At 61.3% G+C, this 56369-nt stretch carries 52 protein-coding genes and 1 tRNA gene (1 of these 53 running past the window's edge); 34 read left to right on the top strand and 19 right to left on the bottom strand.

Annotated features, from left to right (window positions below; genetic code table 11):
• Positions 1-105 precede the first annotated feature (105 nt).
• From catC to O3301_RS17090, 3 genes are all read left to right on the top strand, one after another.
• Complete coding sequence (gene catC, locus O3301_RS17100; RefSeq protein WP_215403851.1) at positions 106-396, top strand: muconolactone Delta-isomerase; 291 nt, start codon at positions 106-108, stop codon at positions 394-396.
• Between the two features lie 24 nt (positions 397-420).
• Positions 421-1236 (top strand): 3-oxoadipate enol-lactonase, encoded by an 816-nt coding sequence (gene pcaD / locus O3301_RS17095; RefSeq protein WP_305056957.1) that lies wholly within the window; start codon positions 421-423, stop codon positions 1234-1236.
• 105 nt (positions 1237-1341) lie between these two features.
• Entirely contained in the window at positions 1342-2745 is a 1404-nt protein-coding gene (locus tag O3301_RS17090; RefSeq protein ID WP_305056956.1) for a sodium:solute symporter family protein, read from the top strand.
• Between the two features lie 13 nt (positions 2746-2758).
• On the opposite strand, the gene O3301_RS17085 is transcribed toward O3301_RS17090, so the two are convergent.
• From O3301_RS17085 to O3301_RS17075, 3 genes are all read right to left on the bottom strand, one after another.
• Positions 2759-4153 (bottom strand): GntP family permease, encoded by a 1395-nt coding sequence (locus tag O3301_RS17085; protein ID WP_305056955.1) that lies wholly within the window; start codon positions 4151-4153, stop codon positions 2759-2761.
• Positions 4154-4281: 128 nt separating this feature from the next.
• Positions 4282-4358, bottom strand: a tRNA-Pro gene (locus O3301_RS17080).
• 54 nt (positions 4359-4412) lie between these two features.
• The gene (locus O3301_RS17075) at positions 4413-6506 is read right to left on the bottom strand and encodes an AsmA family protein (protein ID WP_305056954.1); all 2094 of its coding nucleotides are present in this window, start codon (positions 6504-6506) and stop codon (positions 4413-4415) included.
• 132 nt (positions 6507-6638) lie between these two features.
• Between O3301_RS17075 and O3301_RS17070 the strand changes: the two genes are divergently transcribed.
• Genes O3301_RS17070 through arsH form a run of 3 tightly spaced genes read left to right on the top strand, consistent with a single transcriptional unit; the run spans position 6639 to position 8168 of the window.
• Entirely contained in the window at positions 6639-7010 is a 372-nt protein-coding gene (locus tag O3301_RS17070; protein ID WP_289899829.1) for a helix-turn-helix transcriptional regulator, read from the top strand.
• Entirely contained in the window at positions 7007-7429 is a 423-nt protein-coding gene (gene arsC / locus O3301_RS17065; RefSeq protein WP_289899830.1) for an arsenate reductase (glutaredoxin), read from the top strand. The genes O3301_RS17070 and arsC overlap by 4 nt, the downstream gene beginning before the upstream one ends.
• Position 7430: 1 nt before the next feature.
• Positions 7431-8168 (top strand): arsenical resistance protein ArsH, encoded by a 738-nt coding sequence (gene arsH / locus O3301_RS17060; protein WP_305056953.1) that lies wholly within the window; start codon positions 7431-7433, stop codon positions 8166-8168.
• 66 nt (positions 8169-8234) lie between these two features.
• Here the strand turns inward: arsH and ispB are convergent, their stop codons facing one another.
• Complete coding sequence (gene ispB / locus O3301_RS17055) at positions 8235-9224, bottom strand: octaprenyl diphosphate synthase (protein WP_099395339.1); 990 nt, start codon at positions 9222-9224, stop codon at positions 8235-8237.
• Positions 9225-9528: 304 nt separating this feature from the next.
• Between ispB and rplU the strand changes: the two genes are divergently transcribed.
• The 5 genes from rplU (at position 9529) to proB (ending at position 12945) form a co-directional block, all read left to right on the top strand.
• Entirely contained in the window at positions 9529-9840 is a 312-nt protein-coding gene (rplU, locus tag O3301_RS17050; protein ID WP_034754730.1) for a 50S ribosomal protein L21, read from the top strand.
• Between the two features lie 40 nt (positions 9841-9880).
• Positions 9881-10153, top strand: coding sequence for a 50S ribosomal protein L27 (gene rpmA, locus O3301_RS17045; RefSeq protein ID WP_070219281.1), 273 nt, complete (start codon positions 9881-9883; stop codon positions 10151-10153).
• A 113-nt stretch (positions 10154-10266) separates the two neighbouring features.
• Positions 10267-11376, top strand: a complete 1110-nt coding sequence (gene obgE, locus O3301_RS17040; protein WP_077400162.1) for a GTPase ObgE — start codon at positions 10267-10269, stop codon at positions 11374-11376.
• A 12-nt stretch (positions 11377-11388) separates the two neighbouring features.
• Positions 11389-11799: a hypothetical protein gene (locus O3301_RS17035; protein ID WP_035825091.1), complete on the top strand. Its 411-nt coding sequence runs from the start codon at positions 11389-11391 to the stop codon at positions 11797-11799.
• Positions 11800-11826: 27 nt separating this feature from the next.
• A complete protein-coding gene (gene proB / locus O3301_RS17030; protein WP_251349774.1) occupies positions 11827-12945 on the top strand; it encodes a glutamate 5-kinase in 1119 nt (372 codons plus the stop codon).
• Between the two features lie 54 nt (positions 12946-12999).
• On the opposite strand, the gene nth is transcribed toward proB, so the two are convergent.
• Both nth and rsxB read right to left on the bottom strand, forming a co-directional pair.
• Positions 13000-13647 carry an endonuclease III gene (nth, locus tag O3301_RS17025; RefSeq protein ID WP_034782448.1) on the bottom strand — a complete coding sequence of 216 codons (648 nt, stop codon included), beginning with the start codon at positions 13645-13647 and terminating at the stop codon, positions 13000-13002.
• On the bottom strand, positions 13644-14375 hold the full coding sequence (gene rsxB, locus O3301_RS17020) for an electron transport complex subunit RsxB (RefSeq protein WP_305056952.1): 732 nt from the start codon (positions 14373-14375) through the stop codon (positions 13644-13646). The genes nth and rsxB overlap by 4 nt, the downstream gene beginning before the upstream one ends.
• A 363-nt stretch (positions 14376-14738) precedes the next feature.
• Between rsxB and O3301_RS17015 the strand changes: the two genes are divergently transcribed.
• From O3301_RS17015 to O3301_RS17005, 3 genes are all read left to right on the top strand, one after another.
• The gene (locus O3301_RS17015; protein WP_305056951.1) at positions 14739-15479 is read left to right on the top strand and encodes an ABC transporter substrate-binding protein; all 741 of its coding nucleotides are present in this window, start codon (positions 14739-14741) and stop codon (positions 15477-15479) included.
• A 129-nt stretch (positions 15480-15608) separates the two neighbouring features.
• Entirely contained in the window at positions 15609-18173 is a 2565-nt protein-coding gene (locus O3301_RS17010; RefSeq protein ID WP_305056950.1) for a TonB-dependent siderophore receptor, read from the top strand.
• A 42-nt stretch (positions 18174-18215) separates the two neighbouring features.
• On the top strand, positions 18216-18899 hold the full coding sequence (locus tag O3301_RS17005; protein ID WP_305056949.1) for a DOPA 4,5-dioxygenase family protein: 684 nt from the start codon (positions 18216-18218) through the stop codon (positions 18897-18899).
• Between the two features lie 66 nt (positions 18900-18965).
• On the opposite strand, the gene O3301_RS17000 is transcribed toward O3301_RS17005, so the two are convergent.
• The 4 genes from O3301_RS17000 to O3301_RS16985 all read right to left on the bottom strand — a co-directional run bounded on the left by O3301_RS17000 (position 18966) and on the right by O3301_RS16985 (position 22892).
• On the bottom strand, positions 18966-20186 hold the full coding sequence (locus tag O3301_RS17000) for a polyhydroxyalkanoate depolymerase (RefSeq protein ID WP_077400193.1): 1221 nt from the start codon (positions 20184-20186) through the stop codon (positions 18966-18968).
• A gap of 275 nt (positions 20187-20461) precedes the next feature.
• A complete protein-coding gene (gene fdxA, locus O3301_RS16995; protein ID WP_010395176.1) occupies positions 20462-20785 on the bottom strand; it encodes a ferredoxin FdxA in 324 nt (107 codons plus the stop codon).
• Positions 20786-21117: 332 nt separating this feature from the next.
• A complete protein-coding gene (locus O3301_RS16990) occupies positions 21118-21405 on the bottom strand; it encodes a protealysin inhibitor emfourin (protein WP_077400196.1) in 288 nt (95 codons plus the stop codon).
• Between the two features lie 89 nt (positions 21406-21494).
• Complete coding sequence (locus O3301_RS16985; RefSeq protein ID WP_305056948.1) at positions 21495-22892, bottom strand: hypothetical protein; 1398 nt, start codon at positions 22890-22892, stop codon at positions 21495-21497.
• Between the two features lie 200 nt (positions 22893-23092).
• Between O3301_RS16985 and O3301_RS16980 the strand changes: the two genes are divergently transcribed.
• The 4 genes from O3301_RS16980 (at position 23093) to proX (ending at position 27349) form a co-directional block, all read left to right on the top strand.
• The gene (locus tag O3301_RS16980) at positions 23093-23377 is read left to right on the top strand and encodes a polyhydroxyalkanoic acid system family protein (protein ID WP_099665323.1); all 285 of its coding nucleotides are present in this window, start codon (positions 23093-23095) and stop codon (positions 23375-23377) included.
• 571 nt (positions 23378-23948) lie between these two features.
• On the top strand, positions 23949-25181 hold the full coding sequence (gene proV / locus O3301_RS16975) for a glycine betaine/L-proline ABC transporter ATP-binding protein ProV (protein WP_099668215.1): 1233 nt from the start codon (positions 23949-23951) through the stop codon (positions 25179-25181).
• Positions 25178-26281 carry a glycine betaine/L-proline ABC transporter permease ProW gene (gene proW / locus O3301_RS16970; protein ID WP_305056947.1) on the top strand — a complete coding sequence of 368 codons (1104 nt, stop codon included), beginning with the start codon at positions 25178-25180 and terminating at the stop codon, positions 26279-26281. Before proV ends, proW begins: the two co-directional genes overlap by 4 nt.
• A 9-nt stretch (positions 26282-26290) precedes the next feature.
• Positions 26291-27349 (top strand): glycine betaine/L-proline ABC transporter substrate-binding protein ProX, encoded by a 1059-nt coding sequence (gene proX / locus O3301_RS16965; protein ID WP_099665321.1) that lies wholly within the window; start codon positions 26291-26293, stop codon positions 27347-27349.
• Positions 27350-27487: 138 nt separating this feature from the next.
• Here proX and O3301_RS16960 read toward each other — a convergent pair whose 3' ends face one another.
• Both O3301_RS16960 and O3301_RS16955 read right to left on the bottom strand, forming a co-directional pair.
• Entirely contained in the window at positions 27488-27742 is a 255-nt protein-coding gene (locus O3301_RS16960) for an acyl-CoA-binding protein (RefSeq protein WP_034782468.1), read from the bottom strand.
• 199 nt (positions 27743-27941) lie between these two features.
• Positions 27942-28298: an FKBP-type peptidyl-prolyl cis-trans isomerase gene (locus O3301_RS16955; protein ID WP_034782471.1), complete on the bottom strand. Its 357-nt coding sequence runs from the start codon at positions 28296-28298 to the stop codon at positions 27942-27944.
• Between the two features lie 197 nt (positions 28299-28495).
• Between O3301_RS16955 and O3301_RS16950 the strand changes: the two genes are divergently transcribed.
• From O3301_RS16950 to O3301_RS16920, 7 genes are all read left to right on the top strand, one after another.
• Entirely contained in the window at positions 28496-29467 is a 972-nt protein-coding gene (locus tag O3301_RS16950; RefSeq protein WP_034760259.1) for a beta-propeller fold lactonase family protein, read from the top strand.
• A gap of 10 nt (positions 29468-29477) precedes the next feature.
• Positions 29478-30344, top strand: a complete 867-nt coding sequence (locus tag O3301_RS16945) for a polysaccharide deacetylase family protein (RefSeq protein WP_369812204.1) — start codon at positions 29478-29480, stop codon at positions 30342-30344.
• Entirely contained in the window at positions 30341-31381 is a 1041-nt protein-coding gene (locus tag O3301_RS16940; protein ID WP_305056946.1) for a sterol desaturase family protein, read from the top strand. The genes O3301_RS16945 and O3301_RS16940 overlap by 4 nt, the downstream gene beginning before the upstream one ends.
• Entirely contained in the window at positions 31381-32208 is an 828-nt protein-coding gene (locus tag O3301_RS16935; protein WP_099665319.1) for an EI24 domain-containing protein, read from the top strand. The genes O3301_RS16940 and O3301_RS16935 overlap by 1 nt, the downstream gene beginning before the upstream one ends.
• Positions 32209-32239: 31 nt before the next feature.
• A complete protein-coding gene (locus O3301_RS16930) occupies positions 32240-33025 on the top strand; it encodes a molybdopterin-binding protein (RefSeq protein ID WP_305056945.1) in 786 nt (261 codons plus the stop codon).
• A 364-nt stretch (positions 33026-33389) separates the two neighbouring features.
• Positions 33390-36506: a transglycosylase domain-containing protein gene (locus tag O3301_RS16925; protein ID WP_305056944.1), complete on the top strand. Its 3117-nt coding sequence runs from the start codon at positions 33390-33392 to the stop codon at positions 36504-36506.
• Positions 36507-36569: 63 nt separating this feature from the next.
• Positions 36570-36950 (top strand): hypothetical protein, encoded by a 381-nt coding sequence (locus tag O3301_RS16920; protein ID WP_305056943.1) that lies wholly within the window; start codon positions 36570-36572, stop codon positions 36948-36950.
• Here the strand turns inward: O3301_RS16920 and O3301_RS16915 are convergent.
• Positions 36947-37552, bottom strand: a complete 606-nt coding sequence (locus tag O3301_RS16915; protein ID WP_305056942.1) for a glutathione S-transferase family protein — start codon at positions 37550-37552, stop codon at positions 36947-36949. The genes O3301_RS16920 and O3301_RS16915 overlap by 4 nt on opposite strands.
• 131 nt (positions 37553-37683) lie before the next feature.
• Between O3301_RS16915 and O3301_RS16910 the strand changes: the two genes are divergently transcribed.
• Complete coding sequence (locus O3301_RS16910) at positions 37684-39036, top strand: TAXI family TRAP transporter solute-binding subunit (protein WP_305056941.1); 1353 nt, start codon at positions 37684-37686, stop codon at positions 39034-39036.
• A gap of 13 nt (positions 39037-39049) precedes the next feature.
• Here the strand turns inward: O3301_RS16910 and O3301_RS16905 are convergent, their stop codons facing one another.
• The 3 genes from O3301_RS16905 to O3301_RS16895 are packed head-to-tail and all read right to left on the bottom strand — an operon-like array spanning position 39050 to position 39941.
• Positions 39050-39334: a helix-turn-helix domain-containing protein gene (locus tag O3301_RS16905; RefSeq protein ID WP_251349794.1), complete on the bottom strand. Its 285-nt coding sequence runs from the start codon at positions 39332-39334 to the stop codon at positions 39050-39052.
• Positions 39331-39495 (bottom strand): hypothetical protein, encoded by a 165-nt coding sequence (locus O3301_RS16900; RefSeq protein ID WP_305056940.1) that lies wholly within the window; start codon positions 39493-39495, stop codon positions 39331-39333. Before O3301_RS16900 ends, O3301_RS16905 begins: the two co-directional genes overlap by 4 nt.
• Positions 39480-39941 (bottom strand): rhodanese-like domain-containing protein, encoded by a 462-nt coding sequence (locus O3301_RS16895; protein WP_305056939.1) that lies wholly within the window; start codon positions 39939-39941, stop codon positions 39480-39482. Before O3301_RS16895 ends, O3301_RS16900 begins: the two co-directional genes overlap by 16 nt.
• Positions 39942-40327: 386 nt before the next feature.
• Here O3301_RS16895 and glnA point away from each other — a divergent pair, with 386 nt between their 5' ends.
• The 7 genes from glnA to O3301_RS16860 all read left to right on the top strand — a co-directional run bounded on the left by glnA (position 40328) and on the right by O3301_RS16860 (position 50784).
• Entirely contained in the window at positions 40328-41743 is a 1416-nt protein-coding gene (glnA, locus tag O3301_RS16890) for a type I glutamate--ammonia ligase (RefSeq protein WP_070219258.1), read from the top strand.
• Between the two features lie 183 nt (positions 41744-41926).
• Entirely contained in the window at positions 41927-42409 is a 483-nt protein-coding gene (locus O3301_RS16885; protein WP_099668212.1) for a DUF4124 domain-containing protein, read from the top strand.
• Between the two features lie 5 nt (positions 42410-42414).
• Complete coding sequence (glnL, locus tag O3301_RS16880) at positions 42415-43503, top strand: nitrogen regulation protein NR(II) (protein ID WP_305056938.1); 1089 nt, start codon at positions 42415-42417, stop codon at positions 43501-43503.
• 48 nt (positions 43504-43551) lie between these two features.
• Positions 43552-45042 carry a nitrogen regulation protein NR(I) gene (gene ntrC, locus O3301_RS16875; RefSeq protein ID WP_289906349.1) on the top strand — a complete coding sequence of 497 codons (1491 nt, stop codon included), beginning with the start codon at positions 43552-43554 and terminating at the stop codon, positions 45040-45042.
• A gap of 139 nt (positions 45043-45181) precedes the next feature.
• The gene (gene corA / locus O3301_RS16870; RefSeq protein ID WP_034760218.1) at positions 45182-46147 is read left to right on the top strand and encodes a magnesium/cobalt transporter CorA; all 966 of its coding nucleotides are present in this window, start codon (positions 45182-45184) and stop codon (positions 46145-46147) included.
• 134 nt (positions 46148-46281) lie between these two features.
• On the top strand, positions 46282-47655 hold the full coding sequence (locus O3301_RS16865; RefSeq protein ID WP_099665309.1) for a GAF domain-containing sensor histidine kinase: 1374 nt from the start codon (positions 46282-46284) through the stop codon (positions 47653-47655).
• Positions 47656-48084: 429 nt separating this feature from the next.
• Positions 48085-50784 (top strand): TonB-dependent siderophore receptor, encoded by a 2700-nt coding sequence (locus tag O3301_RS16860; RefSeq protein ID WP_305056937.1) that lies wholly within the window; start codon positions 48085-48087, stop codon positions 50782-50784.
• 79 nt (positions 50785-50863) lie between these two features.
• Here O3301_RS16860 and O3301_RS16855 read toward each other — a convergent pair whose 3' ends face one another.
• Together O3301_RS16855 and O3301_RS16850 are read right to left on the bottom strand one after the other, a co-directional pair.
• A complete protein-coding gene (locus tag O3301_RS16855; protein ID WP_289913310.1) occupies positions 50864-52495 on the bottom strand; it encodes an NAD(P)/FAD-dependent oxidoreductase in 1632 nt (543 codons plus the stop codon).
• Between the two features lie 241 nt (positions 52496-52736).
• The gene (locus tag O3301_RS16850) at positions 52737-55379 is read right to left on the bottom strand and encodes a TonB-dependent receptor (protein ID WP_289918066.1); all 2643 of its coding nucleotides are present in this window, start codon (positions 55377-55379) and stop codon (positions 52737-52739) included.
• Positions 55380-55590: 211 nt separating this feature from the next.
• Between O3301_RS16850 and O3301_RS16845 the strand changes: the two genes are divergently transcribed.
• Positions 55591-55968, top strand: coding sequence for a hypothetical protein (locus tag O3301_RS16845; RefSeq protein ID WP_305056936.1), 378 nt, complete (start codon positions 55591-55593; stop codon positions 55966-55968).
• A 320-nt stretch (positions 55969-56288) separates the two neighbouring features.
• Here O3301_RS16845 and O3301_RS16840 read toward each other — a convergent pair whose 3' ends face one another.
• Positions 56289-56369: the 3' portion of a 16S rRNA (uracil(1498)-N(3))-methyltransferase gene (locus tag O3301_RS16840; RefSeq protein ID WP_289918069.1), read on the bottom strand. Its footprint extends 645 nt past the window's final position; 81 of the gene's 726 nt are visible here — the last part of the coding sequence; the start codon falls outside the window, past its right edge — the gene reads right to left on this strand; its stop codon occupies positions 56289-56291.

The following is a 56369-nucleotide window of genomic DNA, read 5'->3' as shown; positions in this document are numbered from 1 at the left end:
CTCACTGTACCTTCGTACAGTTGCGCTTCTCGACCGCAACTCTCTTCCGCTCGCTACGGTTTTGTTAGGCGTTGTAAGTGCCTATAAAAATCTTAAGGAGACACCATGTTATTCCATGTACGCATGAACGTGAACCTGCCATTGGACATGCCCGCCGAACAGGCGGCGCAGCTCAAGCAGACGGAGAGGGAACTGGCGCAGCGCCTGCAGCACGAGGGCAAGTGGCGCCACCTGTGGCGCATCGCGGGCCAGTACGCCAACATCAGCGTCTTCGATGTGGACAGCGTGGACGAGTTGCACAACTTGCTCACTTCCTTGCCGCTGTTCCCCTACATGCAGATCGACGTGATGCCGCTGTGCCGTCACCCATCGTCGGTGCGCGACGGCGATGCCTGACCCGCAGAGCAAAGGAGACATGCCATGAAACACACGGATACGGGAATTGTCGTGACCACCTGGAACGGGGAAGATACGCTGCTGCATTACCGCACCGACGGCGAGCGCGGCAAACCGTGCCTGGTATTGTCGAATTCCCTGGGCACGGACCTGTCCATGTGGGATGCCCAGGCGGCGGACCTGGCCAGCGACTTTTATGTCGTGCGCTACGATACGCGCGGCCATGGCCGCTCGGCCAGCGGCGGCGCGCCGTTCGGCATCGAGCGCCTGGGCCTGGACGTGGTGGCGCTGCTCGACCACCTGGATATCGCCCGTGCCGCGTTCTGCGGCATTTCCATGGGCGGCTTGACGGGGCAGTGGCTAGGCATCCACCAGCCGCAGCGCTTGACGAAGCTCGTGCTGGCGAATACGGCGGCGCGCATCGGCACGGCCGACGCCTGGCTGGCGCGCGCGGCGCAGGTGCGCCGCGACGGCATGGCCACGGTGGCCGACGGCGCCGCCGCGCGCTGGTTCACGCCAGCCTTCATCGCGCGTGAAGCGGCCACGGTGGCGCGCATGATCGCCACCCTGCGCGGGCAGGATGCCGAAGGCTACGCGGCCTGCTGCGCAGCGCTGGCGCAGGCGGACTTGCGCGCGCAGGTGGCCACGATTGCGGTGCCGACCCTGGTCATCGCCGGCGAGCACGATCCCGTCACCACGGTGGACGATGCGCGCTGGCTGCAGCGGCAGGTGGCAGGCGCACAGCTGGCCCAGGTACCCGCGTCGCATTTGTCGAATGTCGAGGCGGCGCCAGCCTTCACGGCGCAGCTGCGCGCCTTTGTCGCGTCGCCGGCAAGGTAAGATTTCGCTTTGCCCCTGAGCACCGCCACCGGCAAAGACCGGCACGCGGCAGGGGAAGCTTTTTTGAAAAAATAATAAGAAAAAAAGCAAACTTGGAGTAGATAGATGGAAAACAGATTGATCATCATCGCGGCGGTCACGGTGGGCTATTTCGCTCTCATGTCGTACATTACGTATAGCGTGCGCAAGCATGCCAACAGTGCCGAGGGCATGACGGCGGGAGGACGCAACTATCCCGCCTACCTGATCGGCGCGCTGCTATTGTCGGAATTCATCGGCAGTTCCGTCAGCATCGGCACGGCCCAGAAGGGCTATGAACTGGGCATTTCCGCCGCCTGGAACCTGGTGGCGCTGTCGCTGGGATTTTTGCTGCTGGCCATCGTGCTGGTGAAAAAATACAAGGAAAGCGGACAGTCGACGATTTCCGGCATCCTGGCGCAGACGTACGGCGAACCCGTGCGCTATGCGGCGTCTATTCTCACCATCGTCGCGCTGAGCATCGTTGCCGTGGCCCTGTATGCGAGCGGCGGCGCCGTGCTGGCGGCCGTGCTGCACATCAACAAGACGGTGGCCATTTTGCTGGTGGGCGCCATCACCGTGATCTATGTCAGCCTGGGCGGCATGCGCTCGGTGGTGTACACCAATTTCGCCCACTCCATCGTCAAATACCTGGGCGTGATCCTGGCGCTGGCGTATGCGCTGGAAGCAAGCGGCGGCATCGGCGCGCTGCAGGCGCAGCTGCCGGCCAAGATGTTCAACTGGGTAGAGATCGGCTGGGGCCAGATCATCGCGTGGATGATCGGCGGCATCGGTTCCATCTTCGCCACGCAATACGTGATCCAGGCTCTCGTCAGCACGGACAACCCGGCCGTGGCCAAACGCGCCTGCTATTACGTGTCTTCGTTGATGATTCCGTTCGGCCTGATGGCCGCGCTGATCGGCATGTGCAGCGCCGTGCTGTATCCGGGCATGAAGTCGATCGACGCCTTCCCGACCCTGATCGCCCACATGCCGGCGTTTTCCGCCAGCATCATGATCGTCGGTCTGGCCGGCGCCCTGTTCGGCGGCATTTCCGCCACCACCCTGGCATCGGCCACCCTGGCCATGAAGGATTTTTATGACCCCTGGTACAACAAGGCAAAGAACGATGCGAAATCGCTGATGTTCCTGCGCATCGCCATCGTCGTGGCCGGCTTGCTGCCGCTGGTGCTGGCGCTGTATGCGGAAAAACTGCTGATGATCGCCTTCCTCGGCAAGGCCCTGCGCGCGACCCTGGCCGTGCTGGTGCTGATGGCTTTCTATGCGCCGAAATTCGGCACGCCGCGCGGCGCCTTTGTCGGCGTGATCGTCTCGGTGATCGCCACCATCGGCTGGTTCCTGGCAGGCAATCCCTATGGCGTGGACAGTTCCTACCTGGCGCTGGCCGGTCCGCTGCTGACCATGGGCATCAGCCATCTGTTCAAGCCGGCGCAAGCGGCGTCGGAGAAATCGTCCGCCGCGTTGCCGTAGTGCACGCCAATTCTTACACCAGCCCCGTCAGGTAATACAGGGCAATGACGAGGAACACGGCCACCGTCTTGATGACGGTGATGCCGAAAATGTCGCGGTAGGACTGGCGGTGCGTGAGGCCCGTGACGGCCAGCAGGGTGATCACGGCGCCATTGTGCGGCAAGGTATCCATGCCGCCGCTGGCCATGGCCACCACGCGGTGCATCACTTCCAGCGGAATGTGCGCCTGCTGCGCGGCCTGGATAAAACTGTCCGACATGGCAGCCAGCGCGATGCTCATGCCGCCCGAGGCCGATCCCGTAATGCCGGCCAGGGTCGTCACGGACACGGCCGCGTTGACGAGCGGATCGGGTACGCTGCGCAAGGTGTTGCTGACGGCAAGAAAGCCGGGCAGGGCGGCAATGACGCCGCCAAAGCCATATTCGGAGGCCGTATTCATGGCCGCCAGCAAGGCGCCGCCCACGGCCGCCTTGGTGCCTTCTGCAAAGGCGGCGCGGATGCGCCCGAAAGCCGTTGCGCACACGAGCAAAATTCCCAGCAACAAGGCGCCTTCCACGGCCCAGATACCGGTGACGGAGGCGATCGACGTGGTCACGGGCGCATGCAGCCCTGGCAACGCCTCGGCGGTGAGCGAGTAGCTGGCACCGTACCAGTGGGGAATCAGCCGGGTCAGCGCAAAGTTGGCCACCCCCACCAGCACCAGAGGCGCTACCGACAGCAGCGGATGGGGCAGGTCGCCCACGTCGGCCTTGGCCTTTTCGGCCTCGGCCCCATAGCCTTCGCCCGTCGCCATGACGGAACGGCGGCGCCATTCGAGGAAAGCCAGCCCCATGATCACCGTCAGTACGGCGCCGATGGTGCCCAGCCACGGCGCGGCCCAGCCCGTCGTATTGAAAAAGGTGGTGGGGATGATGTTCTGGATCTGCGGCGTGCCGGGCAAGGTATCCATGGTGAACGAGAACGCGCCCAGGGCGATGGCGCCCGGCATCAGCCGCTTGGGGATATTGCTTTGGCGATACAGCTCGGCCGCAAACGGATACACGGCGAACACCACCACGAACAGCGACACGCCGCCATAGGTCAGGGCCGCGCACACGGCAACGATGACGGCGTTCGCGCGCGCGCTGCCGATATAGCGAATGGCCGCCACGACGATGGACTGGGAAAAGCCAGACAGCTCGATGAGTTTACCGAACACGGCGCCGAGTAAAAAGACGGGGAAATACAGCTTGATGAAGCCCACCATCTTTTCCATGAAGATGCCGCTGAAGACAGCCGGCACGGCCGACGGATCGGTCAGCAGCACGGCACCGAGCGCGGCGACGGGCGCAAACAGGATTACGCTATAGCCGCGGTAGGCGGCCAGCATGAGAAAGGCCAGTGCGGCCAGAACTATCAGGAAAGACATCGGTCAGGCCCTTGCGCGGAAAGTGATCAGGATACTAATGATGCAATTAGTATCATACTTTTCGGCAAGACACCAACGCGCAGGTCAAGGTGCAAGCAGTTGATGCAGGCGCAGCAAGGAAGAAGGGCTGGTCGGGGTGAGAGGATTCGAACCTCCGGCCTCTGCGTCCCGAACGCAGCGCTCTACCAGGCTGAGCCACACCCCGCTTTCCTTCATTACAGCAGATGGCGGGGTGGCTTTCAAGCGCCTGCATCAAGGTCTATTTCTTTTCCTGCTGGGCCTTCCTGATGTCCGCTTCGCTCACTGTCTTGGCTGGCGCGTTCGTCGTCGGCGAGGCGGGGGCCTTGCGGGTGGCGTTCGCTTGCGCCATGACGGCGGCGCAGTCCGTGTCGGGCGCCTTGTCGACGTTGACCAGCGGCAGCAGGGCGGCCAGCGGCGTGACGACGGTGGCCAGGGCCACTGCGGCGCCCGCTTTCAGGGCCAGCGGGCCTTTTTGCGGACCCACGTCCGGGTTCTTGAACGTGCCTTTCGCGTACAACGGCGTGCGCAGGGTGATGATGCGGGCGCCCTTGGTGCGTGGGCGCACGTCGAGGTCCAGGGTTTCGTGGGCCAGGTTGACGTTGCCCGTGACATTCACGACCGCCGTGTCCGTATCGAGCACGAAGCGGCGCACGTCGGCCTGGCCATTCGTGACGGCGAAGTCGCTGGCCATGCAATTGAGGTGTACTTGCTTGTCGCCAAAGATTTTGACGAAGACGGCGTTGGCCAGGTTCAGGCCGGCCAGCTCCAGCATGAATTGGCTGACGGAGCCTTCACTGACGGTGGCCGCCAGTTCGCCATTCGCGCTGGCCAGCATGGCCGAGACGGAGTTGCCGTGGCCCGTCAGCGCCGCGTCGCCATACACTTCGCCGAAACTCGCTTGCATCGATTGCAGCTTGGGAAACAGTTCGCGAATTTTGAGGTGACGCGCCGCCACCTTGGCTTGCGCGGCAATGGTCTTTTGACGGCCGTCGAGCGTGATATTCGAGGTGATGTCGCCGCCGGCCATGCCGAAGTTGAGCGGCGTCAAACTCAACACCTTGTCTTTCATGTGGATATGGGCGACGATATCGTTGAACGGAATGTCATGCGTGCGCACCAGTTTCTTGCCCGTGAATTTCACGTCGGCATCGAGCGCATTCCATTTGGCCGTGTTGAACTGTTCCACGGGCAAGGCTTTGTTGTCGGGCTGCACGGGCGCCTTGCCGCGCGCCTGTTTCTGCGCATTGCTGTCGGCGCCGATGGTGGGACCCAGGTCTTCCAGACGCAATTGCTGCGACGTCACTTCACCGCGCAGCAGGGGACGCGGCTGGCGCGGCAAGTATTGCAGGGTGCCGGCCAGGTCGCTCTGGCCCACCGTGCCCTTGAAGTCTTGATAGGTCCAGTTCCAGGTGGCGCCGTCTTTCTTGCCCAGCAAGCGTCCCTTGGTGGCGTAGTCCGGCGTTTCCGGCAGCAGCACGCCCGTCAGCGGATACAGGTCGGCCATGCTGGCGCCGGCCAGACTCAGCTGCAAGTCGATGCCGGACAAGGAGCGCGGGTCCGTCAGGGTGCCGTCGATGCTGGCCTTGTTCTTGCCCAGCACGGCATGTGCCTGCACGGGATAGACGGTGTTGTTATCGGTCAAGGACAGCACGGCGCCCGCCTTGCCGCCGCCCGTCACGGGCGCCTTGCGATAGGTTCCGCCCAGGGTGAATGCGATGCCGTATTTCTGCATGGGCGCGCTGCCTGGCGCGTCGCCCGGCGTCGCATCGGGCGCCGTCGAGCTGACCTTGGCGTGCACGTCCAGCGCGATGCCCTCGTCCAGATAACGGATGGCGCCGTCGCCGAAGGCCATGCGCTGGATTTCCACGTCCCATGCCGAAGGGCCGTTATCCTTGAAGGTCCAGCTGTTGCTGCCATCGGCACGCCGCTGCAGGGCGATGTTCGGCGCGTCGAGCGCCAGGTCCGTCAGTACCACCTTGTGCTGCAGCAAGGGCAATGGGTGGAGGGCCACATCGATGCGTTTCGCGCTGGCCAGCTGCGGGCCGGCCGTGGCCCAGTCCGGGTTGCTCATGCGCACGTCCTGCGCGCTGATGATGGGCCGCGGCACGTAGCGGCGCCAGCCGGGCTCCGTTTTCAGCCCTTGTTTCCATTTCACCTGCAAATCGCCGCCGATGACGAAGGTGCGGCCCGTGCTTTCCGACACCTTCTCGTTGATGTAGGGGCGCGCGCGGTTCCAGTCGAAGGTCAGTACAAAGATGACCACGATGGCAACCAGGGCCAGCAGGGCGGCCAGGCTCCAGCCGAGGATTTTCAGGGGTGTCGAGCGTGTCATGGGATGCCGATCGCAGTGATTTTTCATCAAGGTAGACCGATAGGCCATGACAGTCGGTGCGCTAGGTTACGTAAGATAGGTTGCCAAGACGTATGGCTTGAAATGATTCAATAATTCGACTATTATTGAAATATGGAAAATACACAGCAAATAGCGAGCGGAGCGACACCGCTGACGAGTACTTCCGCCATCGTGGCCCTGGCCGCGCTGGCACAGGAATCGCGGCTGGCCGTGTTCCGCCTGCTGGTGCAAGCGGGGCCGCAAGGCATGGCGGCGACGAAAATCGCCGAAGCGCTGGCCATTGCGCCCTCGTCGCTGTCGTTTCACTTGAAAGAACTGGCGCACGCCAATCTGGTAACGGCAAGCAAGGCGGGCCGTTCCATCATCTATGCGGCCAACTATGCGGGCATGAACGGCTTGCTGGCCTTTTTGACCGAGAACTGCTGCGCTGGCGCGCCTTGCTGCGTCAGCGAACCACATTTACTGAAGGACATCACGACATGACGATCACGATTTACCACAACACGGCGTGCGGCACCTCGCGCAATACCCTGGCCCTGATCCGCAACACGGGCGTCGAACCCGTCATCATCGATTACGTCAAGCATCCGCCTTCGCGCGAGGAGCTGGTCGACCTGATCGCCCGCGCCGGCCTGACCGTGCGCGCCGTCATGCGCGACAAGGGCGCCCTGTACGACGAACTGGGCCTGGCCAATCCGGATTTGCCCGATGCGGCCTTGCTCGACGCTATGCAAGCCCATCCTATCTTGATCAACCGCCCCATCGTCGTCACGGAACTGGGCGTGCGCCTGTGCCGGCCTTCGGAAAAAGTGCTGGAAATCCTGCCGCTGCCGCAGCAGGGCGCGTTTGCCAAGGAAGACGGCCAGGCCGTGGTGGGCGCCGACGGCAAGCCGGTGGCCTGAGATGGCAGACCTTGCCAACGAATTGCCGAACATCAGCGCCGCGCACCTGGACGTGCCGGACCTGGACAAGCTGGCGCCGGCCAGCGTGTCCACCCACGCGCCGCGTATCCTGCTGCTGTACGGCTCCTTGCGCGAGCGCTCGTACAGCAAATTGCTGACCCTGGAGGCGGAGCGCATCCTGCGTCACTTCGGCGCCGACACGCGCGTGTTCGACCCGCATGGCTTGCCCATGGTCGACAGCGTGTCGCCCGAGCATCCGAAAGTGCAGGAGTTGCGCGCGCTGTCGCTGTGGTCGGAAGGGCAGGTGTGGTGCAGCCCCGAGCGGCACGGCGCCGTCACGGGCGTGTTCAAATCGCAGATCGACTGGCTGCCGCTGGAAACGGGCAGCGTGCGGCCCACGCAGGGGCGAACTCTTGCTGTGATGCAAGTGTCCGGTGGCTCGCAATCGTTCAATGCCGTCAACGGCTTGCGCGTGCTGGGACGCTGGATGCGCATGGTCACCATTCCGAACCAGTCTTCCGTTGCCAAGGCGTACCAGGAATTCGACGATGACGGCCGCATGAAGCCGTCGCCGTATTACGAGCGCCTGGTCGATGTGATGGAGGAATTGTACAAATTCACTCTGCTGGTGCGCGACCGGCGCGATTACCTGGGCAGCCGCTACAGCGAACGGCTGGAAGCGGCGCCGGCCATCGTGCAGGCATTGGCGGGCGCGGCAATGGAACACGAGCGCACCTAGCTTTTCGGCAGTGCATAAAAAACGGCGCCATCGGCGCCGTTGTCTTTGCTGTAGCGCAAATCGCGATCAGTGATTGCGGTCCACGGCAAACGAGCACAGTTGCAGCATGGATTGCTTGTAGACGCTGTCCGGCCAGCCGGCGATGGCATCGGCGGCGCGCTGGCCGGCGATTTCCGCCTGCTTGCGCGTGTAGTCGAGGGCGCCGCTGCTGGTGATGGCCGTCAGGACGGCGTCGAAATGCTGTTCGTCGCCTTGCTCGATGCAGCTGCGCACCAGTTCGCGTTGCTCTGGCGTACCGTTTTCCATCAGCCAGATCAGCGGCATGGTCGGTTTGCCTTCGCGCAAGTCGTCGCCCACGTTCTTGCCGATTTCGGCAGCGTCGCCTGCATAGTCGAGCACGTCGTCGATCAGCTGGAAAGCCGTGCCCAGCGAGCGGCCGTATTCGGCAGCCGCTTCGATATCGTCTTCGCTGGCGCCGGCGATCAGGGCGCCCAGTTGCGCCGACGCTTCGAACAGCTTGGCCGTCTTCGAGCGGATGACGTTCAGGTAGCTGTCTTGCGTCACGTCCGGATCGTGCATGTTCAGCAACTGCAGCACTTCGCCTTCGGCGATCACGTTGGTGGCGTCGGACAGGATTTGCATGACGCGCATATTATTCAGCGACACCATCAACTGGAACGAGCGCGAGTGCAGGAAATCGCCCACCAGCACCGAGGCGGCATTGCCGAACAGGGCGTTGGCCGTCTGGCGTCCGCGGCGCATCGACGATTCGTCGACGACGTCGTCGTGCAGCAGGGTGGCGGTATGGATGAATTCGACCACGGCGGCCAGTTCATGGTGCGCCGTGCCGCGATAGGCGTGGGCATTGGCCACCAGCAAGATCAGCACGGGACGGATGCGTTTGCCGCCTGCGCTGATGATGTATTCAGCGATCTGGTTGATCAGAATCACATCGGAGTGCAACTTTTGGCGGATCACCGTATTGACTGCGTCCATATCGGCGGCAATCGTTTGCACGATGGTGTTTTGGTTAACGTGTTTGTTAGCGTCAGACAAGGCGAACCTGCATTAGATTGTGGGTGCCGCGATTATACGACAAGGCTTGCGCGTGCGTGACGTTTGCCTATGACTGTAGGGCAATTGATTGATCTGCTTGGCACTGGCGCGCGTTTTGCTGTCCGCCTGGCGCAAGCCTGACATGATGGTCAGGTTGTCGACATACCACGATCGTCAAGCTTTGTGAATACTTTTTGACGCAATTTCTCAGTCCGTGTATAATCGCTGGTTCCCCCTGTTGTGCACGGCTTGCTTTTCATGGCAGTGGGACAAATTCTTTCAACATTTGATGAGGTTTCAAATCATGTACGCGGTCATAAAAACCGGTGGCAAACAATACAAAGTTGTCGCTGGCGAAAAACTTAAAGTAGAACAGATACCGGCAGACATTGGTTCCGAAATCACCATCGATCAAGTGCTCGCAGTAGGCGCGGGCGACAGCATCAAGTTTGGTGCTCCATTGGTCGAAGGTGCAACGGTACTGGTTACGGTTGTGGCGCATGGTCGCCATGATAAGGTCAAAATTTTCAAGATGCGTCGTCGTAAGCACTACCAAAAGCATCAAGGCCATCGCCAGAATTTTACCGAAATCCAAATCGTTTCGATCAACGGCTAATCGCCGCTGTTTGAATTAATCAGCTATCAAGGAGTCTTAAATGGCACATAAAAAAGGCGGCGGCACAACGCGAAACGGCCGTGATTCAGAATCAAAACGTCTGGGCGTTAAAGTCTACGGCGGCCAAGCTATCAATGCTGGCGGCATCATCATTCGTCAACGCGGCACCCCAGTGCGCGCCGGCGAAGGCGTAGGCATGGGCAAGGACCACACGTTGTTCGCGCTGATCGCGGGCAAAGTGAAGTTCGTTGTCAAAGGTGCTGGCTCGAAGCAATTCGTGACCGTTGTACCAAACGAAGCAGTACCAGCGTAATTCATCGCGGAGCGCCAGTTCGCTCCGCCATGATCGCATGATGTAAGGCGCAAGCCTTCAATCGAAAGGCTCTGCCCAAGGTAGAGCCTTTTTAGTTTTATGGCGGCAAAATTATGAAGTTTATCGACGAAGCAAAAATCGAAGTCATCGCGGGCGATGGCGGCAACGGCTGCGCATCTTTCTGCCGTGAAAAATTCCGGCCTTTCGGCGGTCCCGATGGCGGCGATGGCGGCAAGGGCGGGTCCATCTGGGCTGTCGCCGACCGCAATATCAACACGCTCGTCGATTTCCGTTTCTCCAAAATGCACAAGGCTCGCAATGGCGAGCCTGGCCGTGGCGCAGATTGCTATGGCAAGGGCGCGGATGACATCCACCTGCGCATGCCTGTGGGCACCTTGATCATCGACAACGCGAGCGGCGAAATCCTGGCCGATTTGACCGAACACGGCCAGATCGAATTGCTGGCCAAGGGCGGCGAAGGCGGCTGGGGCAATATCCACTTCAAGTCCTCGACCAACCGCGCGCCACGTCAAAAAGGCGAGGGCAAGGAAGGCGAACGCCGCGAACTGCGCCTGGAACTGAAAGTCCTGGCCGATGTAGGCCTGCTGGGCATGCCGAACGCCGGCAAGTCGACCTTCATTTCGGCCGTCTCGAACGCGCGCCCGAAAATTGCCGATTATCCATTTACCACCCTGCACCCGAACCTGGGCGTAGTGCGCGTGTCGCACGAGAAGAGCTTTGTGATCGCCGATATTCCCGGCTTGATCGAAGGCGCTTCCGAAGGCGCGGGCCTGGGCCATCAATTCCTGCGTCACTTGCAGCGCACGGGTCTGTTGTTGCACATCGTCGACCTGGCGCCGTTCGAAACCAACGTCGATCCTGTCAAGGAAGCCAAGGCGCTGGTGAAGGAATTGAAGAAGTACGACGAGTCGCTGGTCGACAAGCCGCGCTGGCTGGTGTTGAACAAGCTCGACATGGTGCCGGAAGAAGAGCGCAAGAAGATCGTCAAGGACTTCCTCAAGCGTTTCGCCTGGAAAGGTCCCGTCTTCGAGATTTCCGCGCTGAACCATCAAGGTTGCCCGGAACTGGTGAATGCGATTTACCAGCATCTGGAAGCGAAGAAACACAGCGAAAGCCGTGCCGAAGAAACGCAGATGACCGAAGAAGCACGCGGTATCTCGTCGATCGACCCGGATGATCCGCGTTTCAAGATCCTCGACTAAGGCTTTACCCTGATGTCGGTACAGACGGCCGCTGCCGCGCCAGCGCGCAAGCAAGCGTGGCAGCGCCGTGTATTGCATCTGATCGCGTATGCTTACGGGCTGAGCGCGGTCGCCTGCCTGTTGTTCGCCGATGAAATGGCGGCCGGCATGGGCATCTTCCTCAATGGCGTCAATGGCTACAGCCAGTTCTACGCCACGCATGTCGGTGTCTGGGGCGCTACCGCGCTCCTGGCGCTGTTCGCGGCACGGCAGGGCGAACCGCCTGTGCTCGGCGATATCACAGCAATGTTGGTCCTGGCGCAGCCCGCCGGCCGTCTGTTCGCGGCCATCAGCTTCGGCTTGCCCCAGGGTTTTGTGTTGTTCATGTGCGCAATGGAGCTGACGGCGGGGCTGGCCTTGCTGCTGCTGCGTCCTGCGCGCTGACGTCTAATAAGTGAAGAGCGCCGCCCCATGGATTCCGTGATTCAAAAAGCTACCCGCATCATCATCAAAGTCGGCTCTTCGCTGGTCACCAACGATGGCCGCGGACTCGATCATGCCGCCATCGCGCGCTGGGCCGCGCAGATTTCCGGCTTGCGCGCCCTGGGCAAGGAAGTGGTGCTCGTCAGTTCCGGCGCCATCGCCGAAGGCATGCTGCGCCTCGGTTTCGAGCAGCGCCCCACCGATATCCACGAATTGCAGGCCTGCGCCGCCGTCGGCCAGATGGGCCTGGCACAAATCTATGAAAGCAGCTTCCGCGCGCACAGCCTCGGCACGGCGCAAGTGCTGCTCACGCACGCCGACCTGGCCGACCGCGAACGCTACCTGAATGCCCGCTCCACCCTGACGACCCTGCTGCGCCTGGGCGTGGTGCCGATCATCAATGAAAACGACACGGTCGTCACCGATGAAATCAAGTTCGGCGACAACGATACCCTGGGCGCCCTGGTCGCGAACCTGATCGAAGCCGATGCGCTCGTCATCCTGACGGACCAGCACGGCCTGTTCTCGGCCGACCCGCGCAAGGACCCGACCGCCTACCTGATCACGCAAGGTATCGCCGGCGATCCGGCCCTGGAAGCGATGGCCGGCGGCGCCGGCAGCAGCCTGGGCCGTGGCGGCATGCTGACGAAAATCCTCGCCGCCAAGCGCGCCGCCAAGTCCGGCGCCCACACCATCATCGCCTGGGGCCGCGACAGCGACGTGCTCAGCCGCCTGGCCCAGGGCGAAGCGATCGGCACGGAGTTACTGGCACAAACGGGGCAATTGACGGCGCGTAAGCAGTGGATGGCCGATCATCTGCACACGGCCGGCGCCGTCGTGCTGGACGCTGGCGCCGTGCAAAAGCTGCGTCAGGAAGGCAAGTCCCTGCTGCCGATCGGCGTGACGGGCGTGAACGGCGAATTCGGCCGCGGCGCCGTCATCACCTGCGTCGACGTGGATGGCGTGCCCGTGGCGCGCGGCCTGTCCAACTACACGAGCGGTGAAGCGCGCCGCATCATGCGCAAGCCGTCCACCGAGATCGAAGCGATTCTCGGCTACATGGAAGGCCATGAGCTGATCCACCGCGACAATATGGTGTTGCTGTAAGCGTCCGCTTGCTGCGAATGACAAAAACGGCCCTCGCGGGCCGTTTTTTTTGCCTTACACCACGGCCGGCATCGGCGACTTGTCCTTGTAATCGCACAGGTCGGCAATCATGCAATTCCAGCATTGGGGCTTGCGCGCCGTGCACGTGTAGCGGCCGTGCAGGATGAGCCAGTGGTGGGCGTCGTGCAGGAATTCCTTGGGGATGAATTTCAGCAGTTTTTGCTCGACGATATCGACATTCTTGCCTGGCGCGATGCCAGTGCGGTTCGAGACGCGGAAGATATGCGTGTCCACGGCCATCGTCGGTTCGCCAAACGCCGTGTTCATGACCACGTTGGCCGTCTTGCGGCCCACGCCGGGCAAGGCTTCCAGCGAGGCGCGGTCGCGCGGCACTTCGCCGCCGTGCTGCTCGAGCAGGATCTGGCAAGTGGCGATGACGTTCTTCGCCTTGGTGCGGAACAGGCCGATGGTGCGGATGTAGCTGGCCAGCTCGTCCACGCCCAGCGCCAGTATCGTGGCTGGCGTATTGGCGACCGGATACAGCAAGCGGGTCGCCTTGTTGACGGACACGTCCGTCGCCTGTGCCGACAGCAGCACGGCGATCAGCAGCTCGAACGGTGTCGTGTAGTCGAGTTCCGTTTTCGGGGAAGGATTGGCGGCGCGAAAGCGCGTAAAGATTTCCAGGCGTTTGGCGGCGTTCATGCGTCTTTTTTCGGGGTGGTGGGGGCTGGCTGGGGGATATCCGTGCTGGCGGCAGCGGCCTTGGCGCGCGCGCGCTCCATGGCCGCGGCGATGATGGCGCGCTTGCGTTCCTTTTCCGCCTGTTCGTCGGGCGTGACGGGCACTTCCTGCGTCACTTCGCGCATCTTGGCGACGGCCTTGGCAGTCAGGCGCGCTTCGTTTTCCTCCGTTTCGCGGCGCAGGCGCTGCGTGCGGAAATCGTGGCGCGCGCGCGCGTCGTCTGCTTCTGCCTGGCTCCAGGCATCCCAGCCCGTGGCGTCGCCGCTGACCGGGTACATGACGATGCAATCGACGGGGCAGGGCGCCACGCACAAGTCGCAGCCCGTGCACAGGCTTGTCACCACCGTATGCATCTGCTTGGCGGCGCCGACGATGGCGTCCACCGGGCAAGCCTGGATGCACAGGGTACAGCCGATACACAGCGATTCGTCGATATAGGCGACAGATCGCGGACGTTCGAGGCCGTTGACGGGATTGAGCGGGATGACTTTTTTGCCCAGCAAGCCGGCCAGGCGCACGATGCCTTGCGCGCCGCCCGGTGGGCACTGGTTGATGTCGGCGCTGCCGGCGGCAATCGCTTCCGCATACGGGCGGCAACCGTTGTAGCCGCATTTGGTGCATTGCGTTTGCGGCAGCAAGTCTTCGATCTGGTCGGCAAGTGAGGGAGGGGCAGGGTGCGGCACGGTCATCTTCCACGGTAAAACGCCATTATCGGCCATCCGGCGCGCGCACAAGTAAAAACCTGTTGCGCGAGAGGGGATAGCCGGCGCCATGACAGCCTGTTGCAGGCGCGCCGCAATCGTATTTTATTTCCCGTGGGAATGTCAAAGTGCAAATAAACAACTTTGCAATTTCTTTTTTTTGTGGGAGCATGATTTTTATCAAGCCAGTGATCAAAAAAAGCCGACCGCCAGTCCTGTTGCCGCGCCTGCATTGCACGGTGCGCCAGGCCATAGGAGCCAAACATGCGTTTCCTCCGGACAGTTGGTTTGCCCTTCTGTTTGTTCATGCACTCTGCACTTGCCCTTGCACACGGGCAGGCTAGCTCCCCCATGGCAGCGCCGGGCGCTGCCAGCTCGCGCATCGTCCGCTTCGCGGCGGAAGACTGGCCGCCCTTTATTTCCCGCACTCTGCCGGCCGATGGCATGTCGGGCGCCATGGTCAGCGCCGTTTTCGAGCGTCTCGGCTATACGGTCAAATATGACTATTTTCCCTGGAAGCGCGCCATGCAGTTTGGCTTGGCCAGTTCCCGCTATGCTGGGTTTCTGGCCGTGTGGCGCACGCCGGAACGGGAAAAACTCTGCCACTTTTCTGTTCCGGTTGGTAACACGCAGGGTGTGCTGGCCTACCTGAAGGAGGACGGCGTGCCCGGTGCCAGCCTGGCCGACCTGGGCAAGCTGCGCATTGGCACTGTGGCCGGCTACTCGAATGGGGAACAGTTCGACGGCATGGTGGCGCGCGGCGAGCTGAAGACGGAAGAGGGCTTGAACGACGCGACGAATCTGAAGAAACTGTTCATCAAGCGTTACCGCGTGATCGTCATCGAGCGCCATGTCCTGCAGCACTTGTTGATGGGGCGCAACTTCAGCAAGGCCGAGCGCGAACGCATCGCCGTCATCGATACCGTCTTCAAGGAGCGTCCCGTGCATGTGTGCTTCCAGCGCGATGCCGGGGGGGCGGCGTGGCAAAAACGCTTCAACGAGGCGGCGCGCGATATCGATACGGCCCGGCTGGAACGCGATTACTGGAAGCGGCTCGACCAGAGCCTGGCGACCGCCCCGGCGACTCCCTGACACGGCGCGCCGCCGCTGTTGTTAGTTGCCAAAACGAAATATCTAAATACGAAACCATTCGTTCTTGTTTGTTTGTCCATCCTTTAGTCTGCAGCCACTGTGTTGACGACTTTGAAAGGATGTTTTCGTATGCTGGAACCGATTCACAAGCATGACCCCGCCCCGCGTTTGCGGCAACTGGCGCACGCCGTCTCCGCCGCCGTACTGCTGCTGGGGGCGCCTGGCGTGGTCCACGCGCAGGCCGCGCCGGACGGCGCTGGCGCACTGGCCGCCGCGCCGTATGACACCGTCATCGTCACGGGGGCGCGCGGCACGGGCCGCACGGTGGCCAACAGCGCCGCCCCCATCGACGTGATCAGCGCGCAGCAATTGCAGGCCACGGGCAAGCTGAACTTGCTCGATGCGCTGGATACGGCCTTGCCGTCGTTCAACTTGCCGGCCCGTGTGCAGCCGGACCTGGGCAGCATCGTGCGCGCCGGTCAATTGCGCAACCTCGACCCGTCGCATACCCTGGTATTGGTCAACGGCAAGCGCCGGCATACGACGGCCATCGTCAACGAGGATGGTTTTCCCGGTTCCGTCGCCACCGACCTGGCCCTGATACCCACGGGCGCCATTGCCCGCGTGGAAATCCTGCGCGACGGCGCCTCGGCCATCTACGGTTCCGACGCCATCGCCGGCGTCATCAACATCATCCTGAAAGCGGATGACAAGGGCAGCTTCAGCACGCAACTCGGCTCCACCTATGACGGCGACGGCACGAACGGTTCCGTGCGCATCGATGGCGGCACGCGCCTGGGCGAACACGGCTTTGCCCACTTCGGCGCCGAAGTCCAGCGCCAAGGCATCGCCGTGCGCAATTTCGGCCTGAATCCCGGCTATCTGTCGTATCCGGCCGTGCGCAACAGCGATGGCCAGCTGGTGAAATTGGGGCCGAACAACAGCTTGCCGGCCGGCGCCTCGCCGAACCCGGCAGAAGCAAGCCGCAACAGCAATCCATGGCGCAATACGGGCGTGCCGCAAAGCACGACCGCTTCGCTCAGCGCCAACTTCGGCTATGACGTGTCGAACGAGGTACAACTGTACGGCTTCGGCACGTATGCGCACCGCAATGCCCGCTCGGCGCAGAATTTCCGTCTGCCCAATACCATTTTCAATAACAACAAAGGCTTGCTGTCCGTGTATCCCGATGGCTTCACGCCGTATGAAACGACGAGCGAAAACGATTTTTCCCTGACGGGCGGCGTCAAGGGCGAGACGGCCGGCTGGAACTGGGATATCAGCAGTACTTACGGACGCGACGATATCGACGTGGGCGTGGAACACTCGGCCAATTATTCGCTGAGCTATCCAGGTGGTAAGACGGATTTCACCATCGGCAATCAGCGTTACAGCCGCTCGACCACCAACGCCGACGCGCGCCGTCCCGTGCCGCTGGGCTTGAGCGAGCCGGCCGACCTGAGCGTCGGTCTCGAGTATTCGCATGAAACGCAGCAACGCAGCCCGGGCGAACCCGCTTCCTGGCAGGGCAGCGGCTCATCGGCGCTGGCTGGCTACCTGCCCGTCGACGCCTCGGACACGGCGCGCCACAGCTATGCGGCGTATATCGGCCTGGGCGCGAAACTGACGCCGCAATTGCTGCTCGACACGGCACTGCGCGCCGAGAAATATTCCGATTTCGGCAGCAAGACGACGGGCCGTTTGTCCGCCCGCTATGACGTCACGCCCACGGTGGCCGTACGCGGCACCGTCAGCAATGGTTTCCATGCGCCGAGCCTGGTGACGCAATCGTATTCGAACACCTCCGACCATGCGGGCGTGCCGTATACCCTGGCGCAGCCGAACTCGGCAGCAGCGCGGGCACTGGGTGCGCAAGCGCTGAAACCGGAAAAATCGACGAATCTGTCGGCCGGGCTGACCTTCAATCCTACGCCCACCCTGCGCCTGGCCGTTGACGCGTATCAAATCAAGGTCAGTGACCGCCTGGGCGTGTCGTCGAACATCGGCATCGACCGCAGCTCGGGCGTGGCGCTCGACGGCAGTGGCCGGCCGCTGACGGCCGCGCAAGCAAGCGTCATTGAAAACCTGCTGCGCTCGGCGGGGTTGACAGTCGGCAATGGCCTTGTCGCGCATTACTTTGCCAATGTGGGCGACACGCGCACGCGCGGCATCGATTTGACGGCCGAGGATGTCTTACGCGTGGCCGACAGCAAGCTGCGCTGGACGGCGGCCGCGAATATCAACCATACGAGCCTGGTCGGCAAGGCGGCCTTGCCGACGGTGCTGCAAGGCTTGCCGAATATCGGCACCCTGAGTAAATCGGCCGAGTACGACTTGCTGTACCGGGCGCCGCGCGACAAGGAAATCGTCACCCTGGCGTATGAAAAGGCGGGCTGGACGTTCAACGTGCGCGAGACGCGCTACGGCAAGCTCAAGCGCCTGAACGCCATCACGGGCGGCGATTACCAGCTGAAAGCCGCCTTCGTGACGGATATCAGCGTCGGCTACGACATCAGCAAGCGCATCAACGTGACGGTGGGCGCCAACAATGTCTTCGACCAGAAACCGGACCAGGTGCCGCGCGACGCGCGCAGCGCCGCGAATCTGGCGCAGTACACGGGCGCGTATGACAACTCGGGACCGTTGGGCGTACTGGGCGGTTATTACTACGCCCGCGCCACCGTTCACTTTTGATCTGCCTTCTCTCCATACTCATAATCAAGAACAGGAAATCCTATGTCTGACAACACTCAACACGCGGCCATCGACCTGGAATGGGCCAATCTCCTCTCGCCGCAGCGCCGCACGGTCTTGCGCAGCGGCGGCCTGGTGGCGGCGCTGGCCGCTTCGGGCCTGGCCGGCACGGCCCTGGCGCAGGATGGCGCCGTCAAACGCGCCAAACCAGCACCCGGCAAGAGCCCGTGGGGCGAGCATACGGACACGGCGCCCACGCCGCGCCCTGTCAGCGTGCGGCCCGGCGAGGAAACCTTGCCATCGAAGCCGCGCGCCTACACGGATATCGAGAGTTATCACGCGCATATCTATTTTGACGAAGACAGTTACCAAAAGGCGGCGCTGATACGCAAGTGGGCGGCCGAGCGCTTCCAGATCGAACTGGGCGACTGGAACCTGGAGCCGCGCGGCCCGCACGTGACGCCGTCGTTTTACTTTGGCTTTACGAATGACTTGCTGCCCGTCATCGTGCCGTGGCTGCAGCTCAACAGCCTGGGCCTGACGATACTGATCCACCCGAACACGGAAGATCCCCGCGCCGACCATTTGTATTACGCGCTGTGGGTGAACCGCTCGCAGCCCGTGAATGGCTATGCGATGAAGAAGCCGGGGCCGGGCGAGCCGCGAGTCGAGCAAATCTTTGTCAATACGCGTCCGACGGTGAAGGTCGAAACGGCACGCGCATGAGCCGGGCATAAAAAAAACGGCACGCCAGGGTAGCCTGGCGTGCCGTTTTGTCTGAAATACTGCGGATCAGGAATGTTTCTGGATGAATTCGCCGATTTTCGGGCAAATGATTTCGCGCCAGCGGCGGCCCGAGAAAATGCCATAATGGCCACATTTTGGCGCCACGAAATCCTGCTGCATCTCGGCAGGGATGCCGGAACACAGGTCATGCGCCGCCTGCGTCTGGCCGGCGCCGGAAATGTCGTCCAGCTCGCCTTCTACGGTGAACAGCGCCACATTCGTGATGTCTTGCGGGCGCACCAGCTGGCCGCCCACTTTCCACGTGCCCATCGGCAAGCTGAATTCCTGGAAAACCGTTTTAATGGTTTCCAGGTAGTACTCGGCCGGCATGTCCAGCACGGCGTTGTACTCGTTGTAGAACTGGCGATGGCCTTCCGCCGGCTCGTCGTCGCCCGTCACCAGGTGCATGTAGAACTCGCGATGGCTTTGCGCGTGACGGCCCGGGTTCATGGCGATGAAGCCGGCGTGCTGCAGGAAGCCCGGATACACCTTGCGGCCAAAACCCGGGTAGTTCGGCGGCACCGCGTAGATCACGGTGTTTTCAAACCACGAGAATTTCTTTTCCGTCGCCAGGTTGTTCACTTGCGTGGGTGAACGGCGCGGGTCGATCGGGCCGCCCATCATCGTCATGGTTTTCGGCATGTGCGGATCTTTGGCCGTCGCCATCAGCGAGATGGCAGCCAGCACGGGCACGGTCGGTTGACAGACGGAAATGACGTGCAAGTCAGGCGCCAGCAGGCGGATGAATTCCTGCACATAATAAATGTAGTCGTCCAGGTGGAACGGGCCTTCCGTCAGCGGTACCATGCGCGCGTCCGTCCAGTCGGTGATGTAGACATCGTGCTCGGCCAGCAAGCCGCGCACGGTATCGCGCAGCAGGGTCGAGTGGTGACCGGACAGGGGGGCAACCAGCAAAACTTTGGGCTGTTGCAAGCCAGTGGCTTCTTTCTTGAAGTGAATCAGACGGCAAAACGGTTTTGTCACGACAACGTGTTCGCGGATGTCGACGTTCTCGCCTTGGACGAGAACGGATTTGATGTCAAATTGTGGTTTTTCGTAGTCTTTGCCAAGGCGGTACATCAGCTCGTAGCCGGCTGCGATGCGTTGCGAAAACGGGGTGTGGGCCAGTGGAGAAACCGGGTTGGTAAATAACTTGGAGGACATGTCTGCCCATTGCATCACCGGAGTGAGGAAGGAGCGTTGCAGTTCGTGCAGTTGGTAAAGCATATATAGTCCTTGTTTAATTCCAAGCGCCAATATCGGCTCAAATATCATAATCCAATTTTACGATATTTGTTGAGGACAAAATGTGCATTACCGCGCATAGGTCCACAGTTTGCGCTTTGGTGTGACAGCGCGCCACACTTGCGTGGATAGACCTGCAACGATGCTCTAAAAGCAAAAAAAGCAGCGTTTCCGCTGCTTTTTGTACATTTTTTCGCCGCCACGCCCCTGCGGAGAACAGTGTCTCCGCCGGAAACGGCGCAGCAAGTGCCGTGCGCTTAGCGCACCAGCATGTCGAGCTTGTCCTTGACGTCCTTGTATTGCTCGGCTTCCGGCAAGGCAGCCTTCGTCTTGGTGATCGAAGGCCAGTTACGGGCCAGGTCGACGTTGATCTTGATGAAGGCTTGCTGGTCGCCCGGCACGTCTTCTTCCGCGAAAATCGCGTTCACCGGGCACTCTGCCACGCAGACTGCGCAGTCAATACATTCGTCCGGATCGATTGCCAGGAAGTTCGGGCCTTCCCGGAAACAATCTACCGGGCAGACATCGACGCAGTCGGTATAGCGACAGGCGATGCAGGATTCGGTGACAACGTGGGTCATAACAGTCCTATCAATTTGGGGGGAGGTGCTGTAGCGCCTGCAGGAACCTCGGCGGCGCATACTAAAGCAAAGCATTGTATTTTAAGGCAATTCGCTATTTCTCACAAATCCCGCTTATATACAATACATATAAGCAAATTCATTTTTTGGCAGCGCCGTTGCCGCGCAGAGCGTGCAATTCAGCGACTATCCGGGACGTTACCATGAAGAACGCGGCAAGAAAGCGACAGTCGCCCGATGCTGCAGGGAGCAGGACGGGCGAGGCGGAAGCTCGCCGTGTGGTGTTTTTGTTTTACCCAAATCAAGATCGGTAAAAATAAGTGCCGGAACAATCAGGCGCTGGCGCGTATTTGCGTCAGCAACTGTTGCCAACGTGCATTTTCAGCACTGCCATCCTCGGCAAACGTGATGGTGCGGCGCGCGGCCGGTGCCTCGACGGTGATCTGCCAATGGGGGATATCGGCGCCCACCTGTTCGCCCGTGCCCTGCGGGTGCGTGAAAAAACCGCTGCTGGCCAGTGCCGCTTCCAGCCCGGGGCCGGCCGGGTGGGCCTGCGTATCGATGTCGTATTGTTCGCTCAGGCCGGCAAAGCCGCCGCTGCTGCGGGCTGAAATTTTCATGCTGCTCCTTCTTGGGGACGGTGGTGGGGAAATGATGCGGCATGCCGTCGCCTGCGGCTGACCGCTGGCGGGCTTGCGGCGCGGAGCGTTTACCGGGGGGCGTAACTGCGGCACCAGGCCGCCAGCGCTTCGCGCTCCGCTTCCAGCAATTGATCCGATTCGCTGTATTCCGCATGGTTCATGGTACCGCAGCAGGCGCGCCTGTCTTGCACGGCGCCCGCTTCATCGACGACATCGGGGGCAAAGGTCATTTGTCCATCCTCCGTCATGGCATTGTCCTTGAGTACTTCGCGCATGGTAAAGCTGTTGCGGATGAAATCGAGGTAGCTGGTAAAGCCGTCGGCTTGCGCCAGGGTCAGCATGTGGCCGGCCACGTCGGCGTACGTGGCCGCCTGGTCGGGGGACGCTACCAGGGCGCGCAAGACCAGGCTGCGCAGGTAGTCGCCGCAACGGTGCAGCACGGCTGCGTCATCTTCCAGCTGGGGCTGGCGTTCGTGGGCAAAGATGTCGGCCAGGATGTCGTAGATAGCGCCTGTAAACACTTGCGAGATGGCGTGCACTTCCGTGCCGGTCTCCGACAATTTGATGTCGTTATCGGCATTGCGCAAGCCGTTCGGCCGGCCCAGTGCCAGGCCGAACTGTTCCGCCAGGTCGGCCAGGAAGGTTTTGTCGTGCAGGTCGGACTTGGTTTGCGCGATCACGGCTTCGACCTGGTCCAGCTGCGACAGGGCCAGGAAGATGGCCGTCAGGTCGCCGAACGATTCGTGCAAGCCGCCCGTCTGCGGTGGATTATTGTTGAGCAGCCAATTCGGCTTGAGGCCATCGAGGATGGCGTGCCCGGTTTCATGCGAGACGATGTCGAGCGAGCGGCAAGTGTAGACGCGCTCGGTGGCGCCGCTGGGAATGAAGTCGCCGAACTTGAGGGCCTTGTCGCTGCGGCTGTAATAGGCGTTCATGACATTGGGCAAGCCGTGCGGGAACACGCGCAGCGGTGCCGTGTTGCTGGCGCTATTCCATTGCCAGGGCAGGGGCGGCGCCGTATTGTTGCTGGCCATCGCGCGCTGGTACATGGTCAGCGTCATGCGCACGATGGCAAAGGTGTGCACGGCGTCGAACTGGTCGGTGTTGGGCGAGACGATGAAGTCGCCAAAGGCATTCGGGCTGACCTGGGCGATGCCCGGCTCGCCAAAGGTGATGCGCGCGTCGCGCGGGCCTTGCAGTATCAGGCCGGGCAGGAAGGACTTGCGCGTGCCCAGCTCGCTCACGGACGGGTCTTGCTTCCAGATCAGCACGCGCGAACCGACGGGCACGGCGGCCAGGTTGCGGACCGTGGCGTCCGTCAGCCGGGGCGGACCCGGCTGCAGGGTCAGTTGCGCATTCTTGCGGTGCAGGCGGTAGGGCGCCGAGGGGGTAGGGACATAGCCGACAGGCAAGGACACGCATTTGGTCAGCACGGCTTCGACCGGCACGATGACTTTCTGGTCCATGGTAGCTCTCCAATACACTCGCAACTGGAATGGAGATAGTCGGCCTGCTTCGGTGGTTGCGGTTTGATGCGGCGCAAGTGCGGCGCAAGAAAGCGCGGTTTTTTCCGGGTGCCGGCGTTCCCCATGGCTGCGGCTGCCGCGTGGCGGCTGGTATGATGCTGGCCGTATGGCACCCGTTTTTATAATAAAAGGATCGTTTGATGGCGGATATAAATATAGTTCAGCAACATAAGCTGACAGCAGCAAAGGCGCGCGAAGCGGCGCAGCAAGTGGCCGACAAGCTGGCCCAGGAGTATGACCTGGCGTGCGCCTGGGATGGCGATGTGCTGCGCTTCGAGCGCAGCGGCGTCGATGGTTCGCTGACTCTGGAAAAAGAGCAGGCGCAACTGCAAATCAAGCTGGGCTTCATGCTCAGCGCCTTCGCGTCCACGATTGAAGGCAAGATCGCCGAAAAGATGCGCAAGGTGTTTACCGAGCCAGTTTGATCCGCTTGTCTGGCGCCATGTTTGGTGCTAGAAAACGTGTCGCAGCGATGGGCGAAAAGACGATGAAAACACGTCGCTTTTCGCCTTTTTCACGTCTGACTGTACGCTGGCGAACATTGCTAGCACATTTCTATTTGGAAAGCCATTGGACTTTGGCGGCTTTTTGCGTTATACTTGAGTCATATTTACAACAGCTACACCGCGTTTCACCATCTGCTTCGCAGTACTCCCCACTCGCTGAGTGGTGAATAATTCATTGGGTTTTACACCCGCATCCAGTTAAAAGTAGCTTGGTCGATTTTTTTCGGTCAAATACATTTGGTGCCATGTATTTGCATGGCGCTAGCGTTGTTAAAAGTCCTGAACCACAGCCTCTTTTAGCACGCACACGGCACCCCGGCACCGGCTTTGGCCATCCGCTGGTCACATGCGTGTCACCCCCTGTTTCCTGTCGCTCCCGTGCGCTTTTGCGCCGTGGCGTAGCCGACGCAACAGGGTTTGCTGATTCCCGCCGCAAGCTAGCAGCTTGCTGGGTTTCATTCCATTCGTCAAATCGAGGGAGAACCACATCGTGGCAAAACAAATCATTATCGACCATGTGTTCAAAGTGTTCGGCGACAAGCCAGAAGAAGCACTTGAACTCGTCCATCAGGGCGCCAGCAAGCAGGATATCCTGGCCCAGACCGACTGCACCATCGGCGTTTTCGACGCCACCTTTACCATTGAAGCGGGCGAGATCTTCGTCATCATGGGCCTGTCCGGTTCGGGCAAGTCGACCCTGGTGCGCATGCTGAACCGCCTGATCGAGCCGACCGCCGGCCGCATCCTGATTGACGGCAACGACATCAATACCTTGCCGGACGCCCAGCTGCGCGCCCTGCGCCGCAAGGACATCAGCATGGTGTTCCAGTCGTTCGCGCTGCTGCCGCAAATTACCGTGCTCGACAACACTGCCTTCGGCATGGAACTGGCCGGCATGCCCAAGGCTGAGCGCCATGCGCTGGCCCAGCAAGCGCTGGAACAAGTGGGCCTGGACGGCTACGGCGCCAGCTATCCCGACGAATTGTCGGGCGGCATGCAGCAGCGCGTGGGCCTGGCCCGTGCGCTGGCGTGCGATCCATCGATTCTGTTGATGGATGAAGCGTTTTCCGCGCTCGATCCGATTATCCGTACGGAAATGCAATCGGAACTGCTGCGTTTGCAGCAAATCAAGCGCCGCACCATCGTCTTCATTTCGCATGACCTCGACGAAGCCATGCGCATCGGCGACCGCGTTGCCATCATGAAAGACGGCCACGTGGTGCAAGTGGGCACGCCGGAAGAAATCCTGCGTAAACCTGCCAACGATTACGTGCGCAACTTCGTGCGCGGCGTCGATGCGGCGGCCGTCTTCAAGGCCAGCGATATTGCCCGCAAGAGCCAGATCGTCGTGTCCGAGTCGCCGAGCCGCGGCTCGCGCGCCGCGCTGTCGATGCTGGAAGAGCAGGATCGCGCGTTTGCCTACGTCGTCAATCCGCAGCGCAAGTTCCTCGGCGTCGTCTCGGCCGATTCGCTGCGCAGTGCGCTCGACGGCCATGTCGGACCGCTGGGTCTGGCGCATGCCTATCTGCCCGACGTGCAGACCATCAATGCAGATGAGCCAGTCGCCGGCCTGTTCGGCCAGGTGGCGCAACTGCCTTACGCCGTCCCTGTGGTGGCCAATGACGGCAGCTTCCGCGGCGCCATCAGCAAGACAACCTTGCTGAAGTTCCTCGACCGCGACACGCCAGCCATAGCCGAACAACAACAGAAAGGACAAGCATGAATCCAAGCACCGTTTCCGCAGTAGAACCTGTTGTTGAACAGGCAGCCCAAATCAATCCCTGGGCGCTGACTCCGCCTACCGACGCCAGCACCGCCTGGCTGGACGCCGCCGCGCCTGCCGTGCAGCCGGAACATGCGTCCGGCTTTCACCTGACGCAGATTTTCGACGGCTCGCTGCCGCTGGAAAGCTGGATCAACCAGGGCCTGGGCTGGGTCGTCGCGCATTTCCGTCCCTTCTTCCAGGCCGTGCGCGCGCCGATCGACAGCGTGCTGTCCGGCGTGGAAGGCGTGCTGCTGGCCGCCCCGTCGCTGACGGTGATCTCCATCATCGGCTTGCTGGCTTGGCAATTTACCAGCCGCACCCTGGCCATCGGCACCGTGCTGGCGCTGCTGGTGGTGTCGATGCTGGGCATCTGGCCGGAAGCCATGACGACCCTGTCGCTGGTCTTGACGTCGCTGGCGTTCTGCCTGGCCATCGGCTTGCCGTTGGGCATTTTCCTTGCCAGCAGCGACCGCGCGCAGAATATCCTGCGCCCCCTGCTCGATGCCATGCAGACGACGCCCGCCTTCGTCTACCTGGTGCCCGTGGTGATGCTGTTTGGTATTGGTAATGCGCCTGGCGTGATCGTGACGATCATCTTTGCCCTGCCGCCGCTGGTACGTCTGACCAACCTCGGCATCCGCCAGGTGCGTCCCGACCTGATCGAAGCGGCCCGCGCCTATGGCGCCTCGCCGTGGCAGTTGCTGACCCGCGTGCAATTCCCGCTGGCCATGCCATCGATCATGGCCGGTATCAACCAGTCGCTGATGCTGTCGCTGTCGATGGTCGTGATCGCCTCGATGATCGCCGTGGGCGGCCTGGGCCAGATGGTATTGCGCGGCATCGGCCGCCTGGACATGGGTCTGGCCACCGTGGGCGGCCTGGGCATCGTGTTGCTGGCCATCACCCTGGACCGCTTGACGCAAGCGATGGGCCAGCCACGCCGCGGCGTGCGCCACTGGTACCAGACGGGTCCAGCCGGTTTCGTGCTGCGCCTGGTGCGCGGCAATGCGGAGAAAAATAATGTTGAACAGCAAGTAACGCTGGCCAACGCACAATAAAGGATACACATGCATCAAATCGACAATTTTAAAGTGACGCAAAAATCGCAACGCAAGTTCCAGCTGTTTTCCGCCCTGGCGATCGCCGCCATGGCCCTGACCACCAGCCTGGCCATGGCGCAGACGCCGGCCGCCGCTGCCGATGCGCTGCCCGGCAAGGGCGTCAAGGTGCAGCCGCTGCAAAGCTCGATCGCGGAAGAAACCTTCCAGACCATGCTGGTCGACAAGGCCCTGGAAAAGCTGGGCTACGAAGTGCAGCCGATCAAGGAAGTGGAATACCCGACGGCGCATATTGCCATTGCCAACGGTGACGCCACCTTCATGGCCGTGCACTGGGACCCGATGCACAAGGATTTCTATAACAATGCGGGCGGCGACGCCAAGCTGTCGCGCACGGGCCAGTATGCGGGGCCTGCCGCGCAAGGTTATCTGATCGACAAGGCGACGGCGGAAAAGTACAACATCACGAATATCGACCAGTTGCGCGATCCCAACCTGGCCAAGCTGTTCGACCATGATGGCGATGGCAAGGCCGACTTGACCGGTTGCAACCCAGGCTGGGGCTGCGAAGCGCTGATCGAGAACCACATGGATGCGTATAAATTGCGCAAGACGGTGACGCACGTGCAGGGCAGCTATGCGGCCCTGATCGCCGACACCCTGGGCCGTTACAAGCGCGGCGAACCAATTTTGTACTACACGTGGACGCCGTACTGGGTCAGCGGCGTGCTGGTGCCGGGCAAGGACGTGGTCTGGCTGAAAGTGCCGTTCTCGGCCAATCCGGACAAGGTGAATACCCGTCTCGACGATGGCAGCGACTACGGCTTTGCCGTCAACACGGCGCGCATCGTGTCGAACAAGGCCTGGGCGGAGAAGAATCCGGCCGCGGCCAAGCTGTTCGAAGTGATGCAATTGCCCGTGGCGGACATCAATGCGCAGAACGAGCGCATGCGCCGCGGCGAAAACACGCAAGCCGATATCGCGCGCCACACGGCTGGCTGGATCAAGTTCCATCAGCAGACGTTTGACGGCTGGATCGCGCAAGCGCTGGCGGCGGCGAAAAAGTAAGTTTGCGGCTGAGATAGGCGTAAAAAAAGTGGCTACCGATTTGGTAGCCACTTTTGTATTTTCAGCCTGTTTTTGTGGTTTTTGGTGAGTTTTCAGCCATTTTCGGCCTGTTTCTCTGCAAAACAGGCGTTTTCAGGTTTAATCCTTCAAGTCTTCGATCAGATCGATGTATTGCTGTTGCGCCTCTTCCTTCGAGGTGCCGGCCAGGGCCGCCCAGGCGTCGAACTTGGCGCGGTTGACGAAGTCGGTCATGCCAGGACGCTCGCCCGTGGCGTCGCCGCTCGACGCTTGCTTGAACAAGGCGTAGATTTTCAACAAGGTCATATTGTCCGGACGCTCGGACAGGGTCTTGGAATCGAGCTGCGCTTGTTCGAATTGCTCTTGTAAACTCATGATGGCTCCTGTGTGCTGATGGAATCGCTGGAAAAGTGCGGCAGGCCCGGCGGAGTGGCCACCGTGCGTGCTGCAGTGCCTGACATCATAGTGAAAAAAGCGCGCCGTGCATTAGAGGACACACTCAAAACAAAAACGCCGCCGCTGCGTGAACAGGGGCGGCGTCGGTACAGTCGCTTGAGCGCTGCGGAGTCGGTGCTTATACGCCCAGCAGTTCGACGTCGAAAATCAGGGTGGCGTTCGGAGGAATCACGCCGCCGGCGCCGCGTGCGCCATAGCCCAGTGCTGCCGGGATGATCAGCTGGCGCTTGCCGCCCACTTTCATGCCTTGCACGCCTTCGTCCCAGCCTTGAATGACGCGGCCGGCGCCCAGCGGGAATTCGAATGGATCGTTGCGGTCCTTGCTCGAGTCAAATTTCGCGCCGGCGCTGCCGTCGTCGTTTTGCAGCCAGCCCGTGTAATGCACGACAACATTGTTGCCGGCTTGCGCTTCAGCGCCTTCGCCAACGGTGGTGTCGATGTATTGCAGGCCGGAGGCGGTAGTGGTGGTGGTCATGATTATCCTTGTGTAGGCGATGAAAGCTTCAGATTGTAGAGCAATGAGTTGCAAAGCGCCATTCCAGGCCTGGGACGGGGAAAAAACGGAAATTACTGCGATGTGTGGCTGCCGGCAGCATTTAAGGGGGGATTTCACACAATAAATACAGTGTTCCACGTAAAATGCATGTTTTGTATTTAACAGTGATTTTTGCCATGTTCCGCAGTCTACGCCGCCTTGTTTTTTCCTCGCTGTGCCTGGTTTCCGCAATATCGACGGCGCAAGCCGAAGTGGTGGTGGTGCTCAATTCCCGTGATGCTACGGTGCAACTGCTGGACCAGAAAACCTATGCTCCCCTGTCCACCTTTGCCGTCGGCAAGGAACCGCACCATCTGATGGAAACGCCGGACGGCAAGTCGCTGATCGTCGCCAGTTCCGTCGGCAACGAGCTGATTTTCCTCGACCCCGTGTCGGGCCAGATCCAGCGCCGCATCAGCAACATCCTCGACCCGTACCAGATCGGCTTTTCGCCGGACCAGAAATGGTTCATCTCGAACTCCTTGCGCCTGGACCGTATCGACCTGTACCGCTATGACGGCAAGAACCTGACCCTGGCCAAGCGCATTCCGCTGCCAAAGTTGCCCAGCCATATGGCGTTCACGGCCGACAGCACCATGGCTTTCATTACGCAGCAGGGCAGCAACCAGGTCAGCGCCATCGACTTGGCCACGCAAACGGTGAAATGGACCATGCCTGTCGGCCCGGCGCCGGCCGGCATCACGATGACGCCCGATGGCAAGCATTTGCTGGTGGGCATCATGGGCAGCGATTACGTGGAAGTGATCGACTGGCGCACGCAAAAGACCGTCAAGCGCATCAAGGCGGGCGCCGGCACGCACAATTTCCGCGCGCTGGGCGACAACCGCATGACATTCGTCTCGAACCGCGTGTCGAACACCATCAACATCATCGACCAGCAAACCCTGGAAAACGTGGGCACGATCAATGTGCCGGGCGGCCCCGATTGCATGGAAATCACGCCGGACGGCAAGACCATGTGGGTAACGTTGCGCTGGATCAAGAAAGTGGCCGTGATCGACTTGACCACGCGCAAGGTGATCAAGACCATACCGGTGGGCCGCTCGCCCCATGGCGTGTACTTCGCCACCCACTCGCCGCGCATGTGATGAGCAGGTGATGATGAAACGCTTCATTTTCGCGGGCCATGCGCCCGCCATGCTGCTGTGCGCCAGCGCCATGCTGTCGCCCGCACATGCCGCCGCACCTGCTGCCGTACCTGCCGCCGTATCTGCTGCCCCAGCCGCATCTCCAGCTGCATCTTTAGCGCCAGCCGCCTGCAAGGGCACCATCTACATGACGTTTGACACGGGTAGCCAGTCGCAAGCGCAGCTGATCGCCGACGTGCTGAACAAGCGCCATGTGAAGGCAACCTTCTTCCTGGCCAATGAAAAGACCACGCGGGGCGACTATTCGCTCGATGACTCGTGGGCGCCGTACTGGAAAGCCCGCGTGGCCGAAGGCCATGCGTTCGGCACGCATACGTTTGACCACGTGTACTGGAAGAAGGATCTGGCCAACGGCTTGATCCAGGTCAAGCCCCAGTTCGGCAAGGATGGCGGCAAGCTGGCGTCGTTCACGGATCAGCAATTCTGTGAGCAATTGCGCCGCGTCGATACGCGCTTCCAGGAGCTGACAGGCCGCAAGCTCGACCCGTTCTGGCGCGCGCCGGGCGGCTACACGTCGCCGCGCACCCTGGCGGCCGGCAGCGCCTGCGGCTACCAGCACGCGGGCTGGGCGCCGGCGGGGTATTCCGGCGATGAGCTGCCCAGCGATAAGTATCCAAACGCCACGCTGCTGAAAAAAGCCCTGGCGAACTTGCGCAGCGGCGACATTTTCATTGCACACATGGGTATCTGGTCGCGCAAGGAGCCGTGGGCACCGGCCAACCTGGACGCCTTGATTTCCGGCCTGCAAGACAAAGGTTTCTGCTTTGCCACCCTGCGCGAGCATCCTGCCTACGCGCGGAAGAAGGGCCAGCCATGATCGCCGCCGACATCGTCAGCTTCGTTACGCCCGTCATCGATGCTGTGGTCGACGTCTTTGGCGCGGCGCAAGGATGGCTGTTCCAGACGGTGGTGAACCCGCTCGTATATCACCTGGGCTTTGGCGAATTTACGGAAGAAGCGTTCGAGGGCACGGAGTGGCTGCTGATCGGCCTGTGCGAACTGGTGCTGCTGTTTCTCGTGCTGCGTCCGCTCGAAGCCTTGATTCCCGCGCAAAAGATGACGGATCCGCGCGCCCGCTGGAACGATTTTATCTATACCGTGCTGCACCGCGTCGGCCTGTTTTCCGTCGTGGTCTTCTTCACGCTCGATCCGCTGATGGATGCATTGGCAGGCGCCTTGCGCTTCGACAATATCCATCCATTGAACCTGGAATCGTTGTTGCCCGGCATCAGCCCCTTGCTCAGTTTTATCATTTATTTTGTGATACTGGACTTCGTCGACTATTGCTACCACCGGGCCTCGCACCATTTCGGCTGGTGGTGGGGTTTGCACAGCCTGCATCACAGCCAGCAAAACATGAATTTGTGGAGCGATGACCGCAATCACTTGCTCGATGACTTCTTGCGCGACGTGGTGATGGCCCTGGTGGCGCTCGGCATTGGCGTGCCGCCGGGCCAGTATGTGCTGCTGGTGTCGATTTCGCGCATTTTGCAAAGCTTGCAGCATGCGAATGTGAGGATACACTTCGGCCGCATCGGCGAGCGGCTCTTGATCTCGCCCCGTTTCCACCGCACGCATCACGCGATCGGCGTGGGGCACGAGTCGAAAGGCAAGGGCAGCATGGGTGGTTGCAACTTCGGCGTGGTCTTGCCGATTTGGGATATGCTGCTGGGCACCGCGAATTTCTCGGCGGGCTATGCGCGCACGGGCGTGCGCGACCAGCTGGCCCGCATCGACAGCAACGGTGTCGGCCGGCCGGGGCGCAACTATGGCCGCGGTTTCTGGCAGCAGCAATGGCTGGGCCTGCGCCGCATGGTGGAATTTGCAAGAATTAAACGAAAAGGACGCCGTTGATGCGTAATGTGTTGAATTCGTATGGCCGTGCTTTCCTGTCGCAATTGCATGGCAGGATACTGCTGCTGAGCGTGGCGCCGTTCATCCTGTCGCTGGTGCTGTGGGGCGGCTTGCTGTACGTGGGCTTGCAGCCGCTGATCGACAGCCTGCATGCGCTGTTCACGCAGTACGATTTCTTCCGCACCAGCGGCCAGGTGCTGACCACCTTCGGCCTGGGCGTGCTGAAAGCCGTGATCGTGCCGCTGATCGCCATGTTCATGCTGCTGCCGCTGATGATCCTGACGGCGCTGATCTTCATGGGCCTGTTCGCCATGCCGGCCATCGGCCGCCATATCGGCGGGCGGCACTTTCCTCAGCTGGAAAAGAAACATGGCGGCAGCCTGCTGGGCAGCGTCGGCACTTCGCTGGCCACGTTTTTACTCTTTATCGTCGCCTGGGTCATCCTACTGCCCCTGTACGCGTTTCCGCCGGCCGCCCTGGCGGGGCAAGCCGTGCTGTGGGGCTGGCTGACCTACCGCGTGATGGCGTATGACGCCATGGCCGACTACGCCAGCGTGGACGAGCGCCACGCCATCATGCGCACGCAGCGCTGGCCCCTGCTGGCCATCGGCATGGTATCCGGCGCGGCCGGCGCCGTGCCGGGCTTGCTGTGGATGGGCGGCGCGATGTCGGTGGTGTTCTTCCCCTTCCTGGCGGCGTTCGCCATCTGGCTGTACGTGCTGATCTTCATCTTTACGGGGCTGTGGTTCCAGTATTACTGCCTGGAAGCACTGTCGCGGTTGCGGGGCGTACGCGGCATGACCGACGTGGCGCCGGCGGACGCTTGAGTATTTTTATCGAATTCTACGAGGAAGCTTCATGGCTATCGGATTGATCATCATCGGCGACGAAATCCTGTCGGGCAAGCGCACGGACCAGCATTTCCCGAAAGTGGTGCAAATGCTCAAGGCGCGGGGATTGCAGCTGAGCTGGGCGGAATACGTGGGCGACGAGCCTGCCCGCCTGGTCGCCTTGCTCAAGCGCAGCTTTGCCAGCGGCGACATCGTCTTCAGCTTCGGCGGCATCGGCGCCACGCCGGACGACCATACGCGCCAGGCGGCGGCCGATGCGCTGGGCTTGCCGCTGGTGCTGCATCCGCAGGGCAAGATCAATATCCAGCAGCGCATCACGGAAATGGGCGTAGAGGCGGGCGTGCCGGCCGATCTGAACTCGCCGGAAAACCTGCACCGCCTGAAAATGGCGGAATTTGTCGAAGGCGCCGAGCTGATTCCGAACCCGTACAACAAGATTGCCGGCTTTGCCGTGCGCGAGCATTACTTCGTGCCGGGCTTTCCCATCATGTCCTGGCCCATGATCGAATGGGTGCTGGACACGCATTATGCGCACCTGTTCAACCAGGTGCCGCACGCGGAACATGCCTTGCTCGTGTACGAAACGGCCGAATCCCTGCTGACGCCGCTGATGGTGCGGCTGGAAGCGGAGTTTCCGTTGATCAAGGTTTTCAGCTTGCCCAGCGTGGGCGATGCGCAGACGCGCCGGCATATCGAACTGGGCGTCAAGGGCGAGCCGGCGCAAGCGGCGGCCGCCTTCGCGCAGATGTGCGCCGCACTCGATACCTTGCAGGCGGAATACACCACCATCTGACATGCAGCCAGCCCGGCGCCGGCGGCTTTTTTGCCGGCGTCCAGCCCGCCGTGCATCTATGTACGCAAGCGTACATTCCAAGACGTTGTTTTTTTGCGAAAATCTTCAATGAAGCAAGATTTTTGTGCGCGCTCGTCAGTCGTTTTCATGCCGATGTGGTGGAATGGTGAACAGGGGCCTTGCGTGTCAAACGCGGGGTCGCCTGCCTGTGCAGTAGCGTGTTTTTTCGATTTACCGGTATGGACATCATGTTAAGCAAGCTTTGTTGTGACCGGCCCTGGCTGGCTCTCGTCTTACCCTGCGCGGAGCGGTATCGCTGCCGCATTTCCCGCGCCGTCCAAACCCAACCTTACCCCAGCATCCCATGAAAGACACAGGCGTCAATCTGGCCGCGCAAGAGCGGCCCCCCTCTGATCCAGCTGCCGAGGCGCCGCCGCCGGCGAGCCCGCCGAAGAAGCGCCGTTCGCGCATCTGGCCCATCTTTGCCATCATCCTGCTGGCGCTGATCGCCGGCGTGGCCTGGTTCGTCATGCGCGAAGTGCGCACCTCGGCCCTGCAGGCGGAATTTTTCACGCGCCTGGACCGCCAGCTGTCGTTCAAGGTCGAGCCCGGCCCCGCACCGGCGGGCGCCATCCGCTATCCGCAGCACGGCCCGTATGACGAGCGCCTCGGCTATGCCAGCTTGCCGGATTTTATTAGCAAGCTCAATGCGCGCGACTATGAAGTGACGGCGCAGGCGCGCATGTCGCCGAAAATGGTGCAACTGGTCGACCGGGGCATCTTTGCCACGTATCACGAGAAAAACCGCGCGGGATTGAGCATCCTCGATTGCCGCGCCGCACCCCTGTTCGCGGCCAGCTATCCCGAGCGCATGTTCGACGGCTTCGCCGAAGCGCCGCCCGCGCTCGTGCAAAGCCTGCTGTTCATCGAAAACCGCGAATTGCTCGATCCGGGCACGCCCGAGCGCAATCCGGCCGTGGAATGGGACCGCCTGAGCAAGGCGATTCTGGACAAGGCGCTGAACCTGTTCGGCGGCCACCGCGGCGGCGGCGGCAGCACGCTGGCCACGCAAATTGAAAAATACCGCCATTCGGAAGACGGCCGCACCAGTTCCATGCAGGACAAGCTGCTGCAGATGCTGTCGGCCAGCTTGCGCTCGTACCAAGATGGCGAAAACACCATGGAAGCGCGGCGCAAGATCGTCGTCAATTACCTCAATACCGTGCCGCTGTCGGCAAAGAGCGGCTTTGGCGAGGTCAACGGCATCGGCGACGGCATGTGGGTCTGGTATGGCCGTCCATTTGCCGAAGTGAAAATTTTGCTCAAAGGCAATATGGACCAGCCGGGCAGTGCGCTCGCCTACAAGCAGGCGCTGAGCTTGCTGATCGCGCAGCGCCGTCCCTCGCATTACCTGGTGGCAGGCGGCGCCGACCTGGAAGAGCTGACCAACAGCCATCTGCGCCTGCTGGCGCAAGCGGGCGTGATCTCGCCGCAGCTGCGCAATGCGGCCATCGCCGAGAAGCTGCGCCCGTCGACGGCCTCGGGCGTGCAATCGGAAGCGTCGACCTCGTTCGTCACGCGCAAGGCCTCGAATGCCGTGCGCAACCACCTGGCCAGCATGCTGGGCGATCCCCGTTTGTACAACCTCGACCGCCTCGACCTGAAAGTGGTCAGCACGCTCGATGCGCAGGCGCAAAACGCCGTCACCAAGGTCTTGCGCGAGCTGCGCGACCCGGAAGTGGCGAAAGCGGCCGGCTTGACGGGCAAGGGCATGCTGGGCAATGGCGACCCCGCCAATGTGGTCTACAGTTTTACTTTGCTGCAAAAGGGCGAGCAAGCCAACTTGCTGCGCGTGCAGACGGATAACTACGACCAGCCGCTGGACATCAACGAAGGCGCCAAGCTGGACCTCGGTTCCACGGCCAAGCTGCGCACCCTGGTGACGTATATGGACATCATCGACCAGTTGCACCAGCGCTACAGCGGCATGGGCGCCGCCGAACTGGGCAAGATTGCCGTCGATCCGAAGGACATGCTGTCGCAGTGGGCAATTGCTTATTTGAAACCTTTGCCGCTGGGCGAGGCGCGCAATCTGCCCGCCATGCTGGCGGCCGCCATGGAACGCAAATACTCGGGCAACCCAGGCGAAGGCTTCTTCACGGGCGGCGGCTTGCATCATTTCGGCAACTTCTCCAAGCTCGACGACAGTCGCATCATGACGGTGCAGCAGGCGCTGCGCCAGTCGACCAACCTGGTGTTCGTGCGCCTGATGCGCGACGTGGCCCGCTACTACATGTTTTCGCGTCCCGATTCCTCGGCCTCGCTGCTGGCGGACGCGGACGATCCGCGCCGGGCCCAGTACCTGAGCCGTTTTGCCGACAAGGAAGGGCGCGAATTCCTGCACCGCTTCTACCAGAAGTACCGCGGCAAGAGCGTGGACGAGCAGGAAAAGATCCTGTTGGCCAGTATCCGCCCGACACCCGTGCGCCTGGCGAATATCTTCCGCACCATCAATCCGAAGGGCACCGTCGCGGAATTCGGCGATTTCCTCAACGCCAATCTACCGTCGCAAAACGAAGTACCGCCCGAGCGCGTGGCCAAGATGTACCAGCAGTATGCGATGGAAAACTGGTCGCTGGCCGATCGGGGCTACCTTGCCAATGTGCATCCGCTGGAACTGTGGATGGTGGCGTATCTGCGCCAGCACGAAGGTTCCACCCTGTCGCAGATGGTGGCGGCCAGCGAAAAGGAACGCCAGGAAGTGTATAAATGGCTGTTCAATACGCACCGCAAGCATGCGCAGGACCGCCGCATCGCCAACTTGCTGGAAGTGGAAGGTTTCCTGGAAATCCACCGCCAGTGGAAGAAGATGGGTTACCCGTTCGATTCGCTCGTGCCGTCGTATGCGACCACCCTGGGCGCTTCGGCCGACCGTCCCGCCGCGCTGGCCGAGTTGATGGGCATCATCATCAACGATGGCGTGCGCAAACCCAGCGTGCGCATCGATTCCATGCATTTCGCCGCCAATACGCCGTACGACACCATGGCCAAGCGGGGCACGAAGGTGGAAGCGGAGCAAGTGCTGTCGCCGGACGTGGCGAAAGCTGTCGCCAAGGCCATCCGCGAAGTGGTGTCGGACGGCACGGCGAAACGGGCGAAGACGGCATTTGTCGGCGCCGACGGCGTGCCGATCCCGATGGGCGGCAAGACGGGCACGGGCGACCAGCGCTTCGACGTGTATGGCGCCGGCGGCCGCCTGATCGAGTCGCGCTATGTGAACCGTTCGGCCACGTTCGTCTTCAATATCGGCGAGCGCTTCTATGGCAGCATGACGGCGTATGTGCGGGGGCCGGAATCGAAGAACTACGATTTCACCAGCGCCTTGCCCGTGCAACTGCTGGTGTCGCTGGCGCCGAGCCTGATGCCGCTGATCGAGCCGCCTGCGCCAGCCGAAGGCGTGGCCAAGCAGTGCACGAATTAAATCGTTGCTGCATTAAAAAGCCGGCCTGAATGGGCCGGTTTTTTTATGGAGGAGAAAGAATCCATGGAAAGAACACAGCAGATCTTTGCGCAATATCACCGTTTTGACGATGGCGCGCTCGTATCATTTGAGCAAGCATATGGACCCCGAGGCGTGCAGAGCGTGCGCATCGTGTTGTGCGCGAGGAATCATGAACTGGAGGGCAACATCTGGCGCAAAGTCGCCATCACGGTGGGTGACGTGCGGGAATTGATGATGAAGACGCCGGGCAACTTCATCAACCGCATCTGCTGCGGCGTGAAGCTGTTGCGCTTTGGCGACGTGTGGTGTGTCGATATCGACGGCACGTATGCGCACGACGAGCCGGCGACCCTGGAGGAAGTGCGCCGCGATGGCGATTGCTACGTCATCGGCGGCACGGTCGAGGCAATCGAACTGGATTAACCGGCAAACACGGCCGTTTTACCTTCCAGGCGCGCGTGATACGCGGTGATGGCCGGATACTCGGGGCGCTGCATGGGCGCCATCAGCCAGCGCTTGACGGACAGGCCCAGCACGATATCCGCCAAGGTAAATTGCTCGCCGCACACATACGCGCCCGTGCGCTGCAACTGCTGTTCCAGCACGCCCATCATCTTGTTCCATCCGGCAATACCTGCCGCCAGTTGGGCCGCATCCTGATGTGCCGGGCTGTGGCGCACCAGCGACATGAAGGCGTAGCGCCAGCTATTGTTGAGGTCACCCATTTGCCAGTCCATCCATTTTTCCACTTCCGCGCGGGCGCGGGGATTACTCGGCAGCAAGTCGTCGCGGCCCGCCTGCGCGCACAGGTAGCGGCATATCGTGTTCGATTCCCACAGCACCAGGTCGCCATCGAGCAGCACGGGCACCATTGCGTTCGGGTTCAGGGCCAGGAAGGCCGGGTCGTCCGTGGCGCGAAAGCCGCTGCCCCAGTCTTCGCGTTCGTACGGCAGGTCGAGTTCCTCGCACGTCCACAAGACTTTGCGGACATTGATCGAGGCGGCTTTTCCAAGAATTTTCAGCATGCAGGGCTCCCGAGGGCAGGTGGTCGATCCAGCACTGTAGCCGAATTGGCCACGCCATGCATGTGAAAGTGCCTTGCATAGTTGCGCTTTTCTTGGCATCGTAGCCACCCATGAAACCTATGCGCCACCACATGTCCAAAATCCTCGCGTTCAGCCGCTTTTCCGTGCGCGATTTCCTCGCCACCGCCGGTCCCACCTTGCTGCTGGTCGGCGCGTTTTGCGCGCTCGCTTACTGGCTGGTCGACCCGGCGCCGCCGCGCAAGGTAACCCTGTCGACAGGGCAGGACAATAGCGCCTACGAAGAGTTCGGCAAGAAGTACGCGGCCACCCTGGCCAGGCACGGCATCAAGGTGACCTTGCAGCCGTCGCTGGGCTCGCAGGAAAACCTGCAGCGTTTGAATGCGGGCAAGACCGATATCGCCTTCGTGCAAAGTGGCTCGACGGAACACGAAGATGCCGAGCGCCATGGCCTCATCTCCCTGGGCAGCCTGTTTACGGAACCCGTCTGGCTGTTCATGCGCGAAGACAAGGCCGTGACGGAGCTGACGCAATTGAAGGGCATGAAGATCAACCTGGGGCCGGAAGGCACGGGCGTGCCCGGCCTGTTCCGGCAGTTGCTGTCCGTCAATGGCGTGGAAGCCAAGGAACTGACGGTGAGCGACTTGCAGAACACGCCCGCCACGGTGGAACTGCTGGAAGGGCGCATCGACGGTCTCGTGTTCAGCTCGGCGCCGGAAGCGCCGCTGATCCAGATGCTGCTGCAAACGCCGGGCATCAAGCTGTTTGATTTTTCGCAAGCGGAGGCGTACACGCGGCGCCTGCCTTTCCTCACGCATGTCGTTTTGCCGCGTGGCATCGTCGACCTGGGGCAAAACATTCCCGCGCAGGATTATCACCTGATCGCACCGACGGCCACCCTGGTCGCGCGCGAAGACTTGCATCCGGCCCTGGTCGACCTGTTCGTGCAGGCGGCGGCCGGGATCCATGGCGGCACGGGCTGGTTCCAGCAGCAGGGGCAGTTCCCGTCCGCGCGCTACACGGAAATTCCCGTGGCGCCGGAAGCGTTGAAATTCTACAAGGATGGCGCGCCCGTGTTGCAGCGTTACATGAGTTTCTGGCTGGCCAATTTCTTTGACCGCATGTGGGTGCTGGTGGTGGCGCTGGGCGCCCTGATCCTGCCCCTGTCGCGCGTCGTGCCGCCCCTGTACGTGTGGCGCATCCGTTCGCGCGTGTACCGCTGGTATGGCCAGCTGCGCACGGTGGAGCAGGCGCTGGAAGACGTGCCGGAAGGGCAGCGCGCGCACGTGTATGCGGAACAATTGAAACGGCTCGACCAGATCGAGGAAATGGTCAACCAGATATCGATTCCCCTGTCGTTTGCCGATGGCTTGTATGGCTTGCGCAGCCACATCAATTTCGTGCGCAAGCGCATATTGACTCTGATGGGCGAGCATCCGGCCGCGGAGGCGGCCGAGCCGGCCTGAGCGCTTAACCCGCTTAAACGAGGGTGATCGACAGCTTGCGCCCGAGCAGCGCGGCGGCCCGTTCCAGGGTGGAGAGGGTCACGTCGCTGCTGGGGTCGAGCAGGCGGTCGAGTTGCGAACGGCTCGTCTGCAGCAGCGCCGCCATGCGCGTCTTCGACAGCGATTGTTCCTGCATGGCCTGCGTCAGTTGCCACGCGATCACTTCCTTGATGGCGCGGGTTTGCGTTTGCTCAAAGATGCCTTCTTCCTTGAGGAAGTCGTCGAGACTGCTGCCGAGGTGGGGAGCGGTGGCGTTCATGTCAATTCCTTGTGGCGTTTGCGGGCCAGCGCCAGGTCGTCGTCCGGCGTGGCAAAAGCGGGCGCACATGGATGGTTGTAGCCGATGGCGGACCGCATGGTGGCCCGCCAGATCAAACACTGTTCAGATAATTCGGCGGCCAGCGTCAGGCGCCCAGCCACGGCAAGCCCGCCTTGCACCAGCCGCCGATCTGCTTGCGGTGGCCGTCGGCGTCCTTGTCGCCCTCGAAGCCTTCGAGGATGTCGAAGCAGTTGATATAGCCGTGTTCGGTCGCCAGCTTGGCCGCATGGCGCGAACGCACGCCGGAGCGGCACAGGAACAGCAGCACCTCATCCTTGCCGGTCTGGGCCGCCAGTTGTGCGAGGAAGTCGGGATTCGGCACGCCGCCCGGATACGTGGCCCACTGCACCGCACCATGCTGGGTATCGGCGATGTCGACCCGGCCCACCCAGTCGCGCTCGGCAGTCGTGCGCACATCGATGAGCTTGACGGCGGCATCGCCTTGCAGCAAGTCATACGCTTCCTGCGGCGTGACGGCGCCGGCATACGGCGTACCTTCATTGGCCCGGCTGCGGGCGGTGGTCAGGATGTCGGCGGCGGTGGTCATGGCGTCCTCGATGAAAGTGGGCAGGTGTGTGTACGATTATAGTGCGCCGTCCGCGCCCCGCAAACGGGAATCCATGGTGCACGGCGCATGCACCACAAGGAGGCATTTTTCGGTAATCCGCACAAAATGCACGATAATGGTGCGTTCTTCGTTTTTTGCACTTGCTTAGTGCATTCTTGATTTGACGCAAACGCGTGTCAAAATCGCGGGCAGGAAAACTTTCACGGGGATGGCAGTCATTTTGTTGCCGGCACCAGGGGGCTCCGGGAGCTGGCATGGAATCTGCTATGATCCTTATGAGTTTTGGTGGCACGCAATGTTTGCTTCGCTTCATCAGCCCAGACGCACTAAGGTCGGCTCACCCCACATTCATTTAGGAGATACGCATGGCAATGACAGCCGCAGAAGTCTTGAAGATGGTAGAAGAAAACGAAGTCAAATTCGTTGATTTCCGCTTTGCCGATACCCGTGGTAAAGAGCAGCACGTGACGGTTCCCGTGTCGCACTTCGACATGGACAAATTCGAGTCGGGCCACGCCTTTGACGGTTCTTCGATCGCTGGCTGGAAAGGCATTGAAGCGTCCGACATGATCTTGTTGCCGGATCCAAACACGGCCAATATCGACCCGTTCATGGAAGAAACGACCCTGTTCATGCAGTGCGACGTGATCGAACCGTCGGACGGCAAGGGCTACGACCGCGACCCGCGCTCGATCGCGAAACGCGCCGAAGCCTATCTGAAATCGTCGGGCATGGGCGACACCGCCTACTTCGGCCCTGAGCCGGAATTCTTCATCTTCGACAGCGTGCGCTGGAAGATCGACATGTCGGGCTGCTTCGTCAAGATCGGTTCGGACGAAGGTTCGTGGTCGACCGGCAAGGACATCGAAGGCGGCAACAGCGGCCACCGTCCTACCGTCAAGGGCGGCTATTTCCCAGTGCCACCAGTGGACAGCTTCCAGGACATGCGTTCGGAAATGTGCCTGATCTTGGAATCGCTGGGCATCCCGGTTGAGGTACATCATCACGAAGTGGCCGGCGCCGGTCAAAATGAAATCGGCACCAAGTTCTCGACCCTGGTCGAGCGCGCCGACTGGACGCAAAACCTGAAATATGTGGTGTGGAACGTGGCGCACAGCTATGGCAAGACCGCCACCTTCATGCCGAAACCTATCGTTGGCGACAACGGTTCGGGCATGCACGTGCATCAATCCGTATGGAAAGATGGCAAAAACCTGTTCGCCGGCGACGGCTATGCCGGCCTGTCCGATTTCGCCCTGTACTACATCGGCGGCATCATCAAGCACGCCAAGGCACTGAACGCGATCACGAATCCGGGCACCAACTCGTACAAGCGTCTGGTACCAGGCTACGAAGCTCCAGTGAAACTGGCGTACTCGGCGAAAAACCGTTCCGCCTCGATCCGTATCCCGCACGTGGCCAATCCAAAAGGCCGCCGCGTCGAAGCGCGCTTCCCGGATCCACTGGCGAACCCGTACCTGTGCTTCGCCGCACTGCTGATGGCCGGCCTGGACGGCGTTGCCAACAAGATCCATCCGGGCGAAGCCGCCTCGAAAGATCTGTACCATCTGCCGCCGGAAGAAGATGCACTGATCCCGACCGTGTGCGCTTCGCTGGAAGAAGCACTGGAAGCCCTGGACAAGGACCGCGAGTTCCTGACCCGTGGCGGCGTGTTCAGCGATTCCATGATCGACGCTTACCTGGAACTGAAAATGCAGGACGTACAGCGCATGCGCATGACCACGCATCCTGCCGAGTTCGACATGTACTACTCGCTGTAATGGCGCCACGCCGGCAATGTGCCGGTGGTGAATAAAAAACGCGGGTGAGGCGATGGTCTTGCCCGCGTTTTTTTATGCAAGGCGCCAAGGCGGTGACAGTGCGGTGTTGTATAGTCGGCCCAGGAACGATGCGGCACGAGCCGACAGGAGTGAAGATTGACCAAGCATTACAGAATGGCGCTGATGGCAGGATTGCTGGGCGCGGCGGCACAGGCGCACGGGCAGCTGTATGTGTGCGCCGATGCGCAAGGACACAAGACGTACACGGACAGGAGTGCTGGCAAACATTGCCAGCTGCTCGATTTGCCGGGCGCCATGACGGAGCCGCCACGCAGGACGGCGCCGCTGGCCGGTGCGCCGGTACGGCCTGCCCTGCAGGCAGCGGCCACCGCGGCGCCTGCCGCCGGCGCGTTTCCCAAGGTCGATGGCGCCGAGCAGCGCGCGCGCGACCTGGACCGGCGCCAGATCCTGCAGGACGAATTGCGCAGCGAAGAGCAGAAACTGGCGGCGCAGCGCCTGGAATTTAACGGCGGCCAGCCCGAGCGCCAGGGCAATGAGCGCAACTACGCGAAATACCAGGAAAGAGTGGCGCAGTTGAAGGACAACATTAGCCGGACACAGCAAAACGTCGAGGCCCTGAAACGCGAGATCGCGAATATCCGGTAAAGCACATGACACTAGACAACCATTCCAGCCGTCCCGCCCACCTGGCCGGCCTTGATTTGCTGGCCTCGGCCGTGATCCTGCTCGATGGCGACGGCCGCATCAGCTACGCCAACGCGGCGGCGGAAAACCTGCTGGAAAGTTCCCTGAAAGCCCTGTCGCGGCAAAAACTGACGGCGCTGTTCCTCAATCCCGACGAGCTGGCCGGCATTTGCGCGCAGGCGCTCGAACACAAGTTTTCCGACCTGCGCCAGGACCTGAGCCTGGAGCGCCTGGGGCGCGAGCCGCTGCGCGTGCACAGCATCGTCAGCGCGCTCGACGCGCCGCGCGACGGCGTGCTGATCGAGCTGCGCGAGAACGTGCAGCAGTTAAAGCTCGACCGCGAGGAGCGCATCCTCGACCAGAGCCAGGTCAACAAGGAGCTGATCCGCAACCTGGCGCATGAAATCAAGAACCCGCTGGGCGGCATCCGCGGCGCGGCCCAGCTGCTGGAACTGGAATTGCCGGCCCTGCACCTGAGCGAACTGCGCGAATACACGCAAGTCATCATCAAGGAAGCGGACCGCCTGCAAACCCTGGTCGACCGCCTGCTGGCGCCGCACCGCCGTCCGCACATCGTGGGCGACGTGAATATCCACGAAGTGTGCGAAAGGGTCCGCAGCCTGATCCTGGCCGAATTCCCCAGCGGCCTGATCATTGCGCGCGATTACGATGCTTCGATCCCCGAGTTTCGCGGCGACAAGGAACAATTGATACAGACCGTGCTCAATATCGCGCACAACGCGGCGCAGGCCCTGGCCGAGCGCATCGAGGCGGGCGATGCGGAGCTGATTTTCAAGACGCGCGTGGCGCGCCAGGTGACCCTGGCCAAGGTCCGTTACGGCCTGGCATTAGACTTGCATATCATTGACAATGGACCGGGCATCGCACCCCAGATCCGCGACCGGATTTTCTACCCGCTGGTGTCGGGCAGGGAAGGCGGCAGCGGGCTGGGACTGACCTTGGCGCAAACCTTCGTGCAACAGCACCTGGGCGTGATCGAGTGCGAAAGCCGGCCTGGATACACCGATTTCAGGATCGTTCTACCCTTGCCATAAGCGAGGAGGTATCCCACCCATGAAATCCATTGCGGGACGCACACACTAATGAAGCCAATCTGGATAGTTGACGACGACGAATCAATCCGCTGGGTGCTGGAAAAAGCCCTGGCGCGGGAAAATCTCGCCACCAAGAGTTTTGCCAATGCGCGCGACGCCATCGCCGCACTGGAATTTGACACGCCGCAAGTGCTCGTGTCCGATATCCGCATGCCGGGCGCCTCCGGCCTGGAATTGTTGCAGACGGTCAAGTCGCGCTTTCCTGGCTTGCCTGTCATCATCATCACGGCCTTTTCCGACCTCGATTCGGCCGTCGCAGCCTTCCAGGGCGGCGCCTTCGAATACCTGGCCAAGCCCTTCGACATCGACAAGGCTGTCGAGCTGATCCGCCGCGCGCTGGAAGAAAGCCTGCGCGAGACCAGCGTCGAGTCGGGGCCGTCGGAAACGCCGGAAATCCTCGGCCAGGCGCCAGCCATGCAGGAAGTCTTCCGCGCCATCGGCCGCCTGTCGCAATCGAACGTGACGGTGCTCATCACGGGCGAATCCGGTTCCGGCAAGGAACTCGTGGCGCGCGCGCTGCACAAGCACAGCCCGCGCGCGGCGCAGCCGTTCATCGCCCTCAACACGGCGGCGATCCCGAAGGATTTGCTGGAATCGGAACTGTTCGGGCATGAACGGGGGGCGTTTACGGGCGCCCAGACGACGCGCCGGGGCCGCTTCGAGCAAGCGGAGAACGGCACCCTGTTCCTCGATGAAATCGGCGACATGCCGTTCGACCTGCAGACGCGCTTGCTGCGCGTGTTGTCCGACGGCCATTTCTATCGTGTCGGCGGCCATCAGCCCATGAAGGCGAACGTGCGCGTCATTACGGCCACGCACCAGAACCTCGAGCAGCGCGTGCGCGACGGCCTGTTCCGCGAAGACTTGTATCACCGGCTGAACGTGATCCGTTTGCGCCTGCCCAGTTTGCGGGAGCGGCGCGAGGATATCCCCATCCTGGTGCGCCACTTCCTGGTGCAAAGCGCACGCCAGTTGGGCGTGGAAGCCAAACGCATGAGCGAACCGACGATGCAGTTCCTCAGCAGCCTCGATTTGCCCGGCAATGTGCGCCAGCTGGAAAACCTGTGCAACTGGATCACCGTCATGGCGCCGGGCCAGACGGTGGAAATCAAGGACTTGCCGCTGGAATTGACGCAGGGGCAGGGCGACGGTGCCGCCACTGCGGCGGCGGGCGAGCCTGCGCCGGCGGTCGTTGCCCATGTGCATGGTGGCCAGGTCTTCGAGGCGGCCGCGCCCGCCAACGGCGCGCCGCCGGGCTGGATTGGTTTGCTGGAATTGCAGGCGGCCGGCATGCTGGGTGCGGGACAGCAGGAAGTCATGGCCGTGCTGGGACGCCAGTTCGAGTCGGCCCTGATCAAGACGGCGCTCAAGCATACGCATGGGCGCAAGAACGATGCCGCCGTGCGCCTGGGCATCGGCCGCAACACCATCACCCGCAAGATCTCGGAACTGGGCATCGACGGCGCCAAGGACGATTGATGCAGGTCAGGACGGGGGCTCCCCCGTCCGCTTTTCCACGCGGCGTCCCTCGCACGCCACAACACGCACTGCAGGCGATAAGGTAAGCTGGCGCCTGCCGGACTGTTTCGTCCGGTGTTAACTTGAACTGTGGAATAGCATGCTCATAAACTGCGTGGCCTACCAAGATGGCAAAAAACTGGCCGACTTGCCGATCGACGACATCAGCGATTACGTCGAGCGCCCCGATTGTTTCGTCTGGGTCGCCCTGCTCGACGCCACGCCGGACGAGCTGAAACAGATGCAGCACGAGTTTTGCCTGCACGAACTGGCGGTGGAAGACGCGCAGCGGGGCCACCAGCGCCCGAAGATCGAGGAATATGGCGATTCCCTGTTTGCCGTCGTGAAAACCGTGGAAATGGTCGAAAACGAACTGGTGCTGGGCGAAGTCGACATTTTCGTGGGCGCCAATTACGTGCTTTCGTCGCGCAGTAACAGCTCGCAAGGTTTCCTCGGCGTGCGCGCGCGTGCCGAGCGCGAACCGCATCTGCTGCGCCAGGGCTCGGCCTTCGTGCTGTACGCGCTGATGGACGCCGTCGTCGACCGTTACTTTCCCGTCCTCGACGCGCTGGAATCGGAGCTGGAACTGATCGAAGACCGCATCTTCGACCGTGGCACCGAGCGCGACAATATCGAACGGCTGTATCAATTGAAACGCAAGGTCATGGTCTTGCGCCACGTGGTGGCGCCCCTGATGGAAGCGGTGGGCAAGCTGCACGGCGGGCGCGTGCCGCCCCTGTGCCACGATACCCAGGAGTATTTCCGCGACGTGCACGATCACCTGGCGCGCATCAATGGCACGCTCGACACCATCCGCGACACCATCAGCACGGCGATCCAGGTGAATCTGTCGATGGTGGCCATCGACGAGAGCGAAGTGAACAAGCAATTGGCGGCCTGGGCGGCCATCTTCGCCGTGTTTACGGCGTTTGCCGGCATCTGGGGCATGAACTTCAAGTTCATGCCGGAGCTGGACTGGCATTATGGCTATCCGGCCGCCGTGGCAGTGATGAGCTGTGTCTGCGGTTATATGTATTACTTGTTCAAGCGTTCCGGCTGGCTGTAAAAAATTCCTGTGTATCTGTATTATTAAGCAATAGCCAGGGGTACAATCGCGGCAGGTCCGCTGGGGTGGGCCATGGCTGAGAGTCGCCGCGCCGGCAGGTGTGCCTGCGCTTCCGGTGCCGTGCAGGAGCATTCATGAGTATTCCGTTGTTTGATGTGAATTCGCAAGAACCCCTGTTCGATGCCGAGCAGCGGCGCACCCTGGCGGAAGCGGCCCTGCGCTCGATTACCGCCTCGACGGCGCACGCCCGGGGCGACGACTTCCTGCGCATCCTCGTCAAGGACCTGGCCGAAGCGCTCGACGTGCACTATGTGATCGCCGGACGCCTGGTGCGCCTGGAAGATGGCAGCGAAGGCATCCGCACCCTCGCCCTGTGGGGCGGCGACGGTTACCAGCCGAATATCGAATACAGCCTGCAGCACACGCCATGCCAGGACGTGACGTGCCAGAGCATGTGTTTTCATGGCAGCGATATCCAGCGTCGCTTTCCATTCGATACCCTCCTCGTCGACATGCAGGCGGAAAGCTATGTCGGCATGCCGCTGATCGACACCGATGGCAAGACCCTGGGCATCCTGTCGGCCATCGACACGCGGCCCATCGATGAAAACAAGCGCTTGCTGGCGCTGCTGCTGCTGTCGATCTTCTCGGCCCGCGGCGCGGCCGAGCTGCAGCACCAGGAGCGCACCCAGCAGCTGGAAGAAATCGTGCGCGTGCGCACCGAATCGCTGCTGGCGGCGCAGGCCAACCTGATCGAGCAAGAGCAGATGGCGGCCCTCGGTTCGCTGGTGGCCGGTGTCTCGCATGAAGTCAACACGCCCATCGGCGTGGCGTTGACGGCCGCGTCGAGCATGGGCAGCTATGCCGACCAGCTGGTGCAGCTGCTGGGCGGCGCCAAGGTCAGCCGTGCCGAACTGATCGACATTGCCGAGTCGCTCAAGGGAGCGGCCGCCTTGATCGAGCGCAACCTGGCGCGCGCCGCCGACCTGATCGGCAATTTCAAGCAACTGGCCGTGGACCAGGTCAGCGAATACGTGGCCGACCTGGCGCTGCACGACTATGTGCACGGCCTGGTGTCGGCGCACAGCCCGGAATTGCGCAAGGCGGCGCTGGGCGTGGAACTCGATATCGCGCCCGATTGCCAGGTGCGCCTGGCGGCCGGCAAGCTGTCGCAAATCCTCTCGAACCTGCTGATGAACAGCGCCCGCCATGGCTATCCGCAGGGCGGACCGGGGCGCATCACGATACGCGCGCGCATCGAGGAGGATGACACCGACGCGGCTGCGCGCTGGCTGCTGCTCGATTTTTCCGACGACGGCATCGGCCTGGCGCCGGCCGTGCGCGAACATATGTTCGAACCGTTCTTCACTACCAAGCGGGGCCAGGGCGGCTCCGGTCTGGGCATGCACATCGTCTACACCATCGTGCAGCAACTGGGCGGCCAGGTGTGCGCCATCGACAGCACGCCCGGCTGTCATATACAGATCAGGCTGCCGCTGGCCAGCTGACCACGGCTGCGCTGTACGCTATCTTTGGGTGGCATACCTGCCTGACTTCTATTTTTTTTCACAATGTTGTATGTATGCTATACGCGACGTGAGTTCTGTTGACACCAAGAATATCGCCGTGATTCTATGTAGTTGTCTAGCTAACTTTCAGTTGGCTGGCCTCGGCTGTTGCGCCGACATCGTGGTTCGCCTTCCCTCATGCGGGAGCGGGGCTGGCACACTGTCGAACGCGCGGTGCAGGAATAGTACCTTTAGGAGAGTGGATGCAGTCCGGATAGCAGCTTTGTTGCTTACATAATGCAAAAATGAAAAGGGTTCGTCATGCTTAAAGAAACCGTCATCTCCCGTGCCGTTCGCATTGTCTGTGCCGGTGGCATGGCAGCGGCTTTGTCCCTTGCCTCGCAGTCTGCGGTGGCTCAAGATGCGCAGATGCAGCGCGTGGAAGTCACTGGCTCGTCGATCAAGCGCATCGCCGCCGAAGGTGCCTTGCCCGTCACCGTGTTGACCGCCGAAGCCATCCGCACCTCGGGCGCCACCTCGGTCACAGACCTGGTCAAGAAACTCTCTTCCGCCCAGGGGGCGACGACGGAAAGTTCTTCGGTCGGGGGCAGCACCTTCGGTTTCTCCGGCATTTCCGTGCATAACGTGGGTGAGACGCGTACGCTCGTCTTGCTGAATGGCAAGCGCCTGGCCCAGTTCGGCGGCCAGACCCTGACCGGCTTTGCGGCCGGCTTCGACTTGAATTCCATCCCCATCTCGGCAATCGAACGTGTGGAACTGCTGACCGACGGCGCCTCCGCGCTGTATGGCGCCGACGCCATCGCCGGCGTGGTCAACTTCATTACCAAGCACGATACGACGATGGGCGATGTGAGCATCGGCTATTCCGCGCCCAAAAATGGTGCGCGTGAGAAACGTATCAGCGCCACCAAAGGTTTCGGCAATCTGGACGAAGATGGCTACAACGTGGTGCTGACCTTTGGCCATGATGAACGCGACAAGTTGACCTCGGTCGACCGCTCGTTCGCCAACACAGGCCAGGTGCAATTCTCGGCCAATGGCAAACGCTATCAGAAGCAGCAGTCTTCGGTCAGCCCGATTCCCGCCAACGCCGTTGATGACAATGGCCAGTTGATCAGTCCTTACCAAAAGCTGAACGGCTCCTGCCCCGCCAGGACTTTCCGCGTGCTTGAACCGTATGCAGACCCGGATGGCACCCCGCGCTTGAATGACTACTGCGGTTATGATTTTGTTAAGGACCTGGAGATCTATCCGGAACGCAAACGCGACAATTTCATGGCTTCGGGCACGTTCAAAGTCGCCGGTCACGAAGTGTATGCCGACGTACTCTTGTCGCGCACCAAGCAGACCTCGCGTATCGCCCCCGTGCCTGGCGAGATTTCCATCGATAAAGGGACGCCGTTGCATGACAAGTATTTGTTGCCAGTCGGTATAACCGGTGACAGCGTGGCGGCCTATCGCCTGTTCGACATGGGACAGCGCACCTCGAAGGATACGGCGGATTTCGCCAGCGTGGTGGTGGGCACGCGCGGCGTGGCTGCCGGCTGGGATTACAATGCCTCCTACAACTTCTCGGAAAGCCGCGTAAAAGGCAGTATTTCCGGTTATCCTGGCGCGATTGCCGTCAGCAACCTGACATCGAGCGGCTTGCTCGATCCCTTCGTCGGTCCGGGCAAGCAGTCGGCCGCAGCGCAGGAAGCCATCAAGGCGGCCGCCTTCACCGGCTACTGGGATGGCGGCACGTCGCGCTTGCAAACCATCAATTTGAATGGTTCGACGGAAATACGACGCCTGCCGGGCGGCGCCATGATGCTGGGCGTGGGCGCCAACATCAATCGCGAGGAATTCTCCTCCAAACCGAGCCCGTTTGCGCAGGGCATCCTGGCCGACCCAGTGAAGGGCACCTTGTGCGGCGGCACGGCGGGACTGGAGTGCGACCAGCGTTTCGGCGATGCCGCCAGCAGCAATCCGTACAGTGCCAGCCGCACCTCGAAGGGCGTGTTCAGCGAAATTATCGCGCCCGTGCTGAAGGAACTGGAACTGGGCGCGGCCCTGCGTTTCGATGAATTCTCGGACTTCGGCGGCGCCACTACGGCCAAGGCCAGCTTCAAGTGGACGCCGGCGCCCACCTTGCTGATCCGTGGTTCCGTTGGCAATGGTTTCCATGCGCCGACAGTGCCACAAGTCAACGCCCTGCAGCGCGGCTATGGCGTCACCAGCGACAATTACACGTGTACGCCGGCCCTGCAAGCGATTGCCACGCGCCTCAATGCCCAATGCCAGCCAGGCAACCACCAGTACGATCAGTTGGCCGGCGGTAACCGCAACTTGCAGCCAGAGAAGTCGAAACAGGCCACCCTGGGCTTCCGCTACGAGCCGATCAGCGCCATTACCCTGGGAGCCGACCTGTGGCATGTGCAGATCCGCGATTCCTTCGGTCAGCTGACGGAGCAGCTGGTGTTCGCCAATCCCGCAGCATTTCCGAAATCGTGGGGCGTGAATACGGACGTTGGTACGGGCAAGACCTACCTGGCCTTCCTGGCCGATAACCAGAACCTCGGTAAATCGTTCGCCACTGGCGTCGATATCGATATCAGCGCTCGATACCGCTCGGGTATCGGCCTGTTTACCTCGCAGTTGAATGCGACGCAGATGTTGCGCGAAGATATACAGCTGGAACGCGGTGGTCAGTATTATTCTGCGCTGGGTAACTTCGCCGAGCTCGGTACTGTCACCTTCCGCACGCGCGGCCAGTGGACGAATACTTTGAAAACAGGCAACTGGGCCAATTCGCTGACGGTTAACTTCCTGTCCGGCTACAAGGATCAGGAAACGACGGTCGATGTGCTCGACGCTTCCGGCGCCGTGACGGGCCAGGAAGATATCCGGATGCGGGTCGGGTTCTATTCGACGCTCGACTGGCAGACGGTGTGGACACCCAGCAAGAGCTGGGTTTTCACCGCAGGCGTGCTGAACCTGACCGACAAGAGCCCGCCATTCGTGCCATCGACGTCCGGCGCGAACCGCGGCCAGCAATTCGGCTATGACGACCGCTACTACGATCCGCGCGGCCGTACCGGCTACCTGAATGCCTCGTACAAGTTTTAATCGTCAGGTACAGGTATAAAAAAACCGGCACATGGTGCCGGTTTTTTTTCGTCCCGCCGCAGGGCGGGGACGGTGTGGCCTAGCCGCGCGCCGCCATCGACAGGGCCACCGCTTCGGCCACCTTGATGCCGTCGACGGCCGCCGACAGGATGCCGCCCGCATAGCCGGCGCCTTCGCCGGCGGGGAACAGGCCGCGCGTGTTCAGGCTTTGCAGGTCGTCGTCGCGGCGCTTGATGCGGATCGGCGACGAGGTGCGCGTTTCCACGCCCGTCAGCACGGCGTCGGCCTTGTAATAACCCTTGATTTGCTTGTTGAACGCAGGAAACGCTTCACGCAGCGCCGTGATCGCGTATTCGGGCAGCGAGGGCGCCAGGTCCGTCAGGTGCACGGCCGGCTTGTACGACGGCACCACGCTGCCAAATTCCGTCGAGGCGCGGCCAGCGACGAAATCGCCGACCAATTGCCCTGGAGCATCGTAGTTGCCGCCACCCAAGGCAAATGCGCGCTCTTCCAGTTCGCGCTGCAGGGCGATGCCGGCCAGCGGGTCGCCCGGATAGTCGGCCGGCGTGATGCCGACCACGATGGCGCTGTTGGCGTTGCGCTCGTTGCGCGAATACTGGCTCATGCCGTTCGTCACCAGGCGGCCCGGTTCCGAGGCGGCCGCCACCACCGTGCCGCCCGGGCACATGCAGAAGCTGTAGACGGAACGGCCATTGCTGGCGTGGTGCACGAGCTTGTAGTCGGCCGCGCCCAGGATCGGGTGGCCGGCGCTGGGGCCGAAGCGGCAGCTGTCGATCAGGGATTGCGGGTGTTCCACGCGGAAGCCTATCGAGAACGGTTTCGCTTCGATGTACACGCCGCGCTTGTGCAGCATTTCAAAGGTGTCGCGCGCGCTGTGGCCGATGGCCAGCACGACGTGGTTGCTGGCGATGGTTTCGCCATTGTCCAGCACCACGCCGCGCACCTGGCCGCCGTCGGCGCCTGGCACGATGTCGAGATCGACCACTTTGCTGCTGAAACGGTATTCGCCGCCCAGCCGCTCGATATTGGCGCGCATTTCTTCCACCATCTTGACCAGGCGGAAGGTGCCGATGTGCGGCTTGCTCACATACATGATTTCCTCGGGCGCGCCCGCCTTGACGAATTCCGTCAAGACCTTGCGGCCGTAGTGCTTGGGGTCCTTGATCTGGCTGTACAGCTTGCCGTCCGAGAAGGTGCCGGCGCCGCCTTCGCCGAACTGCACGTTCGATTCGGGATTGAGTTCGCGCTTGCGCCAGAAGCCGAAGGTGTCGACCGTGCGTTCGCGCACCTGCTTGCCCCGTTCCAGGATGAGGGGGCGCAAGCCCATCTGCGCCAGGATCAGCGCCACGAACAGGCCGCAGGGGCCCGTGCCGATGACGATGGGACGCGGTTCAGTGCTGTGTCCAGCCAGCTGTTCGCCACCGGCAACGAATTTATAGTCGGTGTCGGGCGCGGGCATCAGGTGGATGTCGTGGCTCAGGCGTGCCAGCACGGCCGCTTCGTTCTTGACGTCCACATGCAGCGAGTAAATCAACACCACGGCGCTGCGCTTGCGCGCGTCATAGCTGCGTTTGAAGACGGTAAAGCCGAGCAAATCGGCCGCGGCGATGCCCAGGCGCGCCAGGATGGCGGCGGGCAGGGCCGCTTCGTCGTGTTCGAGGGGGAGTTTTACTTCGTTGAGTCGCAACATGGTGTGTTTTTAAAAATTGCAGGGCTCCGTATCTAGCGGAGAGTGTGCGGTGCCGAGTGAGGGCATCAGGGCGCTATTTTACCCGCATGTCCGGCTGCGGGCCATTTGCCGGCCATCCGCGCGGGTGGCGGCGCCTTGGCGCGGCAGGAAAGAAAGGTGTTGCAAAAAAGAAAAAATCCGGCGGCCAGTGCGTGGCCGCCGGATTTGTCTTGCTAACTAACTGTTATATCTTGCCTGGCGATTAGAACGTGTAACGACCGCCCAGCGTGAAGTAACGGCCCACTGCGCCTGATTGATGCAGCGATGGGTTGTAGTTGATACGGCCGTAGGTTTGCACGTCCAGTGGTGCCATCTTGTCGAACAGGTTGGAGATCGACGCGGTGAGTTCCCATTGTTTCGTGACATTCCACTTGGCAAACAGATCCGTGGTGGTGAACGAAGCGATACGGCAGTTTTTGTATGGCACGTCGTTGGCATCGATGTCCAGGCAATCGCCCTTGACATCGTTCTTGTTGCTGATGCTGCTGACGTAGTTCATGTTGGCCGTGATGTTGACCGGACCTTGATCCCAGCCCAGGGTCAGGCGGACTTTGGTCTTCGGCGTACCGCCGTTGCCGGACAGGTTGGTGTCGCCGTGGGTGCCGGCAAACTCCAGTACCGTGCCGTCGGCATTGGTACGGGTGAATTCCTTCATGTACGTGACCGTTACGCCCGAGTTAAAGCGGCCGTATTCGCCGGCGTTGTACTTGCCGCGCAAATCCAGGTCGATACCCGAGGTCTTGGTTTTGCCTGCGTTCAGGTAAGGTGCTTTGACCATCAGGATAGGACCAGCCAGGCCTGGGAAGTTGCTCGTCGGTTCGCCACGTACGATGACCGCATCCGGGTAGCCAGCCGGGTTGGCGACCACTGCGCCAGGATCGGAGCCGTTGATCTCGCCGTCACGGACGATCTTCCACCAGTCGATCGACAGGCTGATGTTCTTGATCGGCTCGAGCACCATGCCCAGGCTGTAGCTCTTCGACGTTTCTGGCTTGATGTTCTTGTTGCCGATGGTGATCGCGCCAACTTGTTGCGACGAGCAATCGATCGTCAAGTGCGTCACGGCGCAGCGCACTGGGTCGCTGGCGATGTTGGTGAACGCCGCCACGGCGCTGTTGCCGTTTTCCGCGGCGCTAGGCGCGCGGAAACCTTCCGCATACGTACCGCGGAAAGCCACGGCCGATGCTGGCGTGAACTTGAAGCCAACTTTTGGCGTGGTCGAGCGACCATAGTCCGAGTAATCATCGCTGCGCAGCGCAAATTGCAGTTCCAGTTCTTTCATGACTGGCGCGGCGACCTCGGCGTACAGGGCCTTGACGTTGCGCGAACCTTGCGAAGCGGAATAGCCCAGGCCAACGATATCGTTGATGTCGGTGTATGGCGTCGATTGGCTGTTCGTTTCTTCCTTGCGGTATTCGGCACCCACTGCGAGGCCCATCATGCCGCCTGGCAATTGGAACAGTTCGCGCGTCGCCTTGAAGTCCAGCGAGGTGCTCTTCGTCGTGCCCGAGTTGTTCAGCGTAGGCGATACCAGCGCCAGTACTTCAGGGCTGTTGATGACGCCCTTGCCGATACGGAAAGTGCCGTTGTTCAGCGCCTGACGCAAGGCGCTGGTACGGTAGTAGCCCGTTTGCGTGCGGTCGGTTTTGCTTTCTGCATACATCAAGCCAGTATCGTAATCCCAGTTGGCGTAGGTACCCTTGACGCCGGCCAGGACACGGGTGACGGTCGTTTCGAGGTTCGATACGCGTGGACGCGATGCATCGACCCAGCGCGGACGGGCGGCGACGCCCAGGATGTTGTCCGGGTGTCCCGCTGGCATCAGCAGTTGGTCCGGGCCACTGTTGGTGTTGTTGACGCGGGCATTGACCAGGTCGAAGCCAGCGCCGGTCAGGCCGGATGGGGTGGTGTAGGTGTCGGCCTTCGACTTGAAGATGCCCACTTCCGTGTAGCCTTGCGCATCGGCGCCCAGTGCCAGGGTGCCGCGCATGAACAGGTTGACGTTTTCGGTCTTTGGCTGGACGGTCGCGAACTGGACCGGATCCCACAGGCAGCCGCCGCCGCGGTTGTCGCCCGCAGTGCCGCCGGTCGGATCGAGGTTGATCGGATCGCACGAGCCCGGCAAGTTGGTGACATTGCCCAGCTTTGGCGAGATTGGACGCAGGGTGCCCAGGAAGGAGCTGCCGCCGCCGTTGCCGCTGGTCGTGGCGCCACCGCGCTGGTCGCGCCCACCCCATGGACGGGCATCGGCTTGGCCGATCCACTTGTCGCGGTTGGATTGTTTGATTTCGCCCGATTTTTTCGCATCGATGGTGGCGAAGACGTTGAATTTGTCGGTGTCCATGTCGCCGAAGCCGATGGCGCCGGAGATGCTGGTGACGGTGCCGTCGCCGTGGCCGCTCTGGCCGACGTTGGCGGAGATGGTCTTGCCGACATAGTTCTGGCGCAAGATGATGTTGACCACGCCGGCGATCGCGTCGGAACCGTAAATGGCGGAAGCGCCGTCTTTCAGGATATCGATGCGGTCCACGGCGTCGAGGGGAATCGAATTCAAGTCGACGAAGCTGCGTTGGCCGTCATCGCCGAAGCCGTACGGCGCCGTGCGGCGGCCATTGATCAGCACCAGAGTCGAGCTGACGCTCAAACCGCGCAGCGACACGCCAGAGGCGCTGCCGGCGAAACCGCTGGTGAAGGAGCCGCTGATACTGCCGTTGTTGTCGGCGGAGATGCTGCGCACGACGTCGGCGATCGATGCTTTACCGGTCTGTTCGATGTCTTTGCGGGTCAGTGTTTGAATGACCGAAATGGTCTCGGCTTCCGCGCGTTTGATGCTCGAACCTGTCACTTCAACCTTTTGAATGTTTTGGCCAGTAGTCTGTGCGTTGGCTACATGCATGCCAAACGCAAGGCTGCCGATAAACATCAAACGGATAGACCGCGATAATCCTGTTTCCACCATCATTGCAAAACTCCTCACTTTATGAATATGCGGCACGACATCTCCTTGTATTGGAAACGCTAACCATATATGTATCTATTATTTTATCGATCGTCTCATGGACGGTATCTTTGAAATCTTTGAGTATTCAAAGTTTCAAGATGTTAATGAAACCATCGTAGCTGCTTGCCTGTCAATTTTTATAGCCCGGACACATATGAAAAAACAACACACGGCAGAGCTCGGTTATTTTTTCTTGCCTGGGCGATGTTGCCATATACGGGGTGCGGGCCGCATTTTTGCAGGCTCTGAATGCTGCGGTGCGGGAGGGAAGGCGATGGTGGAAGCGTTGTTTTTTTGTACTAACACGCAGAACGATAGACGTGAGCGCCATCATGGTGCAATATTGGGTTTGTGTATCAAAAGTGTGCAAGCCCGCATCATTCTGGTGCTTAATCGCCGGGTGTTAAAGAATTTTATTTATTTAAATATTTAAAAAGATAATAATTGGTCCGTCATTTCATGAATGCGCGGATTATCTTCGTTTGTTTTTTGGATTTTTTTCGGCATTCACGCAATAAAAGAAATTCGTATTGCGGCAAGGCCGGTATTGCCGGCGCCGAATGGATGCGCGCTGCAACGGGCCGGAAAATGCAAGCGATGGAATTGGCATGCGGCTGCGTATGCGCTGGCCTGTGCTGGCGTTGGCGGCGACCCGAGACTGCTTCCCGGGTCGCCTGTGGACAAGAGCTTACTACACTTGCAGTTGCGGATATGACGGCAGCACGGGCGCGCTGTGCTGTCATGCGCGCATATTTACATCCCGCCCCACAATGCACTCAGCGTCGCCAATGCCGTCAGGCCCGCCGTTTCCGTGCGCAGGATGCGCGGACCCAT

This window comes from Janthinobacterium sp. SUN211, assembly GCF_030587315.1.
Taxonomy (GTDB): Bacteria; Pseudomonadota; Gammaproteobacteria; order Burkholderiales; family Burkholderiaceae_D; genus Janthinobacterium; species Janthinobacterium kumbetense.
Note: the sequence above shows the minus strand (reverse complement) of the source record. Positions and strands in the feature narration are given on the sequence as shown.

What these genes read in the sequence shown, in the direction of transcription:
- O3301_RS17070 (WP_289899829.1), top strand. Translation starts at nt 6,639, where the DNA reads ATGGAAAATACACAGCAAATAGCGAGCGGAGCGACACCGCTGACGAGT.
- O3301_RS16865 (WP_099665309.1), top strand. Translation starts at nt 46,282, where the DNA reads ATGAGTATTCCGTTGTTTGATGTGAATTCGCAAGAACCCCTGTTCGAT.
- proB (WP_251349774.1), top strand. Translation starts at nt 11,827, where the DNA reads ATGGATTCCGTGATTCAAAAAGCTACCCGCATCATCATCAAAGTCGGC.
- obgE (WP_077400162.1), top strand. Translation starts at nt 10,267, where the DNA reads ATGAAGTTTATCGACGAAGCAAAAATCGAAGTCATCGCGGGCGATGGC.
- O3301_RS16905 (WP_251349794.1), bottom strand. Translation starts at nt 39,334, where the DNA reads ATGAACGCCACCGCTCCCCACCTCGGCAGCAGTCTCGACGACTTCCTC.
- O3301_RS17085 (WP_305056955.1), bottom strand. Translation starts at nt 4,153, where the DNA reads ATGTCTTTCCTGATAGTTCTGGCCGCACTGGCCTTTCTCATGCTGGCC.
- O3301_RS16980 (WP_099665323.1), top strand. Translation starts at nt 23,093, where the DNA reads ATGGCGGATATAAATATAGTTCAGCAACATAAGCTGACAGCAGCAAAG.
- fdxA (WP_010395176.1), bottom strand. Translation starts at nt 20,785, where the DNA reads ATGACCCACGTTGTCACCGAATCCTGCATCGCCTGTCGCTATACCGAC.
- O3301_RS16945 (WP_369812204.1), top strand. Translation starts at nt 29,478, where the DNA reads ATGATGAAACGCTTCATTTTCGCGGGCCATGCGCCCGCCATGCTGCTG.
- rpmA (WP_070219281.1), top strand. Translation starts at nt 9,881, where the DNA reads ATGGCACATAAAAAAGGCGGCGGCACAACGCGAAACGGCCGTGATTCA.
- O3301_RS16955 (WP_034782471.1), bottom strand. Translation starts at nt 28,298, where the DNA reads ATGACCACCACCACTACCGCCTCCGGCCTGCAATACATCGACACCACC.
- proX (WP_099665321.1), top strand. Translation starts at nt 26,291, where the DNA reads ATGCATCAAATCGACAATTTTAAAGTGACGCAAAAATCGCAACGCAAG.
- O3301_RS16940 (WP_305056946.1), top strand. Translation starts at nt 30,341, where the DNA reads ATGATCGCCGCCGACATCGTCAGCTTCGTTACGCCCGTCATCGATGCT.
- O3301_RS17000 (WP_077400193.1), bottom strand. Translation starts at nt 20,186, where the DNA reads ATGCTTTACCAACTGCACGAACTGCAACGCTCCTTCCTCACTCCGGTG.
- pcaD (WP_305056957.1), top strand. Translation starts at nt 421, where the DNA reads ATGAAACACACGGATACGGGAATTGTCGTGACCACCTGGAACGGGGAA.
- proW (WP_305056947.1), top strand. Translation starts at nt 25,178, where the DNA reads ATGAATCCAAGCACCGTTTCCGCAGTAGAACCTGTTGTTGAACAGGCA.
- O3301_RS17015 (WP_305056951.1), top strand. Translation starts at nt 14,739, where the DNA reads ATGGCAGCGCCGGGCGCTGCCAGCTCGCGCATCGTCCGCTTCGCGGCG.
- ntrC (WP_289906349.1), top strand. Translation starts at nt 43,552, where the DNA reads ATGAAGCCAATCTGGATAGTTGACGACGACGAATCAATCCGCTGGGTG.
- O3301_RS16950 (WP_034760259.1), top strand. Translation starts at nt 28,496, where the DNA reads ATGTTCCGCAGTCTACGCCGCCTTGTTTTTTCCTCGCTGTGCCTGGTT.
- O3301_RS17090 (WP_305056956.1), top strand. Translation starts at nt 1,342, where the DNA reads ATGGAAAACAGATTGATCATCATCGCGGCGGTCACGGTGGGCTATTTC.
- O3301_RS16920 (WP_305056943.1), top strand. Translation starts at nt 36,570, where the DNA reads ATGGAAAGAACACAGCAGATCTTTGCGCAATATCACCGTTTTGACGAT.
- arsC (WP_289899830.1), top strand. Translation starts at nt 7,007, where the DNA reads ATGACGATCACGATTTACCACAACACGGCGTGCGGCACCTCGCGCAAT.
- arsH (WP_305056953.1), top strand. Translation starts at nt 7,431, where the DNA reads ATGGCAGACCTTGCCAACGAATTGCCGAACATCAGCGCCGCGCACCTG.
- O3301_RS16985 (WP_305056948.1), bottom strand. Translation starts at nt 22,892, where the DNA reads ATGGACCAGAAAGTCATCGTGCCGGTCGAAGCCGTGCTGACCAAATGC.
- O3301_RS16930 (WP_305056945.1), top strand. Translation starts at nt 32,240, where the DNA reads ATGGCTATCGGATTGATCATCATCGGCGACGAAATCCTGTCGGGCAAG.
- glnL (WP_305056938.1), top strand. Translation starts at nt 42,415, where the DNA reads ATGACACTAGACAACCATTCCAGCCGTCCCGCCCACCTGGCCGGCCTT.
- rsxB (WP_305056952.1), bottom strand. Translation starts at nt 14,375, where the DNA reads ATGACCGTGCCGCACCCTGCCCCTCCCTCACTTGCCGACCAGATCGAA.
- O3301_RS16910 (WP_305056941.1), top strand. Translation starts at nt 37,684, where the DNA reads ATGTCCAAAATCCTCGCGTTCAGCCGCTTTTCCGTGCGCGATTTCCTC.
- catC (WP_215403851.1), top strand. Translation starts at nt 106, where the DNA reads ATGTTATTCCATGTACGCATGAACGTGAACCTGCCATTGGACATGCCC.
- O3301_RS16990 (WP_077400196.1), bottom strand. Translation starts at nt 21,405, where the DNA reads ATGAAAATTTCAGCCCGCAGCAGCGGCGGCTTTGCCGGCCTGAGCGAA.
- nth (WP_034782448.1), bottom strand. Translation starts at nt 13,647, where the DNA reads ATGAACGCCGCCAAACGCCTGGAAATCTTTACGCGCTTTCGCGCCGCC.
- O3301_RS16860 (WP_305056937.1), top strand. Translation starts at nt 48,085, where the DNA reads ATGCAGCGCGTGGAAGTCACTGGCTCGTCGATCAAGCGCATCGCCGCC.
- rplU (WP_034754730.1), top strand. Translation starts at nt 9,529, where the DNA reads ATGTACGCGGTCATAAAAACCGGTGGCAAACAATACAAAGTTGTCGCT.
- O3301_RS17035 (WP_035825091.1), top strand. Translation starts at nt 11,389, where the DNA reads ATGTCGGTACAGACGGCCGCTGCCGCGCCAGCGCGCAAGCAAGCGTGG.
- O3301_RS17005 (WP_305056949.1), top strand. Translation starts at nt 18,216, where the DNA reads ATGTCTGACAACACTCAACACGCGGCCATCGACCTGGAATGGGCCAAT.
- O3301_RS16845 (WP_305056936.1), top strand. Translation starts at nt 55,591, where the DNA reads ATGGACGGTATCTTTGAAATCTTTGAGTATTCAAAGTTTCAAGATGTT.
- O3301_RS16895 (WP_305056939.1), bottom strand. Translation starts at nt 39,941, where the DNA reads ATGACCACCGCCGCCGACATCCTGACCACCGCCCGCAGCCGGGCCAAT.
- O3301_RS16915 (WP_305056942.1), bottom strand. Translation starts at nt 37,552, where the DNA reads ATGCTGAAAATTCTTGGAAAAGCCGCCTCGATCAATGTCCGCAAAGTC.
- O3301_RS16935 (WP_099665319.1), top strand. Translation starts at nt 31,381, where the DNA reads ATGCGTAATGTGTTGAATTCGTATGGCCGTGCTTTCCTGTCGCAATTG.
- corA (WP_034760218.1), top strand. Translation starts at nt 45,182, where the DNA reads ATGCTCATAAACTGCGTGGCCTACCAAGATGGCAAAAAACTGGCCGAC.
- O3301_RS16885 (WP_099668212.1), top strand. Translation starts at nt 41,927, where the DNA reads ATGGCAGGATTGCTGGGCGCGGCGGCACAGGCGCACGGGCAGCTGTAT.
- glnA (WP_070219258.1), top strand. Translation starts at nt 40,328, where the DNA reads ATGGCAATGACAGCCGCAGAAGTCTTGAAGATGGTAGAAGAAAACGAA.
- O3301_RS16925 (WP_305056944.1), top strand. Translation starts at nt 33,390, where the DNA reads ATGAAAGACACAGGCGTCAATCTGGCCGCGCAAGAGCGGCCCCCCTCT.
- O3301_RS17010 (WP_305056950.1), top strand. Translation starts at nt 15,609, where the DNA reads ATGCTGGAACCGATTCACAAGCATGACCCCGCCCCGCGTTTGCGGCAA.
- O3301_RS17075 (WP_305056954.1), bottom strand. Translation starts at nt 6,506, where the DNA reads ATGACACGCTCGACACCCCTGAAAATCCTCGGCTGGAGCCTGGCCGCC.
- O3301_RS16960 (WP_034782468.1), bottom strand. Translation starts at nt 27,742, where the DNA reads ATGAGTTTACAAGAGCAATTCGAACAAGCGCAGCTCGATTCCAAGACC.
- O3301_RS16855 (WP_289913310.1), bottom strand. Translation starts at nt 52,495, where the DNA reads ATGTTGCGACTCAACGAAGTAAAACTCCCCCTCGAACACGACGAAGCG.